This is a genomic window from Pseudomonas sediminis (assembly GCF_002741105.1).
GTDB lineage: Bacteria > Pseudomonadota > Gammaproteobacteria > Pseudomonadales > Pseudomonadaceae > Aquipseudomonas > Aquipseudomonas sediminis.
This window is the reverse complement of the sequence record NZ_NIQU01000001.1, coordinates 164409-218901: the sequence shown is the minus strand read 5'-3', so window position 1 is coordinate 218901 and position 54493 is coordinate 164409. Positions and strand designations below refer to the sequence as shown.

The 54493-nt window shown below is 62.8% G+C and carries 55 protein-coding genes, 2 tRNA genes and 1 pseudogene (2 of these 58 only partly in view); 29 read left to right on the top strand and 29 right to left on the bottom strand.

Annotation, left to right across the window (positions count from 1 at the left end):
• On the top strand, positions 1–349 hold the 3' portion of the coding sequence (locus CDO35_RS01115) for a tRNA-uridine aminocarboxypropyltransferase (RefSeq protein ID WP_099522190.1). It extends 374 nt beyond the left edge of the window; 349 of the gene's 723 nt are visible here — the last part of the coding sequence; its start codon lies off the left edge, out of view; it ends in the stop codon at positions 347–349.
• On the opposite strand, the gene CDO35_RS01110 is transcribed toward CDO35_RS01115, so the two are convergent.
• Positions 309–1232, bottom strand: a complete 924-nt coding sequence (locus tag CDO35_RS01110) for a DMT family transporter (RefSeq protein WP_099522189.1) — start codon at positions 1230–1232, stop codon at positions 309–311. The genes CDO35_RS01115 and CDO35_RS01110 overlap by 41 nt on opposite strands.
• A gap of 203 nt (positions 1233–1435) precedes the next feature.
• Here CDO35_RS01110 and erdR point away from each other — a divergent pair, with 203 nt between their 5' ends.
• Both erdR and CDO35_RS01100 read left to right on the top strand, forming a co-directional pair.
• Positions 1436–2086: a response regulator transcription factor ErdR gene (gene erdR, locus CDO35_RS01105; RefSeq protein ID WP_099522188.1), complete on the top strand. Its 651-nt coding sequence runs from the start codon at positions 1436–1438 to the stop codon at positions 2084–2086.
• A gap of 172 nt (positions 2087–2258) precedes the next feature.
• On the top strand, positions 2259–2624 hold the full coding sequence (locus CDO35_RS01100; protein WP_099522187.1) for a diacylglycerol kinase: 366 nt from the start codon (positions 2259–2261) through the stop codon (positions 2622–2624).
• Positions 2625–2627: 3 nt separating this feature from the next.
• On the opposite strand, the gene CDO35_RS01095 is transcribed toward CDO35_RS01100, so the two are convergent.
• The gene (locus CDO35_RS01095) at positions 2628–3554 is read right to left on the bottom strand and encodes a LysR family transcriptional regulator (protein ID WP_079784346.1); all 927 of its coding nucleotides are present in this window, start codon (positions 3552–3554) and stop codon (positions 2628–2630) included.
• 113 nt (positions 3555–3667) lie between these two features.
• Between CDO35_RS01095 and fpr the strand changes: the two genes are divergently transcribed.
• A complete protein-coding gene (gene fpr / locus CDO35_RS01090; RefSeq protein WP_037005020.1) occupies positions 3668–4447 on the top strand; it encodes a ferredoxin-NADP reductase in 780 nt (259 codons plus the stop codon).
• A 91-nt stretch (positions 4448–4538) separates the two neighbouring features.
• On the opposite strand, the gene CDO35_RS01085 is transcribed toward fpr, so the two are convergent.
• Genes CDO35_RS01085 through CDO35_RS01075 form a run of 3 tightly spaced genes read right to left on the bottom strand, consistent with a single transcriptional unit; the run spans position 4539 to position 6833 of the window.
• Positions 4539–5093 carry a peptidylprolyl isomerase gene (locus CDO35_RS01085; protein ID WP_099522186.1) on the bottom strand — a complete coding sequence of 185 codons (555 nt, stop codon included), beginning with the start codon at positions 5091–5093 and terminating at the stop codon, positions 4539–4541.
• Between the two features lie 5 nt (positions 5094–5098).
• A complete protein-coding gene (locus CDO35_RS01080; protein ID WP_099522185.1) occupies positions 5099–5896 on the bottom strand; it encodes an alpha/beta fold hydrolase in 798 nt (265 codons plus the stop codon).
• Positions 5897–5906: 10 nt separating this feature from the next.
• On the bottom strand, positions 5907–6833 hold the full coding sequence (locus tag CDO35_RS01075) for a LysR family transcriptional regulator (protein WP_099522184.1): 927 nt from the start codon (positions 6831–6833) through the stop codon (positions 5907–5909).
• Positions 6834–6910: 77 nt separating this feature from the next.
• On the opposite strand from CDO35_RS01075, the gene CDO35_RS01070 reads away from it, so the two are divergent.
• From CDO35_RS01070 to rarD, 4 genes are all read left to right on the top strand, one after another.
• On the top strand, positions 6911–7225 hold the full coding sequence (locus tag CDO35_RS01070; protein WP_099522183.1) for a 3-phosphoglycerate kinase: 315 nt from the start codon (positions 6911–6913) through the stop codon (positions 7223–7225).
• A 135-nt stretch (positions 7226–7360) separates the two neighbouring features.
• Positions 7361–7960, top strand: a complete 600-nt coding sequence (locus CDO35_RS01065; RefSeq protein WP_099522182.1) for an FMN-dependent NADH-azoreductase — start codon at positions 7361–7363, stop codon at positions 7958–7960.
• Positions 7961–8161: 201 nt separating this feature from the next.
• Entirely contained in the window at positions 8162–9034 is an 873-nt protein-coding gene (locus tag CDO35_RS01060) for a carboxylate/amino acid/amine transporter (protein ID WP_099522181.1), read from the top strand.
• A complete protein-coding gene (rarD, locus tag CDO35_RS01055; protein ID WP_099522180.1) occupies positions 9034–9939 on the top strand; it encodes an EamA family transporter RarD in 906 nt (301 codons plus the stop codon). Before CDO35_RS01060 ends, rarD begins: the two co-directional genes overlap by 1 nt.
• Here the strand turns inward: rarD and CDO35_RS01050 are convergent.
• The gene (locus tag CDO35_RS01050; RefSeq protein WP_099522179.1) at positions 9926–10504 is read right to left on the bottom strand and encodes a dihydrofolate reductase family protein; all 579 of its coding nucleotides are present in this window, start codon (positions 10502–10504) and stop codon (positions 9926–9928) included. The two genes, rarD and CDO35_RS01050, sit on opposite strands and share 14 nt — an antisense overlap.
• Before the next feature lie 92 nt (positions 10505–10596).
• Positions 10597–11001, bottom strand: coding sequence for an anti-virulence regulator CigR family protein (locus tag CDO35_RS01045; RefSeq protein WP_099522178.1), 405 nt, complete (start codon positions 10999–11001; stop codon positions 10597–10599).
• Between the two features lie 200 nt (positions 11002–11201).
• Here CDO35_RS01045 and CDO35_RS01040 point away from each other — a divergent pair, with 200 nt between their 5' ends.
• Positions 11202–12527 (top strand): DEAD/DEAH box helicase, encoded by a 1326-nt coding sequence (locus tag CDO35_RS01040; protein ID WP_099522177.1) that lies wholly within the window; start codon positions 11202–11204, stop codon positions 12525–12527.
• A gap of 107 nt (positions 12528–12634) precedes the next feature.
• Here CDO35_RS01040 and CDO35_RS01035 read toward each other — a convergent pair.
• Both CDO35_RS01035 and CDO35_RS01030 read right to left on the bottom strand, forming a co-directional pair.
• Positions 12635–14470: pseudogene (locus CDO35_RS01035) on the bottom strand (ABC transporter ATP-binding protein).
• A gap of 45 nt (positions 14471–14515) precedes the next feature.
• On the bottom strand, positions 14516–15580 hold the full coding sequence (locus CDO35_RS01030) for a metal-dependent hydrolase (RefSeq protein WP_099522176.1): 1065 nt from the start codon (positions 15578–15580) through the stop codon (positions 14516–14518).
• A 131-nt stretch (positions 15581–15711) separates the two neighbouring features.
• On the opposite strand from CDO35_RS01030, the gene arfB reads away from it, so the two are divergent.
• Positions 15712–16125, top strand: a complete 414-nt coding sequence (gene arfB, locus CDO35_RS01025; protein WP_074676758.1) for an alternative ribosome rescue aminoacyl-tRNA hydrolase ArfB — start codon at positions 15712–15714, stop codon at positions 16123–16125.
• A 74-nt stretch (positions 16126–16199) separates the two neighbouring features.
• Here the strand turns inward: arfB and CDO35_RS01020 are convergent, their stop codons facing one another.
• Both CDO35_RS01020 and gap read right to left on the bottom strand, forming a co-directional pair.
• Positions 16200–16664 (bottom strand): methylglyoxal synthase, encoded by a 465-nt coding sequence (locus CDO35_RS01020; RefSeq protein ID WP_017677924.1) that lies wholly within the window; start codon positions 16662–16664, stop codon positions 16200–16202.
• Positions 16665–16677: 13 nt separating this feature from the next.
• Positions 16678–17679, bottom strand: a complete 1002-nt coding sequence (gap, locus tag CDO35_RS01015; RefSeq protein ID WP_099522175.1) for a type I glyceraldehyde-3-phosphate dehydrogenase — start codon at positions 17677–17679, stop codon at positions 16678–16680.
• A 130-nt stretch (positions 17680–17809) separates the two neighbouring features.
• Between gap and edd the strand changes: the two genes are divergently transcribed.
• Positions 17810–19633: a phosphogluconate dehydratase gene (gene edd, locus CDO35_RS01010; protein WP_099522174.1), complete on the top strand. Its 1824-nt coding sequence runs from the start codon at positions 17810–17812 to the stop codon at positions 19631–19633.
• Between the two features lie 190 nt (positions 19634–19823).
• Here edd and rdgC read toward each other — a convergent pair whose 3' ends face one another.
• Positions 19824–20744, bottom strand: coding sequence for a recombination-associated protein RdgC (gene rdgC / locus CDO35_RS01005; protein WP_099522173.1), 921 nt, complete (start codon positions 20742–20744; stop codon positions 19824–19826).
• Between the two features lie 296 nt (positions 20745–21040).
• On the opposite strand from rdgC, the gene CDO35_RS01000 reads away from it, so the two are divergent.
• The 7 genes from CDO35_RS01000 (at position 21041) to CDO35_RS00970 (ending at position 24271) form a co-directional block, all read left to right on the top strand.
• Positions 21041–21116 (top strand) — tRNA-Val (locus CDO35_RS01000).
• 15 nt (positions 21117–21131) lie between these two features.
• Positions 21132–21208 (top strand) — tRNA-Asp (locus CDO35_RS00995).
• A 186-nt stretch (positions 21209–21394) separates the two neighbouring features.
• Complete coding sequence (gene bamJ / locus CDO35_RS00990) at positions 21395–22114, top strand: BamJ family beta-barrel-assembly machinery protein (protein WP_099522172.1); 720 nt, start codon at positions 21395–21397, stop codon at positions 22112–22114.
• Positions 22115–22450: 336 nt separating this feature from the next.
• Complete coding sequence (locus CDO35_RS00985) at positions 22451–22894, top strand: YkvA family protein (protein WP_099522171.1); 444 nt, start codon at positions 22451–22453, stop codon at positions 22892–22894.
• A 213-nt stretch (positions 22895–23107) separates the two neighbouring features.
• Positions 23108–23431, top strand: a complete 324-nt coding sequence (locus tag CDO35_RS00980; protein ID WP_099522170.1) for a helix-turn-helix domain-containing protein — start codon at positions 23108–23110, stop codon at positions 23429–23431.
• Positions 23428–23793, top strand: coding sequence for a hypothetical protein (locus CDO35_RS00975; protein ID WP_099522169.1), 366 nt, complete (start codon positions 23428–23430; stop codon positions 23791–23793). Before CDO35_RS00980 ends, CDO35_RS00975 begins: the two co-directional genes overlap by 4 nt.
• Positions 23786–24271 carry an SEL1-like repeat protein gene (locus CDO35_RS00970; protein WP_099522168.1) on the top strand — a complete coding sequence of 162 codons (486 nt, stop codon included), beginning with the start codon at positions 23786–23788 and terminating at the stop codon, positions 24269–24271. Before CDO35_RS00975 ends, CDO35_RS00970 begins: the two co-directional genes overlap by 8 nt.
• Here CDO35_RS00970 and CDO35_RS00965 read toward each other — a convergent pair.
• Both CDO35_RS00965 and CDO35_RS00960 read right to left on the bottom strand, forming a co-directional pair.
• A complete protein-coding gene (locus tag CDO35_RS00965; protein ID WP_099522167.1) occupies positions 24260–26014 on the bottom strand; it encodes a bifunctional diguanylate cyclase/phosphodiesterase in 1755 nt (584 codons plus the stop codon). The two genes, CDO35_RS00970 and CDO35_RS00965, sit on opposite strands and share 12 nt — an antisense overlap.
• Before the next feature lie 98 nt (positions 26015–26112).
• Complete coding sequence (locus CDO35_RS00960; protein WP_166432374.1) at positions 26113–28194, bottom strand: carboxy terminal-processing peptidase; 2082 nt, start codon at positions 28192–28194, stop codon at positions 26113–26115.
• A gap of 128 nt (positions 28195–28322) precedes the next feature.
• Here CDO35_RS00960 and CDO35_RS00955 point away from each other — a divergent pair, with 128 nt between their 5' ends.
• From CDO35_RS00955 to ahpF, 3 genes are all read left to right on the top strand, one after another.
• The gene (locus CDO35_RS00955) at positions 28323–29285 is read left to right on the top strand and encodes a zinc-binding dehydrogenase (RefSeq protein ID WP_099522165.1); all 963 of its coding nucleotides are present in this window, start codon (positions 28323–28325) and stop codon (positions 29283–29285) included.
• A gap of 155 nt (positions 29286–29440) precedes the next feature.
• Positions 29441–30004 (top strand): alkyl hydroperoxide reductase subunit C, encoded by a 564-nt coding sequence (gene ahpC, locus CDO35_RS00950; protein WP_099522164.1) that lies wholly within the window; start codon positions 29441–29443, stop codon positions 30002–30004.
• A 153-nt stretch (positions 30005–30157) separates the two neighbouring features.
• The gene (gene ahpF / locus CDO35_RS00945) at positions 30158–31714 is read left to right on the top strand and encodes an alkyl hydroperoxide reductase subunit F (protein ID WP_099522163.1); all 1557 of its coding nucleotides are present in this window, start codon (positions 30158–30160) and stop codon (positions 31712–31714) included.
• A 120-nt stretch (positions 31715–31834) separates the two neighbouring features.
• Here the strand turns inward: ahpF and CDO35_RS00940 are convergent, their stop codons facing one another.
• The gene (locus tag CDO35_RS00940; RefSeq protein WP_099522162.1) at positions 31835–32677 is read right to left on the bottom strand and encodes a bifunctional allantoicase/(S)-ureidoglycine aminohydrolase; all 843 of its coding nucleotides are present in this window, start codon (positions 32675–32677) and stop codon (positions 31835–31837) included.
• Between the two features lie 143 nt (positions 32678–32820).
• Here CDO35_RS00940 and CDO35_RS00935 point away from each other — a divergent pair, with 143 nt between their 5' ends.
• Entirely contained in the window at positions 32821–33675 is an 855-nt protein-coding gene (locus tag CDO35_RS00935; protein ID WP_099522951.1) for a LysR substrate-binding domain-containing protein, read from the top strand.
• 117 nt (positions 33676–33792) lie between these two features.
• On the opposite strand, the gene CDO35_RS00930 is transcribed toward CDO35_RS00935, so the two are convergent.
• The 6 genes from CDO35_RS00930 to CDO35_RS00905 all read right to left on the bottom strand — a co-directional run bounded on the left by CDO35_RS00930 (position 33793) and on the right by CDO35_RS00905 (position 39264).
• Complete coding sequence (locus CDO35_RS00930; RefSeq protein WP_099522161.1) at positions 33793–34446, bottom strand: HAD family hydrolase; 654 nt, start codon at positions 34444–34446, stop codon at positions 33793–33795.
• Positions 34446–35432, bottom strand: a complete 987-nt coding sequence (locus tag CDO35_RS00925) for an ABC transporter ATP-binding protein (protein ID WP_099522160.1) — start codon at positions 35430–35432, stop codon at positions 34446–34448. Before CDO35_RS00925 ends, CDO35_RS00930 begins: the two co-directional genes overlap by 1 nt.
• A complete protein-coding gene (locus CDO35_RS00920) occupies positions 35429–36217 on the bottom strand; it encodes an ABC transporter permease (RefSeq protein ID WP_099522159.1) in 789 nt (262 codons plus the stop codon). Before CDO35_RS00920 ends, CDO35_RS00925 begins: the two co-directional genes overlap by 4 nt.
• A gap of 139 nt (positions 36218–36356) precedes the next feature.
• Positions 36357–37202 carry an ABC transporter permease gene (locus tag CDO35_RS00915; protein ID WP_099522158.1) on the bottom strand — a complete coding sequence of 282 codons (846 nt, stop codon included), beginning with the start codon at positions 37200–37202 and terminating at the stop codon, positions 36357–36359.
• Positions 37199–38005, bottom strand: coding sequence for an alkaline phosphatase family protein (locus tag CDO35_RS00910; protein WP_099522157.1), 807 nt, complete (start codon positions 38003–38005; stop codon positions 37199–37201). Before CDO35_RS00910 ends, CDO35_RS00915 begins: the two co-directional genes overlap by 4 nt.
• A gap of 200 nt (positions 38006–38205) precedes the next feature.
• Positions 38206–39264, bottom strand: a complete 1059-nt coding sequence (locus CDO35_RS00905; protein WP_099522156.1) for an ABC transporter substrate-binding protein — start codon at positions 39262–39264, stop codon at positions 38206–38208.
• Between the two features lie 317 nt (positions 39265–39581).
• Between CDO35_RS00905 and CDO35_RS00900 the strand changes: the two genes are divergently transcribed.
• The 3 genes from CDO35_RS00900 to CDO35_RS00890 all read left to right on the top strand — a co-directional run bounded on the left by CDO35_RS00900 (position 39582) and on the right by CDO35_RS00890 (position 41283).
• Positions 39582–40298 carry a UTRA domain-containing protein gene (locus CDO35_RS00900; protein ID WP_099522155.1) on the top strand — a complete coding sequence of 239 codons (717 nt, stop codon included), beginning with the start codon at positions 39582–39584 and terminating at the stop codon, positions 40296–40298.
• A 167-nt stretch (positions 40299–40465) separates the two neighbouring features.
• Complete coding sequence (locus tag CDO35_RS00895) at positions 40466–40828, top strand: YciI family protein (RefSeq protein WP_099522154.1); 363 nt, start codon at positions 40466–40468, stop codon at positions 40826–40828.
• Positions 40829–40860: 32 nt separating this feature from the next.
• Complete coding sequence (locus CDO35_RS00890; RefSeq protein WP_099522153.1) at positions 40861–41283, top strand: YybH family protein; 423 nt, start codon at positions 40861–40863, stop codon at positions 41281–41283.
• A gap of 81 nt (positions 41284–41364) precedes the next feature.
• On the opposite strand, the gene CDO35_RS00885 is transcribed toward CDO35_RS00890, so the two are convergent.
• On the bottom strand, positions 41365–41901 hold the full coding sequence (locus CDO35_RS00885) for a tetratricopeptide repeat protein (protein ID WP_099522152.1): 537 nt from the start codon (positions 41899–41901) through the stop codon (positions 41365–41367).
• A 154-nt stretch (positions 41902–42055) separates the two neighbouring features.
• Between CDO35_RS00885 and CDO35_RS00880 the strand changes: the two genes are divergently transcribed.
• Complete coding sequence (locus tag CDO35_RS00880) at positions 42056–43183, top strand: M14 family metallopeptidase (protein ID WP_099522151.1); 1128 nt, start codon at positions 42056–42058, stop codon at positions 43181–43183.
• A 170-nt stretch (positions 43184–43353) separates the two neighbouring features.
• On the opposite strand, the gene CDO35_RS00875 is transcribed toward CDO35_RS00880, so the two are convergent.
• Positions 43354–44613 (bottom strand): OprD family porin, encoded by a 1260-nt coding sequence (locus CDO35_RS00875; protein WP_099522150.1) that lies wholly within the window; start codon positions 44611–44613, stop codon positions 43354–43356.
• 472 nt (positions 44614–45085) lie between these two features.
• On the opposite strand from CDO35_RS00875, the gene CDO35_RS00870 reads away from it, so the two are divergent.
• Entirely contained in the window at positions 45086–45439 is a 354-nt protein-coding gene (locus CDO35_RS00870) for a 5-carboxymethyl-2-hydroxymuconate Delta-isomerase (protein ID WP_099522149.1), read from the top strand.
• Here the strand turns inward: CDO35_RS00870 and soxR are convergent.
• Positions 45436–45894: a redox-sensitive transcriptional activator SoxR gene (soxR, locus tag CDO35_RS00865; protein ID WP_099522148.1), complete on the bottom strand. Its 459-nt coding sequence runs from the start codon at positions 45892–45894 to the stop codon at positions 45436–45438. The genes CDO35_RS00870 and soxR overlap by 4 nt on opposite strands.
• Positions 45895–45972: 78 nt before the next feature.
• Between soxR and CDO35_RS00860 the strand changes: the two genes are divergently transcribed.
• Positions 45973–46551: an NADPH-dependent FMN reductase gene (locus CDO35_RS00860; RefSeq protein ID WP_099522147.1), complete on the top strand. Its 579-nt coding sequence runs from the start codon at positions 45973–45975 to the stop codon at positions 46549–46551.
• Positions 46552–46719: 168 nt separating this feature from the next.
• Here CDO35_RS00860 and gcvT read toward each other — a convergent pair whose 3' ends face one another.
• From gcvT to gcvH, 4 genes are all read right to left on the bottom strand, one after another.
• Positions 46720–47844, bottom strand: coding sequence for a glycine cleavage system aminomethyltransferase GcvT (gcvT, locus tag CDO35_RS00855; RefSeq protein WP_099522146.1), 1125 nt, complete (start codon positions 47842–47844; stop codon positions 46720–46722).
• A 65-nt stretch (positions 47845–47909) separates the two neighbouring features.
• Positions 47910–49163 (bottom strand): serine hydroxymethyltransferase, encoded by a 1254-nt coding sequence (glyA, locus tag CDO35_RS00850; RefSeq protein ID WP_099522145.1) that lies wholly within the window; start codon positions 49161–49163, stop codon positions 47910–47912.
• Positions 49164–49431: 268 nt separating this feature from the next.
• Positions 49432–52284, bottom strand: a complete 2853-nt coding sequence (gcvP, locus tag CDO35_RS00845) for an aminomethyl-transferring glycine dehydrogenase (protein ID WP_099522144.1) — start codon at positions 52282–52284, stop codon at positions 49432–49434.
• A gap of 9 nt (positions 52285–52293) precedes the next feature.
• Entirely contained in the window at positions 52294–52677 is a 384-nt protein-coding gene (gcvH, locus tag CDO35_RS00840) for a glycine cleavage system protein GcvH (RefSeq protein WP_017361715.1), read from the bottom strand.
• A 332-nt stretch (positions 52678–53009) separates the two neighbouring features.
• Between gcvH and sodC the strand changes: the two genes are divergently transcribed.
• On the top strand, positions 53010–53561 hold the full coding sequence (gene sodC, locus CDO35_RS00835; RefSeq protein WP_099522143.1) for a superoxide dismutase family protein: 552 nt from the start codon (positions 53010–53012) through the stop codon (positions 53559–53561).
• Between the two features lie 192 nt (positions 53562–53753).
• On the opposite strand, the gene CDO35_RS00830 is transcribed toward sodC, so the two are convergent.
• On the bottom strand, positions 53754–54493 hold the 3' end of the coding sequence (locus CDO35_RS00830; protein ID WP_099522142.1) for a sigma-54-dependent transcriptional regulator. 781 nt of this gene lie beyond the right edge of the window; 740 of the gene's 1521 nt are visible here — the last part of the coding sequence; its start codon lies off the right edge, out of view; its stop codon occupies positions 53754–53756.

Genomic DNA, 54493 nt, shown 5'->3' with positions numbered 1-54493 from the left:
GGAGGTGACGCTGGCGCCCGGCAAGCGTCCGCTGTTCGTGCTGCTCGACGCCACCTGGACCGAGGCGCGCAAGATGTTTCGCAAGAGCCCGTATCTGGACGCGCTGCCGGTGCTCAGCCTGACGCCGGCGCAGCTATCGCGTTATCGCCTGCGTCGTTCTACCCGTGGCGAGCACCTGTGCACCGCCGAGGTGGCCGCCATGTGCCTGGAACTGGCTGGCGACCTGCGTGCCGGCGAGGCGCTGGACGATTATCTCGACGTCTTCAGCCAGCACTACCTGGCTGCCAAACGGCGTTTGCCGCTGGATCTCAACGACGCTCTGCACCAGCGTTTGCAGACGTACCGCTGAGTTCGCTGGGCAGTGGCTTGGGCCACAGCTGCGCCAGCAGCATGCCGCCGAACATCAGCGCACAACCCAGATAGCCGCGCGGCGCCAGCACTTCGCTCAGCAACAGGGCGCCGGCGAGGGCAGCGAACACTGCCTCCAGCGAGAGGATGATCGCCGCGTGCGAGGCGATGGCATGCTGCTGCGCCACCACCTGCAGGGTGAAACCGATCGCCACGCCGAATACGCCGCCATAGAGAATGGCCGGGGCAGCTTTGACAATGCCGTCCAGTGTCGCGGTCTCGAAAACCAGTGCCAGCAACAGGCTGATCACCGCGCAGGTGGCGAACTGGATGAAGGCCAAGCGCAGCGGGTCGTGACGGCCGGCGAAGAAACCTACCAGCAGCACATGAATGCCCCAGACGAAGGCGCCGGCCAGTTGCAGCCAGTCGCCCGAGGCCACGGTAAAGCCTTCGCCGACACTTAGCAGGAACATGCCGACCACTGCCAGGCTGGCGCCCAACCAGATGCCGGCGCTGCTGCGCTGGCCGATCAGCAGGCCGAGAATCGGTACCACGATCACGTACAAACCGGTGATGAAGCCGGAGTTGGTCACCGTGGTGAACAGCAGGCCGACCTGCTGTAGGTTGATCCCCAGCGACAGCGCCAGCCCCATGATCACACCACCCACCAGCAGGTTGCGATTCAGTGGCGCAGTGGGTCGCTGTTGGCGACGCTGCAACAACGCCAGCACCGGCAACAGAAGGCAGGCGAGGGTGAAGCGCAGGCCGGTATAAAGGAAGGGGCCGATGTTATCCATGCCCAGACGCTGGGCGACGAAGGCGCTGCCCCAAATCATCGCGGTAATCAGCATCAACAGGTCGGCGCGCAGGGCTTGGCTTCGCATTGGGGCGTCTCGGCGGGAAAGTTGCGCATCCTGCCGCAAAGCATTGAGCTTGACCACCCCGTCACAGCTCGGCATGCTGAGCGCCGCCGTCGGTCCGAGTGGGGAGTCTGTGATGCTCATTGAGCAGGCTTGAGCGGGTCGTCAGGCGAAAAGCACTGCCATACTCACCTCAGTGCCACTTATAACAAGAACAGGATCTGCCAATGGCCGCCTACGAAATCCTGATTGCTGACGACCACCCGCTGTTTCGCAGCGCGCTGCAACAAGCTCTGACCCTGGGCCTGGGGCCTGAAGTGCATCTGGTAGAAGCTGCCAGCATCGCAGAGCTTGAAAACCACCTGGCCGCCAAGAGTGATTGGGACCTGGTCCTGCTTGACCTCAATATGCCCGGTGCCTACGGTTTTTCCGGTCTGGTATTGCTGCGTGGGCAGTACCCGCAGATCCCTGTGGTGATGATCTCCGCTCAGGAAGAAGCCTCCGTGGTCAACCGCTCCCGCGAGTTCGGGGCCAGTGGCTTTATCCCCAAATCCAGCCCGCTGGAAACCCTGCAGCAAGCGGTGCGCCATGTACTTGATGGTGACACCTGGTGGCCGCCGCTGGCCGAGGAGGGTGCGCCGGTTTCCGCCGAGGCCAAGGCGGCCAGTGCCGGCCTGGCCAGCCTGACACCGCAGCAGTTCCGCGTCTTGACCATGGTCTGCGAAGGGCTGTTGAACAAGCAGATCGCCTATGAACTGAGCGTGTCCGAGGCGACGGTCAAGGCGCATGTGACGGCGATCTTTCGCAAGCTGGGTGTGCGCACCCGCACTCAGGCGGCGCTGCTGTTGCAGCAGATGGAATCGATCCCCGCGCAGTGAGCCGCGCATCGGCGCTGCGTTGAAAGCAGGCTCGGTCTGCTCATCTACAGCCCGTAAACTGCTCAGCCTCAGCGGCTTTAGTCTTGCACCCCTCTAGCTCGCGATCTCGCATATAGGTGCTCGCGCTGTGGATGCAGTAAGCTGCGCGCCTCTTCCAGAAGGGGTGAGGCGCATGTCGCCATTCAAGGGCCAGACCGGCCTGAAACGTATCCTCAACGCCGCCAGCTATTCGCTCGATGGCCTGCGCGCCGCGTTCTTCGGCGAAGCAGCCTTTCGCCAGCTGGTGTTGCTCAATCTGGTGCTGATTCCATCGGCCTTCGTTCTTGACGTCAGCCGCGGTGAGCGTGCGCTTATGGTGGCCGTGTGTCTGCTGGCGCTGATCGTCGAGTTGCTCAACTCGGCGATCGAGGCGGCCATCGACCGCATTTCTCTGGAGCGCCATCCGCTGTCGAAGAATGCCAAGGACATGGGCAGCGCCGCGCAGTTCGTGGCGCTGGGCATGATCGCCTCGGTCTGGGTGGTCATCCTGCTTGGCTGATGCTCAGACGATCGGCGGCAGAACGATCTGATCGCTGCGACTGACGCCGGCGGTCAGCGCACGACACTGCTCGAGAAACTCGCGCATCGCCGCTGTCTGGTACTTCTGCTTGTGCCAGATGAAGTAGAACTGCCGGCGCAGGTCCAGCTCCGGAGTTTCCACCGGCATCAGGCTGCCGCGACGAAAGGCGTCGCGCAGCGCCAGGCGTGAGATGCAGCCGATACCCAGGCCGGACTCCACGGCGCGCTTGATTGCCTCGGTGTGTTCCAGCTCCAGGCGGATATTCAGATTGCGTGGGTGATGACGCATGGCCTGATCGAAAGTCAGTCGTGTGCCCGACCCTTGCTCACGCAGAATCCAGGCTTCGTGCGTCAGCTCTTCCAGGCTGGCACTGCCGCGCTGGGCCAGCGGGTGTTGCGGCGCGCAGAACACCACCAGTTCGTCCTCGACCCACGGCTGCACCTCGATATCCGGGTGCTGGCAGTCGCCTTCGATCAAGCCCAGGTCCAGCTCGTAGTGGGCGATTTGCTGCACCACATGGGCGGTGTTGTGGACTTGCAGCTTCACCCGGCATTCGGGGTGGCGCTGCATGAAACTGCCAATCAGCAGGGTGGCCAGATAGTTGCCTACGGTCAGGGTGGCGCCGACATTCAGCGAGCCATAACCACTCTTGCCACCCAGCAAACGTTCGATTTCGCGTGCCTGGTCGATCAGCGCCACAGCCTCGGGCAGTAGCTGTCGGCCTAGGGCATTGAGCGCGAGGCGTTTGCCGGCGCGATCGAACAACTGGCAGTCGGATTGGCGCTCCAGTTCGGTCAGCGAAGTGCTGGTTGCAGACTGCGACAATGCGAGCGATTGCGCGGCGCGCGAGACGCTTTCATGCTGCGCCACGGCAACGAACACCTGAAGTTGTCTGAGAGTAAATCGCATATCTATATAACCGATAACCTATATCTTGATAATCCACTTAACAGATATTTTTGCCGCGAATAAAATGCCGCGCAATCGCGCCTTTGGCGCTGAAGTTCTTCGAGGAAATCATCATGAGCAATATGAACGTCGAGCGCGTGCTCAGCGTCCACCACTGGAACGATACGCTGTTCAGCTTCAAGTGCACCCGCGATCCGGGTCTGCGCTTCGAGAATGGTCAGTTCGTGATGATCGGCCTACAGCAGGACAGCGGCCGCCCGCTGATGCGCGCCTACTCCATCGCCAGCCCGAACTGGGAAGAACACCTGGAATTCTTCAGCATCAAGGTGCCGGACGGCCCCTTGACCTCGCAGTTGCAGCACCTGAAGGAAGGCGACGAGATCATCATCAGCAAGAAGCCCACCGGCACGCTGGTGCTCGATGACCTCAACCCCGGCAAGCACCTCTATCTGCTCAGCACCGGCACCGGCCTGGCGCCGTTTATGAGCGTGATCCAGGACCCGGAAACCTACGAGCGCTTCGAGAAGGTGATTCTGGTCCACGGCGTGCGCTACGTGAACGAAGTCGCCTACCGCGAATTCATCACCGAGCACCTGCCGCAGAACGAATTCTTCGGCGATGCGCTGAAGGACAAGCTGATTTACTACCCGACCGTGACGCGCGAGCCGTTCGAGAATCAGGGCCGTCTGACCGACCTGATGCGCAGCGGCAAACTGTTCGCCGATATCGGCCTGCCGCCGATCAACCCGCAGGACGACCGCGCCATGATCTGCGGCAGCCCGAGCATGCTCGACGAAACCAGCGAAGTGCTCGACAGCTTCGGTCTGAAAATTTCCCCGCGCATGCGTGAGCCGGGGGATTACCTGATCGAGCGCGCCTTCGTCGAAAAATAAGCGCCTCCGTTAAAAGACAAAGCCGCCCAATGGGCGGCTTTGTCGTTTCAGTTGTAGGGTGCGCCGTGCGCACGGCGCACCCTACGGGGCTTTACAGACGCTTGGCGTCGATGATCAGCACTGGCTCGCGTGGTACGTTCTGGTGCATGCCGCGGTTGCCGGTGGGGACCTGGGCGATCTTGTCCACCACGTCCATGCCGCGGGTGACCTTGCCGAATACGGCGTAGCCGAAGTCACGCGAGCTGTGGTCGAGGAAGGCGTTGTCCTTGTGGTTGATGAAGAACTGGCTGGTGGCCGAGTCGCGGACCTGGGTACGGGCCATGGCCAGGGTGCCGCGCACGTTGTGCAGGCCGTTATCGGCCTCGTTCTTGATCGGCGCGTTGGTGTCCTTCTGGCGCATGTCGGCATCGAAGCCGCCGCCCTGGACCATGAAACCCGGAATCACCCGGTGGAACTGGGTGCCGTTGTAGAAACCACTGTCGACGTACTTGAGAAAGTTCTGCGTGCTGATTGGCGCCTTGTCGGCGGCCAACTCCACTTCCACTTCACCCAGGCTGGTGGTCAGCAGGACCTTGGGATTTTCTGCGGCCAGCAGGCTGGAGGACAGCAGCAGGGCGCCGGTGGCGAGAACGAGTTGCTTGAGCATGATGGTCAGTTTTCCTTGTTGGCGGTCTCGCCGAGAAAGGCGAGCAGGGCGTTATTAAAGCGTTCTGGTTGATCCAGTGGTGTGGCGTGGCGCGAGTTTTCGATGATCAGCAGGCGCGCGTTGGGCATTTCTGCCACGTATTCGCGCTTGCGTTCAACGGGCGTGTAGTCGCGGTCGGCTGTGATCACCAGGGTAGGACAGGTGATGCGATCGAGGCGTTCACGCACGCCCCAGCCGATGATCGCGTCAAGACTGGCGAGGTAGGCGCGTTTGTCGTTCTGCGGCCAGCGTTCTTCGACCTTGCGGCGCAGTTCGGCCTGCTCCGGTTTGGGGAAAAGCAGCTTGCCCAGCGCCTTGGCGATGGTGTCCAGGCTGAGCAGACGCGAGAGCGTCCAGCGTTTACCGATTTCCAGCCAGTCGCGTGCGCTCTTGGCCTTCACCTCTGGGCCGCTGTTGACGATGGTCAGGCTGCGCAAAAGCTCGGGGCGGTCTACGCCGAGCTGGAAGCCGATCATCCCTCCCATGGAGATGCCTACCAGGTGCACGGGTGCAAGCTGCAGATGGTCGATCAGGGCGGCGACATCCTCGGCGAAATCGGCGATGCGGTAAGCCTCGTGCGGCTTGTCCGAGCGGCCGTGGCCGCGCACGTCGAGGGCGATGACCCGATAGTGCTGGGCGAGCACCGGGATCTGGTATTCCCAGTCGCGCGTGCTCGAACCCAGGCCATGTACCAGTAACAGAGGCGTGCCGTGGCCGTAGTCTTCGTAATGCAGTTGGCAACCGTCGTTGTCGAAGTAGGACATGGGCAGGCTCTCAGTTGGGCGACTGCGGCGCGGCGAAGGCGGCGTCCAGCGGCGCCGCGTCGAAGTTCTTGATCAGCTCGATGAGAATCTGTGTAGCCGGACCGAGTACGCGCTCCTTGTTGCTGTAGAGGAAGAAGCGCGGTTTGCGCAGACCGCCCTGGGTCAGGGGCAAGGGTTTCAGCAGGCCTTCCTGCAGTTCACGGACGATCAGGTGGCGTGGCAGCCAGGCGAATCCCAGGCCGCTGCTGACGAAGGTGCGTGCGGTCGGCAGGCTGCCCACTGTCCAGCGCTGTTCCGCGCCCAGCCAGCCGGCGTCGCGCGGCTGCAAGCGGCCACTGTCACGGGTGACCACCTGCATCTGGCCTTCCAGGTCCTGAAAGCTCAGTTCGCGTTGCAGGCGGTGCAGGGGGTGTTCCGGGTTGGCGACGGCGACGAACTCCACTTCACCCAGCTCGATGCCCAGGTGACCGGTGATGTTCAGCGCGCTGATGGCCAGGTCGGCCGTGCCTTCGAGCAGCACCTCCTCGACCCCGGACAGCACCTCTTCGCGCAGGCGTACGCGGCAGCCCCGGCTTTGCGGCATGAAGGCGGTCAGGGCACGGACGAGGTTGGCGGTGGGGTAGGCGGCGTCCACTACCAGGCGCACTTCGGCCTCCCAGCCCTGTTCCATGTGGTGGGCCAGGTCTTCCAGTTGGCTGGCCTGCTTGACCAGTTGCCGTGAGCGGCGCAGCAATACATCGCCGGCTTCGGTGAGCACGGCCTTGCGACCGTCGATGCGCAGCAGCGGTACACCGAGCTGTTCCTGCATGCGTGCCACGGTATAGCTGACCGAGGACTGCGAGCGGTGCAGCACGTCGGCGGCCTGGGCGAAGCCGCCCTGATCCACCACGGCCTGCAGCGTGCGCCATTGATCCAGGGTTACGCGAGGAGCTTTCATCACATCATCCTGCCTGAGTCGGCTGTTATCGCCGACGATCTCCACCTACACTGGCGATCCCATGTAGGAGAGCACCGATGAAAAAAATAATCTGCTTGCTGCTGGCCTGTATGCCGTTGGCTGCCCATGCCTACCCCATCGAGGTGGAAAAACAGTTCAACGGCGCCGAGGTCTCCGCCACCACCCAGGAAATCGACCACAACATGGCGGCTCTGATGCTCTACAACTACGGCCAGAGTGAAGCCGAGTGCAGTGCCGTGTTCCAAAATGGCCCCGAGGCACCGCGCATCCGGCGTACCGTGTTGGCGCCTGGCGCCAGCAACAACATGGCGGTCAAGTTCACCCGTAGCGTGATTCGTCTGCGGATCAAGCTGACCTGCAACCTGAAGTGATGGAAGCCTAGATGCGACCAGTCGATAAATCAAATTAGTCGATATATGTAAGCGGATATTTACGCTTTTTAATCGAAAGTTGCATCTCTATTCTCTGCTCCATCGACTCTTGTTCACCTCGATGGAGCCTCAGACATGTCCCGTATTCTCGTAATCGAAAGCAGCGCCCGCCAGCAAGGTTCGGTCTCCCGCGAGCTGACCCAGCAATTCATCGCTACATGGCAGGCTGCGCACCCGGCTGATCAGGTCCAGGTGCGTGATCTGGCGGCCGAACCGGTGCCGCACCTCGACGCCACGCTGCTGGGTGGCTGGATGACCCCGAGTGAGCAGCAGAGCGACGCCGAGAAAGCTGCCCTGGCCCGCTCCAATCAGCTGACCGATGAGCTGCTGGCTGCCGATGTGCTGGTGCTGGCTGCGCCGATGTACAACTTCGCCATCCCCAGCACCCTCAAGGCCTGGCTGGACCATGTGCTGCGCGCTGGCGTCACCTTCAAGTACACCGAAACCGGTCCGCAGGGCCTGCTGACCGGCAAACGTGCCTTCGTGCTCACGGCTCGTGGCGGTATCTACGCCGGTAGTGGCCTGGATCATCAGGAGCCCTACCTGCGTCAGGCGCTGGCCTTCATCGGTATCCACGATGTGCAGTTCATTCATGCCGAAGGCCTGAATATGGGCGCCGAGTTCAGCGAGAAAGGCCTGGCCCAGGCCAAAGCCAAGCTGGCTGAAGTGGCCTGATCCGAGGCTCTCCTGGCGCCTGGGCTCCTGGGCGCTTCTGCCGGGCATTGCGCAAGCAATGACCGGCTTTTTTGCGTGGGCCTGGCGACACGCTCTTGCCCGGTGGCGACGGCTTGCACGTGAGGCCGGTGGGGTTCGCCTACTGTCGATTGTACGCCCGCGATGAACGCGCTAAGGTCGCCGCCTGTTCCTGAGGTGACCATGCGCTATCTGTTGATCGTGACCCTGCTGTGGGCGTTTTCCTTCAGCCTGATCGGTGAGTACCTGGCCGGTCGGGTCGACAGCTACTTCGCGGTGCTGACGCGCATCGTCATCGCCGGTCTGCTGTTCGTGCCGCTGACCCGTTGGCGCGGCCATGCCCCGGCCTTCGTGCGCGGCATGCTGCTGATCGGCGCGCTGCAGTTCGGCATCACCTACGTCTGCCTGTATCTGAGTTTCTCGGTGCTGACGGTGCCGGAGGTATTGCTGTTCACCATCCTCACGCCGCTACACGTGACGCTGATCGAGGATGCCCTCAATCGTCGATTCACCCCCTGGGCGCTGGTCGCCGCTCTGGTGGCAGTGCTGGGCGCCGGGATCATCCGCTACGACGGTATCAGCAGCGGCTTTTTGCTCGGTTTCCTGTTGCTGCAGGTCGCCAACTTCACCTTCGCTGCCGGGCAGGTGCTGTACAAGCATCTGCTGCTCAAACACCCCTCGAGCGAGCCGCAGTACCGGCGCTTCGGCTTCTTCTATCTGGGCGCCTTGCTGATTGCGCTGCCCGCGTTCCTGCTGCTGGGTAGCGGCGAGCGTCTGCCTAGCAACGCACTGCAGTGGAGCGTGCTGGTCTGGCTTGGTGTGGTGGCGTCCGGATTGGGACTGTATTGGTGGAACAAAGGCGCCAGCCTGGTCGATGGTGGCACCCTGGCGGTGATGAACAATGCGCTGGTGCCGGCCGGTTTGCTGGTCAATCTGCTGATCTGGAATCACGACGCCGATCTGCTGCGCCTGGCTCTGGGCGGTGCGGTGATTGCGGCGTCGCTACCGCTGGTCAATCTGGGGCGTACGCGTCGCACGCCTGCCGAGGTGCGCTGATGCAATTGTCCGGGCGGGGAGTGGCGCTATCGGTTGGCGCCTCGATGCTGTTTGCCGTGCTGCCTGGCTACGTGCAGTGGCTGACGCCGCTCGATGGCGTGCAGATATTCGCTCAGCGCGTGCTCTGGTCGATTCCGTTGGTTCTGCTGCTGGTGCTGCTGGCAGGGCAGACCACCTTGCTGCGCGAGACCTTCGTGCGTCTGCGCCACGAGCCGCTGTTGTTGGCTGCCTGCCCGCTGGCAGCGGCCTTGATTGGCGTGCAGTGGGGGCTGTTTCTCTGGGCGCCCTTGGCGGGGCATATGCTGGAAGTGTCCATGGGGTACTTCCTGCTGCCGTTGGCAATGGTGCTGACCGGTCGGCTGTTCTACGGCGAGCGCCTGCGTCCGCTGCAGCGCTTGGCAGTGACCTGCGCCATGCTCGGCGTGCTGCACGAGCTGTGGCGCACCCAGGCGTTCTCCTGGCTGACGCTGATCACTGCGCTGGGGTATCCGCCATACTTCATGCTGCGCCGCTGGATGCGCCTCGATGCGCTATCCGGTTTCGTGCTGGAGATGCTGATGCTGGCGCCGTTGGCGATTTGGCTGATCGTTGCCTACGGGCCGGTTGGCGCATTCGCTGAGCGTCCGCTGCTGTGGTTGCTGGTGCCGGTGATGGCGTTGATCGGTACGCTGGCCTTCGCGGCCTACATGGCGTCCAGCCGGCTGCTACCTCTGGGGCTGTTCGGCATTCTCAGCTATGTCGAGCCGGTGCTGTTGTTCGCTGTGGCGCTACTGGTGCTGGGCGAGACCTTCGATGCGGGGCAGTGGCTGACCTACCTGCCGATCTGGGCGGCTGTGCTGCTGGTCGGCTGGGACAGTGCCCGGCTGCTGCGCAAGCAGCAGCGCGAGAACATCAGGCCGCGTTGATACGCGGTGCGGGGATCTGCGTTGGCAGGCTGGCCTGCTTCTGCACCTGATAGTGCACTTGCAACGTGCCGTTGTTGAAGCGGCGTTGCTCGCTCAGCGTCAGGCTGCGTTCCATGCCGGTGGCCAGCAGTGGAATACCGGCGCCGAGCAGGTGCGGTACCAGGTTGATCACCACCTCGTCGATCAGTCCGGCGGTGTAGCAGTTACCCGCCAGCAGGCTGCCGCCGACCAGCCAGATGCGTTGGAAACCGGCCTCGTTCAGTGCAGCTACGGCTTGAGCCGGTGTGCAGTGCGTCAGCTGGATTTCGTCCGCGGCGCGCGGCAGAGCGAGGCGAGTCAGCACCACGCAGGGCTTGCCGGGGTAAGGCCAGGGACCGCCACGCTTGAGCAGCGCCTCGTAGGTGCCGCGGCCCATCAGCAGGGCATCGATGCCGGAGTAGAAGTATTGAAAGGCATACTCTTCATCGGCCTCCCGTGGCGAATCGAACCAGTCGATGCGACCATCGGGGCGCGCGATATAGCCGTCGAGGCTCGACGTGACGTGGTAGATCAGCGAAGCGTTCATGGTGCCTCCGCACGCGGGTTATCTGACAGATAGATCGATGGCCGCAGAACAAGTTCGACAGAGGGCGTGCCACTCGTCGGCACGTTCGTTGATCAGTCCAGCACGTTACGCAGGATTTCGTAGACGATCCCGGTCGCGATGGCGACCAACACAACATCTCGGCCGATCTGCTTCCATTCGTAGCCTTCGTAGTAAGGCAGGCGCGAGGTCAGGCGGCTGTCGAAGTTCTTGGCGATGCCCGGTGGCAACGGCTTGCCGCGAGCCAGGTTCTTGGCGATGCCTGGTGGCAGGGAGGAGGTCGGGCCGATCAACTGGCGATTGTCGCCGAGGATGATGCGTACCCTTCCGATATCCACGGTCGGGCCCCGTAGATCGATCTGGACACCATCATCTCGGCCCGGTTTGCCTTTGCCGGGGGGCGGGTTGGCAAGCGCTGGCGATGCGGCCAAAAGGACGCACAGGCCGATACTGAGGGCGGTCAAGGGCTTGGTGGGCATGGGGCTGCGCTCTTCGGATGGTGATGCAGTTTGGATGACCGCCGAGCGGTTTCGGTTCCGGTCTGCTCCTGCCGGATAGCGACTCCAGGCAGCCGCCCGTCGTCGCCTGAACGCGAGTTTCATGCAAAGAAATTCGGCCCCGGCGGCGGAAACCGTTAGGCTATGCACCGTTTTGTCGATTTCTTTGAGGTAGTGCCCCCGTGTTTGCCCAATTCGCCCTGCATGAACGCCTGCTGAAAGCCGTGGCCGAGCTTAATTTCGTCGAGCCGACTCCGGTGCAGGCGGCAGCGATTCCGCCTGCGCTGGAGGGCAAGGACCTACGGGTGATTGCCCAGACCGGCAGCGGCAAGACCGCCGCTTTCGTTCTGCCGCTGCTCAATCGCCTGCTCGGTGACGGCAACTCCAAGCAGCGTCTGAGCATTCGTGCGCTGATCCTGCTGCCGACCCGCGAGCTGGCCCAGCAGACGCTCAAGGAAGTCGAGCGCTTTGCCCAGTTCACCTTCCTCAAGGCCGGCCTGGTGACCGGTGGCGAGGACTTCAAAGTGCAGGCCGCAATGATGCGCAAGATCGATATCCTGATCGGCACGCCGGGCCGCCTGATCGAACACGCCAACGCCGGCAACCTGCCGCTGGACGAGGTCGAAGTGCTGGTGTTCGACGAGGCTGACCGCATGCTCGACATGGGCTTTGCCGAAGACGCCCAGCGTCTGGCCGAGGCTTGCGGGCCGCACCAGACCCTGCTGTTCTCCGCCACCACCGGCGGCAATGGCCTGCGCGAGATGGTCGCCAAGGTGCTCAAGGAGCCGCAGCACCTGATGCTCAACAGCGTCAGCCAGCTCAATGAGGGTACCCGCCAGCAGATCATCACGGCCGACCACAACTACCACAAGGAACAGCTGGTCGACTGGTTGCTGACCAACGAGGCCTACGACAAGGCCATCGTCTTCACCAACACCCGTGTGCAGGCCGACCGCCTCTACGGCAAGCTGGTGACCGCCGGGGTCAAGGCGTTCGTGCTGCATGGCGAGAAGGACCAGAAGGATCGCAAGCTGGCCATCGAGCGCCTGCGCCAGGGCGCGGTCAAGGTGCTGGTGGCCACCGACGTGGCGGCGCGTGGCCTGGACGTCGAAGGCCTCGATCTGGTGATCAACTTCGACATGCCGCGTTCCGGCGACGAGTACGTGCACCGCATCGGTCGTACCGGCCGTGCTGGTGGCGAAGGCCTGGCGGTGTCGCTGATCTGCCACACCGACTGGAACCTGATGTCGAGCATCGAGCGCTACCTCAAACAGCGTTTCGAGCGTCGCACCATCAAGGAGCTGAAAGGCGTCTACCAGGGGCCGAAGAACCTCAAGGCGTCCGGCAAGGCCGCCGGCAGCAAGAAGAAAAAGACCGAGAAGAAAGACCCGAAAAAGGCTACCGCATCCAAGCGCAAGACCGGCCCACGCCCGGCTGGCAAGCCATCGTCGTTGGTCAGTGAAGATGGCAGCGCGCCGCTCAAGCGCAAGAAGCCGGCTGCGGAGTAATCTGGCTGTTGTGGGAGGCGCTTTCGGCTCTGGCATCCTGCTTCGCTCTACCTCCTGCATCCATGCAGTCGTAGCGGCGAGTCGCGGCTGAAGCCCCTCCCACAGTTTTACTCCATCCCGACGAACCCACCGGTCTGATGCTGCCACAGGCGTGCATACAGACCGCCGTGGGCAATCAGCTCGGCATGGGTCCCGGTTTCGATAACCTGGCCCTGGTCGATCACCACCAGGCGATCCATCCGTGCGATGGTCGACAGGCGGTGGGCGATGGCGATCACCGTTTTGCCTTCCATCAGGCTGTCCAGGCTTTCCTGAATGGCCGCTTCCACTTCCGAATCCAGTGCCGAGGTGGCTTCGTCCAGCACCAGGATCGGCGCGTCCTTGAGCAGCACACGGGCGATGGCGATGCGCTGGCGCTGACCGCCGGAGAGCTTCACGCCGCGTTCACCGACCTGCGCATCCATGCCACGGCCGCCCTGGCTGTCGTCGAGGGTGGGGATGAAGGCATCGGCGCGGGCCTTGCGTACCGCCTCCTACAGCTCCTCGTCGCTGGCCGCGGGCTTGCCATAGCGCAGGTTGTCGCGGATCGAGCGGTGCAGCAGTGAGGTGTCCTGAGTCACCACGCCGATGTTGGCGCGCAGGCTCTCCTGGGTCACCGTGGCGATATCCTGATCGTCGATCAGGATGCGGCCGCTTTCCAGGTCATAGAGGCGCAGCAGCAGGTTGACCAGGGTCGACTTGCCGGCGCCGGACGGACCGACCAGGCCGATCTTTTCGCCGGGGCGAATATCGATGCTGAGACCGGCGATCACGCCGCCGCGCTTACCGTAGTGGAAGTGGATGTCGTCGAAGCGCACGCTGCCCTGCTGCACCTGGATCGGCTTGGCGTCGGCGCGGTCGAGTACCTGGCGTGGCTGCACGATGCTCTGCATGCCGTCCTGCACGGTGCCGACGTTCTCGAAGATGCCGTTGACCACCCACATGATCCATTCGGCCATGTTGTTGATGCGGATCACCAGGCCCAGCGCCAGGGCGATGGCGCCGGTGGTGATCAGCGACTGGCTCCACAGCCACAGGGCCAGCGCACCTGTGCCGACGATCAGCACGCCATTGAGGCAGGTGATGAGAAAGTCCAGCGCAGTGATGGTGCGTGACTGCAGGCGGAACTTGTCGAGCAGGTCCTGCATGGCTTCGCGGGCGTAGCTTTCCTCTTCCTGCGAGTGGGCGAACAGTTTGAGCGTGGCGATGTTGCTGTAGCCATCGACGACCCGACCCATAACTTTCGAGCGCGCCGAGGAGGCAGCGGCCGAGCGCGCCTTGATGCGTGGCACGAAGTACCACAGCGCGGCGCTGTAACCGACGATCCACAACGCCAGCGGCACCACCAGGCGCAGGTCGGCGGCGGCGAACAGGTACAGCGCGCTGCCGGCATAGACCACCACATGCCACAGTGCGTCGATCACCTGCATCGCCGAGTCACGCAGCGAGGGGCCGGTCTGCATCACGCGCTGGGCGATGCGGCCGGCGAAGTCGTTCTGGAAGAAGTTCAGGCTCTGCTTGAGTACGTAGCGATGGTTCTGCCAGCGAATCAGGTTGGTCAGGCCCGGATTGACCGCCTGGTGGGTGAGCAGGTTGTGCAGGCCGAACACCACGGGGCGGATGACCAGCGCCACCAGCAGCATCCACAGCAGCTCGCTCTGGTGCTCGCTGAAGAAGCTGCTGGCATCCGTGCTGGCCTGGGCCATGTCGATCAACTGGCCGAGGAAGGCGAACAGCGCGACCTCGATCAGGGCAGCGAAGAAGCCGATCACCAGCACGGCCAGCATCAGCGGCCACACCTGTTTCAGGTAGTGACCGTAGAAGCGCAGCATGCCAGCGGGCGGGGCGACGTCAGGGCTGGGTTTGAAGACGTCGATCAGGGATTCGAAGCGGCGAAACAACATTGCAGGCGTCCTGCCTCGGCAGAGGAAACGCCGATAGTAACGCCGTTAGTGCAAGCGAGTCTCAGTTAAAAGCGGTTTCTGCAACTCACCAGCCCAGGCCAGCAATGGAATCTCCAGCTGCGGTTGCCAGATGCGTTTGAACAGCAGTGCCAGGTGTTCGACCTCGCCGCGTTCGAAGGACAGTCGGTCGATGCGTTCATGCACCTGCCATTGGCCGTCCTCCAAGTGGGCAAAGTCGAAGCGGAAAGGATGAAAACCTGTCATGCCCAGGCGCAGGTCGGTGACGATCAGTCGGTCGCCGACCTGGTCGTAGCGCAGCACGCCGCCGGTGAACCACTCCAGCCGCTGGTGCATGGGCGAGGCCGTCAACTGCTCGCGCAAGTGCGTGCCGCGCGGCAGGCGTTGCAGTTGCGGTGGCTGGTCGTCGAACCAGCCGACCAGGGCCTCGTGATAGTCCTCGCCATCGAGCACGATGACGCGCCACAGCAGGGTGTTGAGTGGTGTCGGCGTGGTGAACAGCTGTTCGGCCTGGATGCCCTGGCGCGCCAGCTCGCGTTCCACGCGCTGCTCGGCCATGAATTTGCCGGCCAGGCTGAAACCGATGTATAGCGTCGAGACCGCCAGCGCCACGGCCGGTACGCGCCAACTCTGTTCGCGCAAGCCGGTGAACAGGCTGATCAGCACCGCTGCAATCAGCGGCAGGGTGTACAGCGGGTCGATGATGAACAGGCTCGACCAGGCCGTAGGTGTCGGCATCAGCGGCCAGAACAGCTGGGTGCCGTAGCTGGTGAAGGCGTCCAGCAGCGGGTGGGTGATCAGCACCAGCCACAGCGTGAGCAATAAACGATTGGCCGAGTAACCCGGGTGAGGGCGAAAGCGCCTGGCCAGCCAGGTCAGCAGCAGGGCAAAACCGCTGAGAACGAACAGCGAGTGGCTGAAACCGCGATGGTAGGTCATGTTGGCCACGGCATCGCCGTATTCCATGACCACATCCAGGTCGGGAACGGTGGCGAGCATCGCGCCGTAGAGCAGCGCCTTGCGCCCCTGCCAGCGGCCGAGCAACGCGCCCTGGATGCTGGCGCCGAGTACCGCCTGGGTTATGGAGTCCATCGAGTGCTTCCGAAAAAAGACAGGCCGCTACGTTAGCCGAGCCGCCGCGCGAATGCCGTGGGGAAATTTCAAGCAAAGATTACAGCTATGGCGGGTATCCTGATGGTCATGCTTTCCAAGACCTCATGGCCATGCTGATCGTCTCCAACAGTGTTCACCTTCCCGATGAAGAAATCGAACTGACCGCCATCCGCGCCCAGGGCGCCGGTGGGCAGAACGTTAACAAGGTGTCCAGTGCCGTGCACCTGCGTTTCGACAGTCAGGCCTCGTCTCTGCCTCCGTTCTACAAGGAGCGTCTGCTGACGCTTGCCGATAGTCGTATCACCGCCGACGGGGTGGTGATCATCAAGGCGCAGCAGTACCGCACCCAGGAGCAGAATCGCGCCGACGCCCTAGAGCGTCTTGCCGAGTTGATTCGTAGTGCCGGCAAGGTGGAAAAGAAACGCCGCCCGACCAAACCGACCCTAGGCTCGAAGAAGCGTCGCCTGGATGGCAAGAGCAAACGCGGGGCGATCAAGGCAGGGCGGGGCAAGGTGGATTTCTAGAGGATAACGGCGGCCTCACGTAGGGTGTGCCATGCGCACCTGAATGATGATGGCTTAGGCGGCCTAGCGACACCCTACCCGCGAGCCGCCAGATAAGCCTGATAGTCGGGAATGCGATACTCGTGCTGTTGCTCCAGCAGGCTGCTGCTGAGCATGTAGTCGGCACTGCTCTCGTTGCACGCTACCGGGATGTTCCACACCGCCGCCACGCGCAGCAGGGCCTTGATGTCCGGGTCGTGTGGTTGCGGCTCGAACGGGTCCCAAAAGAACACCAGCATGTCCACGCGCTGCTCGGCGATGCGCGCGCCGATCTGCTGGTCACCACCCAGCGGTCCGCTGATCATGCTCTCCACCGGCAGATCCAGACGTTTGCTCAGAAGCAGGCCGGTGGTGCCAGTGGCCACCAGTTCATGGCGCGCCAGCTTGTCGCGCTGACGCTCGCACCAGTCCAGTAGGAAGCCTTTGCAGTGGTCATGCGCCACCAGGGCGATACGCTTGCGCGCCGGCAATTGGGCATGGGTGAAGCTGATACGGCTCATCGAGCCTCCTCGTTCAGTGCAATCGGGCCAGGACCAGGCAGTTGTCCAGCATGCGGTTGGAGAAGCCCCACTCGTTGTCATACCAGGCCATGACCTTGAGCAGCTTGCCGCTGAGCTTGGTGTGGTTGGCGTCGAAGATCGATGACAACGGGTTGTGGTTGAAGTCGCAGGACACCAGCGGCAGCGCGTTGTACCCCAGCACCTGAGACCTCTCGCTGGCAGCCTTGAGCAGGGCGTTGACTTCCCCGGCGGAGGCCTCGCGCTTGACCTGCAGGGTCAGGTCGACCAGCGAGACGTTGATCACAGGCACCCGTACCGCCATGCCGGTGAGCTTGCCAGCCAGCTCCGGCAGCACCAGACCGACGGCTTCGGCGGCACCGGTCTTGGTCGGGATCATTGACTGGGTCGCCGAGCGAGCGCGGTACAGGTCGCTGTGGTAAACGTCGGACAGGTTCTGATCATTGGTGTAGGCGTGGATGGTGGTCATCAGCCCCTGCTCGATGCCCAGTTCGCGGTGCAGCACCTGCGCCACCGGCGCCAGGCAGTTGGTGGTGCAGGAGGCGTTGGAGATGATCTGCATGTCAGGCGTCAGCACCTGCTCGTTGACGCCATACACCACGGTGGCGTCGGCGCCCTTGGCTGGTGCGGAGATCAGCACCTTGCGCGCCCCGGCGGCGAGGTGCGCGGCGGCCTTGTCTCGCTCGGTGAACAGCCCTGTGCATTCCAGCACCACATCGACCTGATGGGTTTTCCAGGGCAGCTCTGCCGGGTTGCGAATGGCGCTGACGGCGATGCGATCACCCTTGATCCACAGGCTTTCGCCGTCGACTTTAACTTCTTCAGGGAAATGGCCGTGGACGCTGTCATATTGCAGCAGGTGGGCATTGATCGCGCTGTCGCCCAGGTCGTTGATGGCCACGACCTGCAGGTGCTGGCGATAATTCTGGGTATAGAGTGCGCGTAGCACGTTGCGGCCGATGCGACCGAAGCCATTGATGGCGATTCGTAGTGTCATGGTGAGGGTCTCGTCAATTTGTTGTTGTAATTACAAGATTATTCCCATTGCTATAGAAATCAAGCCCGCTGAGTGGCAGTATTTTGTTGTAAATACGAACAGACGCTAGAAGCTAGCCTGGAGATTCCCCATGCACCCCCGCGTTGTTGAAGTTACCGAACGTCTTGTCGAGCGCAGCCGCGCCACGCGTCAGCGCTACCTGGAGATGATCCGTGCCGCCGCCAGCGAAGGGCCGCAGCGTGGCAAGCTGCAGTGCGCCAACTTCGCTCACGGCGTCGCCGGTTGCAGTGGTGACGATAAGCAGACCCTGCGCCTAATGGATGCCGCCAACGTGGCCATCGTTTCTGCTTACAACGACATGTTGTCGGCCCATCAGCCCTACGAGACCTTTCCCGAACAGATCAAGCAGGCTCTGCGCGACCTGGGTTCGGTAGGCCAGTTCGCCGGTGGCGTACCGGCCATGTGCGATGGCGTGACGCAGGGCGAGCCGGGCATGGAGTTGGGCATTGCCAGTCGCGAGGTGATTGCCATGTCCACCGCGGTGGCGCTGTCGCACAACATGTTCGACGCCGCGTTGTATCTGGGCGTGTGCGACAAGATCGTACCGGGCCTGGTGATGGGCGCGCTGCGTTTTGGTCATCTGCCGTCGATGTTCGTGCCGGCCGGGCCGATGACCTCGGGCCTGTCCAACAAGGAGAAGGCCGACGTGCGTCAGCGTTACGCCGAAGGCAAGGCGACCCGCGACGAGCTGCTGGCGGCGGAAATGGCCGCCTATCACGGGCCAGGTACCTGTACCTTCTACGGTACGGCCAATACCAACCAGTTGCTGATGGAGGTGATGGGCCTGCATCTGCCGGGCGCATCCTTCATCAATCCGGGCACGCCGCTGCGTGATGCGCTGACCCGTGAGGCCGCGCAGCAGGTCACGCGTCTGACCAAGCAGAGCGGTCAGTTCATGCCCATCGGCGAGATTGTCGACGAGCGCTGCCTGGTCAACTCCATCGTCGCCCTGCATGCCACCGGCGGCTCCACCAACCATACCCTGCACATGCCGGCCATCGCCCGCGCCGCCGGCATTCTGCTGACCTGGCAGGACATGGCCGATCTGTCCGAAGTGGTGCCGACCCTGGCGCACGTCTATCCCAATGGCAAGGCCGACATCAATCACTTCCAGGCTGCCGGCGGCATGGCCTTCCTGATCCGCGAGCTGCTCGACGCCGGGTTACTGCATGAAGAGGTCAATACCGTGGCCGGGCGCGGTCTGTCGCGCTACACCCGCGAGCCCTTCCTCGAAGACGGCAAGCTGGTCTGGCGCGACGGACCGACCGAGAGCCTGGAGGAAAGCGTGCTGCGTCCCATGGCGCGGCCGTTCTCGGCAGAAGGCGGCCTGCGCCTGATGCAGGGCAATCTCGGCCGTGGAGTGATGAAGGTGTCCGCGGTGGCGCCCGAGCATCAGGTGGTGGAGGCGCCAGCGCTGGTATTCGAGGATCAGCTGGATCTGGTCGAAGCGTTCAAGGCCGGCAAGCTGGAGCGCGATTTCGTCGCCGTGGTGCGTTTCCAGGGCCCGCGCAGCAACGGTATGCCGGAGCTACACAAGATGACGCCATACCTGGGCGTGCTGCAGGATCGTGGTTTCAAGGTGGCGCTGGTCACCGATGGGCGCATGTCCGGCGCCTCAGGCAAGATTCCGGCGGCGATTCATGTCTGCCCGGAGTCCTTCGATGGCGGGCCGCTGGCGCGGGTGCGCGATGGCGATCTGATTCGCGTCGATGGTCAGAACGGTGAACTGCTGCTGCAGGTCGACGAGGCCGAGTTCGCCTCGCGCCAGCCGGCGGCGCGGCCTGCTCCGGCCAGTGGTTGCGGGCGCGAGCTGTTCGCCTTCATGCGCCACAACTTCAGCACAGCGGAGCAGGGCGCCAGTGCCTTTACCGAGAGCCTCGAATCGCTGGTCTGAGGCTGGCGCCAGTAGCCCGGATGAAATCCGGGAATCGCTGCTGCAATGGCCCCGGATTGCATCCGGGCTACTCGCCAGGCGCCGGCAAAGCCGCTCTTCGTAGGAGCCCCGCCTCGGGGCGAAGCTTCATCCAAGGGTGCCCCGCCCTGATTCGCGGCGGGGCGCCGCTCCTACAGACCTGCGTCATGCTTCAGATGCCCTGCGGAATCTCTTCGCCGCCCAGTGCGGTGAACAGCTCCGGCAGGAACTCCACCAGGGTCATCATCATCAGGATGAAGCTGGCGTCCTGCTGAGCCAGGGCGTCGTCACCACCATCCTGTTCGGCCTGCTCCTGCAGCACGTCTTCGAAGCGCAAGCGCTTGATGGTCAGCTTGTCGTCGAGTACGAAGGACAGCTTGTCCTGCCAGGCCAGTGACAGTTGGGTGACCTGCTTGCCAGTGGACAGGTGCAGCTGGATTTCCTCGCTGGTCAGGTCCTGGCGCTTGCAGCGCACCACACCGCCATCTTCGTGGGTGTCACGCAGTTCGCACTCGTCGAGCACGAAGAAACCTTCGGCGGCGCTCTGGTTCTTCAGCCAGTCGGTGAGGGTGGCGGTCGGTGCGATCTTCACCGACAGCGGGCGCACCGGCAGCGAGCCGATGGCTTCACGCAGGGTAGACAGCAGGTCTTCAGCTTTCTTGGCGCTGGCGCTGTCGACCAGGATCAGGCCCTGCTTCGGCGCGATGGCGGCGAAGGTGCCGGATTTACGGATGAAGGCGCGCGGCAGGAAGGTCTGGACGATCTCGTCTTTGATCTGGTCGCGTTCTTTTTTGTACACCTTGCGCATCTGGGTGTTTTCGATCTCGTCGACCTTCTCCTTCAGCGCATCACGCACTACCGAACCCGGCAGGATGCGTTCTTCCTTGCGTGCACCGATCAGCAGGAAGTCGCCACTGACGTGCACCAGTGGTGCATCGGCGCCTTTGCCGAATGGGGCGGTGAAACCGTAGGTGGTCAGCTCCTGGCTGGCGCAGGGACGTGCCGGCTTGCTGGACAGTGCGGTTTCCAGTGCTTCGGCGTCAAAAGGGATGTCCTGGGTGAGGCGGTAGACCAGCAGGTTACGAAACCACATGAGCGGGTGATTCTCCATTGATGATGAAGTCGCAGGGTGGCGCCATCCTTGGGCTCTCTCGAGCCGGCGCGCAGCGACGGATGAGGGTGGCGGGCCATCAACAGGATCATGATCGGTCCGCCGGCACAGAGCGCGCATTATTCTCCGCTGACGTGCTCAGGCCAACCCTGACAACGAGCCACTGAGGAAATTCGCTGGTCTCGCCTAAGTTCTTGCTGCGCCGGTAAATTTTTTTGCGAAGAGGGCTTGCCAAGGCCAGGATCGCTCTCTAGAATGCGCCCCACTTCGAGAGTGAAGGGTGATTAGCTCAGCCGGGAGAGCATCTGCCTTACAAGCAGAGGGTCGGCGGTTCGATCCCGTCATCACCCACCAATCTCGCAGTTACGCGCAGCGGTAGTTCAGTCGGTTAGAATACCGGCCTGTCACGCCGGGGGTCGCGGGTTCGAGTCCCGTCCGCTGCGCCATTCTTCTCCTCGCTTCATCCCCTCCTGTGACAACTCTTCGGCGTCCGCCGAAATATTCAAAAAATCCTTTGTTTGCTTGAACTTATGCGCATTGCTTGGCTCCTATGCCGTAGCCAGTGATCGCGGCGTACTGCTAAGCTCGCGCTTTCACACGACGGCCTTCGGGCGCATCTACAAGGAACAAGCATGAAACAGCATCGTTTGGCGGCAGCGGTTGCCCTGGTGGGCCTGGTGCTTGCCGGTTGCGATTCGCAAACCAGCGAAGTCGAACTCAAGAGCCCAGCGCAGAAAGCCTCTTACGGCATCGGCCTGAACATGGGTCGCAGCCTGTCCGAAGAGGGCATGGATGATCTGGATTCCAAGGCCGTCGCTCAGGGTATCGAGGACGCGCTGGCGAAGAAGGAGCCGCGCATCAAGGACGAAGAGATGGTCGAAGCCTTCTCTTTCCTGCAGAACCGTGCTGAAGAGCGCATGACTGCGCTGAACAAGGAAGCCGCTGAAGCCGGCAAGAAATTCCTTGAAGAGAACGGCAAGCGCGAAGGTGTTGTCACCACCGCTTCTGGCCTGCAGTACGAAGTCATCAAGAAGACCGACGGTGCCCAGCCGAAGGAAAGCGACGTAGTGACCGTTCACTACGAAGGCAAACTGACCGACGGCAGCGTGTTCGACAGCTCCGTTGCTCGTGGTAGCCCCATCGACCTGCCGGTCGGCGGCGTGATCCCGGGTTGGGTCGAGGGTCTGCAACTGATGCATGTTGGCGAGAAGTACAAACTGTACATCCCCAGCGAGCTGGCCTACGGCGAGCAGAGCCCGTCTCCGGCCATCCCGGCCAACTCGGTACTGGTGTTCGATCTGGAACTGATCGGCATCAAGGATCAGGCCGCCGCCGAGCCGACCGAGCAGTAACACTCGGTACTGGTGTACAACGCCCCGTCTTGACGGGGCGTTGTCGTTTCTGGGGAGCTGTAAACCAGCATGTGGTGGTCGGGGTGTTACGCTTATGCACATCATGGGAAACATTCCTAACAAGTCTGAGCTACAACTGAGTCGTGCTCGTGTCAATCAGCAACTTATTGATTTTCATGGGTTTTATATGCTGTATAAAAAATATCCGATCTAACTCGAGGCCCCGTGGCACGGGGCTTTGATAAGCTTGTCGAAAGACTTTGCACAGATTTATCCACAGCTTCGGTGGATAAGCGAGGTGAGCCCTGATACTGCCTGGCTTGCCGAGGAGGCCGAATGAAAACTCCCTGGAAATTGACGCGTTACCTGCCGCTGGCTGCCCGCTTTCTGCGTGAAGGCCGGTTACCGGAGTTGCTCCGCGATCTGGCAGACAAGCGCACACCGCAAGGACAGCGCTTCGCCGCCCTCAAAGAGGACCTGCAACTGCTGCGTGCACTCAGCCTGGCCTGGTTCAAGGGTGAGTACCGGCAGATCAGCAGTCAGGCGCTGTTGATGGTGGTGGCTGCTCTGCTGTACTTCATCACCCCGTTCGATGCCATTCCCGACTGGCTGGTCGGGGTCGGTTTCGTCGATGACCTGGCCGTGCTGGCCTGGGTGATGCGCACCTGGCATGGCGAGCTCGAAGCGTTCAAGGCGTGGCGCGACAGACAAAGCCCGGAGCGCCTGGCGCTGATCGAGCAGTTACCGGCTGCGGAGCGGGTCGATCCGCTGCATTCCTGATGATTCGTTCGGCCATTGCGGGGCCTGCCGGCTGAGTCACTGAGTCTTTCGGGCCATGCGTCCGGCGGGCTGCCGACTCACTCGGTCAGGGCGAGCACTGCATCTTGCTACCTTGGCAGCATGGATCACGCCCCGGCGGCAGACGCCTGTTAAGATGGCCGCATGCAAGGAAGGGGTCGAGGCTGTCGGCCCTGCTTTCCAACGGAGAGACTCATGAGTGTGCAAATCATTGCCCGTGACGGCGAGCCGGAATACGCCGTGCTGCCCTGGGCCGATTATCAGGCCTTGTTGCAAGCCGCAGGTCGCCAGGAGGTTGCCACGGCCGTTGCGCCATCGCCAACGCCTTCAGCCAATCGCGCACCTCTGGCGCAATTGCAAACGTTACGCGAAGCCAAGGACCTGAGCGCGGAAGCGCTGGCTCGCAGCGTCGGCATCAGCCCTTACTATCTAGCCATGATCGAAAGTGGCGAACGTCAACCTGACGCTGCGATTCTGCGTTCGCTGGCCTGGGAACTGGGGCTGGAGGGCTGGTCTTGAGCGTGCGTATCAGTCGCCAACACTGGCAGGCATTGCTGACCGAGCTGGACGACGCCCGTCGTCAGCGCCACCTGCTCACCTACCGGGCACTGATCGAACGTCTCGATCTGCCGACGCCAGCCATGCAGACCCTGACCGCTGCACTGGAGCACTTGGCTGCACTGGATGCACGCGCCGAACGACCGCTGCGCAGCTCACTGGTGATCAGCCAGGGCGCCAGCCGCCTGCCGCGTACCGGATTCTTCGACTGCGTGACACGTCTGGGACGTTTCAGCGGCGCCTCCGATGGCGTGGCAGCCGCCTCCTGGCACGCTGCCGAGGTGGTCAGGGTGTTCGAGTTCGACTACCCCGCCGATGTCTAGGTGGCTCTGGCAACTGCGCGCGCAGCTGGGCTACTGGCTGGCACGGCGTCTGTTTCACTGGCCGGCGGCGTTGCGTCAGCCGCGTCTGTGGCAATGGATGCAGGGCCAATACGGGCGCATGGCCAATCTTGGTGACACCGCTGCGCAGAGTTTCTACGGTCATATCCTGCTATTCCGTGGCCAGGGCCTCGGTGCCCGCGAGGAAGGGCTGAGGTTGTTGAGACTGGCGGCCAATGGCGGTGACGGCAAGGCCGCTTATCAGTTAGGTGTGCAGGCGCTGCAGGGCGATACCCGGCAGGCGCCGGATGCCTCGCAAGCAGTGCGTTGGTGGGAGATGGCCTTGGCTGCCGGTCATCCTCTGGCGGCCAACCGCTTGAGCCTGCTTTACCGCGACGGTGCGCCGGGACTTGAGCCGGACCCGCAAGCCGCCGAGCGCTATGCCGCCATGGCCAACCAGGGGCTTCCCTCAGGCCGCTGAGCCTTCGAGGATATGTAGGCTGTAGCCAGGCACGGCCTTGGCCTGGCGCTTGGCTTCGGAGGCCAGCTCGGCCAGACGCGAGGCATCGAGCTGCGCGCAGTCTTCCGTTCTCACGTGTACCACGCCGATCGACAGTGACAGTAGCGCGTATTCCTGACGTTGCCCGTGGCGATTGTAGGCGATAAAGCAGCCGGCCTGCAGATGCTCGTCACGGTAGAAGCGTCGGCACTGATTCTGGAAGTCTTCGATCAGTTTGCCGAGCTTTTCGCGCCAGTCGGGGGAGCCAAGCACCAGCATGAAGTCGTCGCCGCCGATATGCCCGACGAAGTCGCGCGCAGGGTCGACTCGCTCGTTCAGGCATTGCGCCAGGCACAGCAACACCTCGTCGCCCTTGGCGTAGCCGTAGAGATCGTTGAAGGGTTTGAAGCTGTCGAGATCCACGTAGCACACCGCAGCTTCGCGCTGCTGTTGCAGCAGGCGACTCAGGCATTGCTGGATTGGCACGTTGCCTGGCAGCAGGGTCAGCGGGTTGGCGTGACGCGCCTGTTGCAGCTTTTGCTCGGTGATCAGTTTGAGCACGTCGATGACCCTGCCCAGGCCCAGATAGCGGCCGTTTTGGATGATGATGAAGTCTTCCTCGATACGCTGGCGTGCACGGCTGGTGAGCAGGCGGCTGACCTTCTGCAGCGATTGCGTCAGCTCGACGGCCAGGAAATCCTGGCTCATCAGGCGGCTGATGGGTTTGCGTGCGAACAGGTCGGTGGCGAAGGGCTTTAGCAGCGCCTCGGACAGCGAGTGGCGGTGGACGATACCCACCGGCTGACGCTGCGCATCCAGTACCGCCAGGGAGTTGAGGTTGGCCTGGGCACGGAAGACATCCAATACCTCGGCGATGGCTGTGTGCTGGTCGACTGCGGGTTGGTCGTTGAGCAGGGCACTGAGGTCATGGCTGTCTTCACCGAGGCTGGCTTGATTGCTTTGCACCAGGGGTAGCAGCTGGCGGGCATCGCGTGGCGGTTTTTCCTGCGGCCTGCTGAGCAGGTAGCCCTGCACCAGGTCGACCCCCATTTCCGCCAGTACGGCCAGTTCTTCGGGCAGCTCGATCCCTTCGGCAATCACCTGGGCCCGAGATGCTTCGGCCATTTTCAGGATCGAGCCGACGAACTCGCGTTTCACTGTATCCTGATGAATGCCATCGATGAAGTGGCGGTCGATCTTCACGTACTCCGGGCGCAGTTCCGACCACAGGCGCAGGCTGGAGTATCCAGCGCCCAGATCGTCCAGCGCGATGGAAAAGCCCATGGCGCGGTAGTGGTGCAGGGCGTTGTCGAGCAGGGCGAAGTCTTCGGTAGGCGACTGTTCGGTGAGTTCGATCACCACCTGGCTGGGCGGGATGCCGAAAGCCTGCAGCAATTTCAGGGTGCGCCCTGGTTGGTGGCTGGGGTCGAGCAGCGACTCCGGCGAGACGTTGAGAAACAGCTTGCCGTCCAGGCCCTGTGCGCTGAAACCTCTGCAGGCACTCTTGCGGCAAGCCATTTCCAGCTCGCTCAGGCGCCCTGCGTGACGGGCGACAGCGAACAGCGTCAATGGCGAGTGCAGTGGACTGTTGGAAGGGCCACGGGTCAGTGCCTCATAGCCGAGGATGCGCTGTTCGGACAGCGAGACGATAGGCTGGAACAGGCTACTGAGGTCGCCGTGAGCGAGGATGTTGCCCAGCGCGCTCAACTGCTCGGTGACGGTCATGATGTTCTCGATCTGTAGAAAAACGAAGGGCCGGCTTATGGCCGGCCCTTCATTTCACGACAGTTCGATGACGATATGATGACGCTCGATGAGTCGTCTCAGTGCAGCGCCAACGAGGGGTTCAGACCCAGGTAGTCGAGCAGGATGCGCCCACTTTCCGAGAGGTAGGCGTCGTCTTCCGGCGTGCTCTTCTCATCGGCGACTGGCAGTGCATCTTCGTCTTCCTTCGCCAGTTCCTTGAGTGGCTCTTCACCCTTGGCCTGGCGGCGGTTGTTCTCCAGTGCCAGTTGCTTGGCTTCGACTTCGGCCTGGCGCGCACGGCGTGCTTGCTCGTTGAGGCTGACGGTGGTTTCTGCCATCAGTTTCTTGGCCAGGGTAAGACGATCGCGGGTAAAGACAAAGTCCGGGTCCTTGATGGTGCGCTGATCGTGACGGGCTTTCAGCTCGGTCAGGAAGGGCTTGATCGGGTCCAGTTCGGGGGTGATCGCCGGACGGATGCTGTCCCAGGGCAGCGCAGCGGGCAGGGCACTTTCGCCGATGTCCTTGGTGTCCATGACGTCCGGATAGAGGATGTCGGGGATCACGCCCTGATGCTGGGTGCTCTGGCCGGACACGCGATAGAACTTGGCCAGGGTCAGTTTCAGTTCGCCATGGTTGAGCGGCTGGATGGTCTGTACCGTGCCCTTGCCGAAGGTCTGGCCACCGAGAATCAGTGCGCGGTGGTAGTCCTGCATGGCGCCGGCGAAGATTTCCGAGGCCGACGCGGACAGGCGGTTGACCAGCACGGCCAGCGGGCCGGTGTAGTAGATGCCCTTGTTCTCGTCAGCGAGCACGTCGACGCGGCCGTCGGCATTGCGCACCAGTACGGTGGGGCCTTGCTCGATGAACAGGCTGGTCAGCTCGGTGGCTTCCTGCAGCGAGCCACCGCCGTTGTTGCGCAGGTCGATGACCACGCCGTCGACCTTCTCGGCCTGCAACTCATCGAGCAGGCGTTTGACGTCACGGGTGGTGCTCTTGTAGTTCGGGTCGCCAGCGCGGAAGGCCTTGAAGTCGAGGTAGAAGGCTGGCAGTTCGATCACGCCAAGCTTGTAGTCACGACCATCATGCTTGAGTTCCAGGACCTTTTTCTTGGCTGCTTGCTCTTCCAGCTTGACCGCTTCACGGGTGATGGTGACCACCTTGCTGGTCTGGTCGCTGGGTGGATTGCTGGCCGGGATCACTTCCAGGCGTACGGTGGAACCTTTCGGGCCACGAATCAGCTTGACCACTTCGTCCAGGCGCCAACCGATCACGTCGACCATATCGTCGTTGCCCTGGGCAACGCCGACGATCTTGTCGGCTGGAGCGATCTGCTTGCTTTTCTCGGCCGGGCCGGCAGGCACCAGGCGTACTACCTTGACGTGCTCGTTGTCACTTTGCAGGACGGCGCCGATGCCTTCGAGCGACAGGCTCATGTTGATGTCGAAGTTTTCTGCGTTATCCGGCGACAGATAAGTGGTGTGCGGGTCGTAGGTGGTGGCGAAGGCATTGATGTAAGCCTGGAACACGTCCTCGCCACGGGTCTGCTTGAGGCGCGCCAACTGATTCTTGTAGCGCTTGGTCAGCAGTTCCTGGATGTCCTTGGTTTCCTTGCCAGCGATCTTCAGGCGCAGCACTTCGTCCTTGACGCGTTTGCGCCACAGCTCGTCGAGTTCAGCGCGATCTTTGGCCCAGGGTGCTTTCTCGCGATCGACCTGCAACTGTTCGTCGACAGTGAAGTCGATCTTGTCGACGCCCTTGCCGAGTTCCGCCAGCGCGTAGTTCAGGCGCTCTTCCATGCGGGTCAGGTGGCGGCGATAGATGGTGAAGCCCGGCTCGAGGTCGCCGCTCTTGAGCAGGTCATCGAACTTGGTACGCCACTGGTTGAATTCGCTGATATCAGCCGCGGTGAAATAGCTGCGAGACGGATCGAGCAACTTCAGGTAGTTGTCATAGATCTGAATCGAACGCTCGTCATTGAGCGGCGGCTTGTTGTAGTGGTGGCGCTTGAGCAGTTCCACTACGTTGAGGCTGGCAATCACCTGGTCGCGGTCCGGCTGCAGGTAGTCCCAACTGGTCGCTGTGGTGGTCTTGGCCGCCAGCGGCAGGGCACTGAAGCCGAGTACGAGGGCGAGGGCGGTGCTTGCTAGAGATCGCTTCATGCTGATTCGACGTAGTGGCAGGTGATAACGCATATTAGGCCGTATCTGAGGGCGCCAGGTTCCGTTGGCGCTAGACAAAAGCCCAGCGGTCAGCGCTGGGCTCGGTTCACTTGCACTATGGAGGCAGCATGAAGGCATTGCAAGGCGTCGAAGGGCGTGCACAGTGGCTGGAACAACCGGCGCAGACCTGTGACGCAGGACAGATTCGCGTGAAGGTGGCCGCCGCTGGGCTCAATCGGGCTGATCTGTTGCAACGCGCCGGGCTCTATCCGCCGCCTCCAGGCGCGAGCCAGGCGCTCGGGTTGGAATGTTCGGGTGTGGTTGTCGAGGTCGGCGCCGGCAGCGCCTGGCAGGTGGGTGATCGGGTCTGCTGTCTGCTCGCTGGCGGTGGTATGGCCGAGGAGGTGGTGCTCGATGCACGCCACGCCATGCCGTTGCCCGAGGGGCTGAGCCTGGTCGAGGCTGCTGTAGTGCCGGAGGTTTACGCCACGGCCTGGCTCAATCTGTTCCAGCTCGGCGCCCTGCGCCCGGGTGAAAAAGTCCTGCTGCATGCCGGCGCCAGTGGCGTCGGTTCGGCTGCCATCCAGCTGTGCAAGGCATTCGGCAGCCCATGCTGGGTCAGCGTTGGCTCGCCAGAACGACTGGCCTATTGCGAGGCGCTCGGTGCTCAGGGCGGTGCTCTGCGTGGTGACGACCTGCACGCGCTGCGCGATTTCGGGCCGTTCGATGTGATTCTCGATCCTGTTGGCGGGCAGTACGCGGCACTCAATCTGGAGCTGCTGGCCCGTGATGGCCGTTGGATCAATATCGGTTTGATGGGCGGGCGCGAGGCCACCCTGGATCTGGCCCAGGTCCTGGGCAAGCGCGTTCAGCTGATCGGCTCGACCCTGCGCAATCGAGACGACTCGTTCAAGGCCGACCTGCTGCACGATCTGCAGCAACAGGTCTGGCCGCTGTTCGCCGAAGGGCGATTGAAGCCGCAACTTGAGCGCAGTTTCCCCCTCAAAGACAGCGAAGTGGCGTTCGAGACACTCGCCGGTAATCAGGTTGCGGGTAAAATCGCGCTGCTTATCGATGCCGATCTTGCCTGAGCGAGAGCTCCAGCCCGCGTCTGGCGCGGGCTCGGCCAGTGATTGGCTCATTCAATCAATATCATGGCCGTAATCAATAAGCTTTTTTTCGTTAGGTCGCTAAGATACGTCCTGTCGATTTCAAACCCTCACAGAAACCTCAGAAGGAGTCAGAGATGTCCCTGATCAATACTCAAGTTCAGCCGTTCAAGGCCAACGCTTTCCACAACGGCGAATTCATCGAAGTCACCGAGCAGAGCCTGCAAGGCAAGTGGTCCGTGCTGATCTTCATGCCGGCTGCCTTCACCTTCAACTGCCCGACCGAAATCGAAGACGCGGCCAACAACTACGCCGAGTTCCAGAAGGCCGGTGCCGAGGTCTACATCGTGACCACCGACACCCACTTCTCGCACAAGGTATGGCACGAAACTTCGCCGGCCGTTGGCAAGGCACAGTTCCCGCTGATCGGCGATCCGACCCACCAGCTGACCAACGCTTTCGGCGTGCACATCGCTGAAGAAGGTCTGGCTCTGCGTGGCACCTTCGTGATCAACCCGGAAGGCGTGATCAAGACCGTTGAGATCCACTCCAACGAAATCGCTCGCGACGTCTCCGAAACCCTGCGCAAGCTGAAGGCCGCTCAGTACACCGCCGCTAACCCGGGTCAAGTTTGCCCGGCCAAGTGGAAAGAAGGCGAAGCCACTCTGGCTCCTTCGCTGGACCTGGTTGGCAAGATCTAAATCTGCCGACTTCCTTTCCGGCCTGTCTCAGGTCGGAAAGGACCAACTCTGCGCTGTTTGGGCCGTTAACCGGCCCTTGTGGTGCCCGATGCCCGGGCGCGATCCGTCCGGGCATTTTATTGCCCGAATTTTCGTATTTGAGGAATTTCCGCCATGTTGGACGCCAATCTTAAAGCCCAGTTGAAGGCCTACCTGGAAAAGGTCACCCTGCCGTTCGAGATCGTCGCGTCCCTCGATGACAGCGCGAAATCTCAGGAACTGCTGGGCATGCTCCAGGACATCGTCGGTCTGACCGACAAGATCACCCTCAAGACCGACGGTAGTGATGCCCGCCGTCCGTCTTTCGCCCTGAATCGTCCGGGTGAAGACACTGGCGTTGCCTTCGCCGGTATCCCCATGGGTCACGAGTTCACCTCGCTGGTGCTGGCGCTGCTGCAGGTGGGCGGCCATCCGTCCAAGCTGGACGCCGATACCATCGCGCAGATCAAGAGCATCGAAGGCAAGTTCGAGTTCGAGACCTATTTCTCGCTCTCCTGCCAGAACTGCCCGGATGTGGTTCAGGCGCTGAACCTGATGGCCGTGCTCAACCCCAATATCCGCAACGTCTCCATCGACGGTGCGCTGTTCCAGGACGAAGTCGAGCGTCGCCAGATCATGGCCGTGCCGAGCATCTACCTGAACGGTGAGGTCTTCGCTTCCGGCCGTATGGATGCGAAGGAAATCCTCGCCAAGATCGATACCGGTGCAGCCAACCGCGACGCCGAGAAGATGAGTGCCAAGGACGCCTTCGACGTGCTCGTGGTCGGTGGTGGCCCGGCCGGCGCTGCAGCGGCCATCTACGCCGCGCGTAAAGGTATTCGTACTGCGATTGCTGCCGAGCGCTTCGGCGGTCAGGTACTCGACACCATGGCCATCGAGAACTTCATCTCCGTCAAGGAAACCGAAGGCCCGAAACTGGTGCGCGCCCTGGAAGAGCACGTCAAGGAATACGAAGTCGATGTGATGAACCTGCAGCGCGCTTCGGCGCTGGTGCCGGCCAGTAGTGAAGGCGGCCTGCACGAAGTGAAGTTCGAGAACGGCGCTTCGCTCAAGGCCAAGACCGTGATTCTCTCCACCGGCGCACGCTGGCGCGAGATGGGCGTCCCCGGCGAGCAGGAATACAAGGCCAAGGGCGTGTGCTTCTGCCCGCACTGCGATGGCCCGCTGTTCAAGGGCAAGCGTGTCGCGGTGATCGGCGGCGGTAACTCCGGGGTCGAAGCGGCTATCGACCTGGCTGGTATCGTCGCCCATGTGACTCTGCTGGAATTCGCCGACACCCTGCGTGCCGACGCCGTACTGCAGAAAAAACTCAACAGCCTGCCGAACGTGACCGTGATCAAGAGCGCGCAGACCACCGAGGTCAAGGGCGACGGCCAGAAGGTCAACGGCCTGGTGTACAAGGATCGCACCACCGAGGAGCTGCACACCGTCGAGCTGGAAGGCATCTTCGTGCAGATCGGCCTGCTGCCCAACAGCGACTGGCTCAAGGGGAGCGTGGAGCTCAACCGCTTCGGCGAGATCATCGTCGATGCCAAGGGCGCGACCAACATCCCTGGCGTGTTCGCTGCCGGTGACGTGACCACTGTGCCGTACAAGCAGATCGTCATCGCCATGGGCGAAGGTTCGAAGGCATCGCTGAGCGCCTTCGATCACCTGATCCGCCATAGCTGATCGCAACGCTGGAACGACAAAGGCCACCCTCGGGTGGCCTTTGTCGTTGGTGTATCTGTGGGAGGCGCTTTAGCGGCGACAGCTTCGCGGCTAAAGCCCCTCCCACAAGCTCTCCGATCATCAGCGCTTCAGGCCGCCCAGGGTCAGCGGCATCTGGCGGTTCACATCCTTGTACAGCAGGTAGCGGAAGCGGCTCGGGCCGCCGGCGTAGCAGGCCTGCGGGCAGAAGGCGCGCAGCCACATGAAGTCACCAGCCTCGACCTCGACCCAGTCCTGGTTCAGGCGATATACCGCCTTGCCTTCCAGCACGTACAGGCCGTGTTCCATGACGTGGGTTTCGGCGAACGGAATCACGCCGCCCGGCTCGAAGTTGACGATGTTGACATGCATGTCATGGCGCATGTCGCTGATCTCGACGAAGCGCGTGGTGCTCCAGCGGCCTTCGGTGCCGGGCATGACGATCGGCTCGATGTCCTGCTCGTGAGTGACGAAGGCTTCCGGATACGGCACGCCTTCGACCGGTTGGTAAGCCTTGCGCAGCCAGTGGAAGCGCACGGCTTCGCTGCCGTTGTTGCGCAGCGACCAATCGCTTTCTGGCGGGATGAAGGCGTAGCTGCCCGGACGCAGGGCGTGCTGGGTGCCGTTGAGGCTCAGGTCGCAGGTGCCTTCGACGACGAAGATCACGCCTTCGGCGGTCGGGTCCAGCTCAGGCTTGTCGCTGCCGCCGTTCGGGCCGACTTCGACGATGTATTGCGAGAAGGTCTCGGCGAAGCCGGTCAGCGGGCGAGCGATGACCCACATGCGCATGTTGTCCCAGAACGGCAGGTGGCTGGTGACGATGTCACGCATCACGCCTTTGGGGATCACGGCATAGGCTTCGGTGAACATGGCGCGGTCGGTCAGCAGTTGATCCTGACCTGGGTGACCGCCATGCGGTGCGTAGTAGTAGGGCGATTTGCTCATCGAGAGGTTGCCTCGGCGGGTGAAGGGCTCGGGGTTCGCTCCCCGAGCGGAAAATTGGCTCCCATGCACTATAGGAATTCGCGTCTGGATTCGGAAATTAAATAGTAGAATGCCTGTCAGTGGATTTCATGATGGGTGGCACTATGCTCGATCCGGTGTTGTTACGCAGTTTTCTGACCGTTGTGCAGACCGGTGGCTTTACCCGTGCGGCTGCCAGCCTGCACCTGACCCAGTCCACGGTCAGCCAGCAGGTGCGGCGCCTGGAGGAGCAGCTCGGTGCTGAGCTGCTCGACCGCAGTGGCCGCTACGTAGTGACCACCACCGAGGGTGAACGCTTGCTGGGTTATGCCAACCGCATCGTCGCACTGATGGACGAAGCCATGTTGGCGCTGGGGCAGAGCGCGGTGGAAGGCGAGGTGCGCCTCGGCGTGCCGGACGATTTCGCCGCCAATAGCCTGACCCCTTATCTGGCCGATTTCGCCGACGCGCATCCGGGCATTCGCCTGGAGATCACCAGTGGCCTCAGTCATGACGTCTGGCGCGCGTTCAATGCCGGCGAGCTGGACCTGGCGCTGATCAAGCAGCGCGCCGGCAGTGCCAAGGGCCTGGCCAGCTGGGCCGAGCCGGTTGCCTGGCTCGACAGCCGCGCGCGACCGGTGCTGGCGCGCAACCCGGTGCCACTGGCGGTGTTTCCACCCAACGGCCTGTATCGCCTGGAGATGACCCACGCGCTGGATGCCATGGGCAAGCCCTGGCGTATCGCCTATGTCAGCAGCAGTTTGCCCGGCGTCAGCGCCGCGGCCGAAGGTGGCCTGGGCCTGACCCTGCTGCCGCGCCGGTTGATCACCGCTGCGCACCGCGAACTGGGTGAGGCCGAAGGCTTCGCCCCGGTGGCGCCGGTGGAAGTGGCCTTGCATGCGCGCAACCAGTTGCCCGGCTATGCACGGGAACTGGCGGCGGCGTTGATTGAGGCCTGCGAAGGGATCATGAGCCAATAGGGCGTCACGGGGCCGGGTAGGGTGCGCCATGCGCACCTTGAAACCAGTGTTTCGCGTACACGTCGACGGACGCCGGTGCGCACGGCCTGGGCGGCTCCGCCATACCTTACGACAGGCTCAGCGCCAACTGAGAATCGGCCAGCCAGCCTGTTCGGCATGGGCGCGCAGGGTCGGGTCGGGGTTGACGGTGAAGGGCTTGTCGACCAACTGCAGCAACGGCAGGTCATTGCGCGAGTCGGAGTAGAAGCTGGCGCCGGCCAGGCTTTCGCTCTGCTCGGCGAGCCAGGCATGCAGACGCGTCACCTTGCCTTCGCGATAGGTCAGTACGCCTTCGGTGCGACCACTATAGAAACCATGCTGCAGCTCCAAATCGATGGCCAGCACCTCGTCGATGCCGAAGCGTTCGGCGATGGCGCTGACCAGGAAGTGCGCCGAGGCGGAAATCACCAGCAAGCGGTCGCCGGCGGCGCGATGCGTGGCCAGGGTTCGGCTGGCGTCGCTGTAGAAGATCGGCTCGATCACGTCCTCGACGAAGGGCTCGACCACATGGGCGACCTCCTCGGGCGTGCGGCCAACCAGCGGCGACAGGGTGAAGGCCATGTAGTCCTCCATGGCCAGGGTGCCGGCGGCGTACTGACGCATCAGTTCCTGCTCGTGGGCCAGGAAGGAGTCGCCATCGGCCCAGCCGATCTTGACCATTTCCTGTGTCCACAGGCTGGCACAGTCGCCGTGGATCAGGGTTTCGTCGAGATCGAAAATCGCCAGGGCCATCACGCCACCTCCCGGATCGCATCGGCGCCAATGGCCAGGCTGACATTTTGGCCGTCGCGGTGCAGGTCGGCGGCGGAGCGGTTGAGCACGTCCACCAGCAGTTGCACACCGCGGGCCTCGACCCGGTAGCGCACGACGTTACCCAGCAGGCTGTGGCTGACAATGGTGCCTTCGATTCCCACCCCACCGATCTGGATCGCCTCCGGACGAATTGCCACACGACTGTTGACCGGGCGCAGCAGCAGACGGCTGGCGGCGTCGGCCTCGAGCAGGTTGTAGTTGCCGATGAAGCCGGCAGCGAAGGCATCCACCGGTGCGGTGTAGAGAGTTTCGGCGTCGCCGCTCTGGACGATCTGCCCGGCATTCATCAGGAAGATGCGGTCGCTCATGGTCAACGCCTCTTCCTGATCGTGAGTGACGAAGATGGTGGTCAGGTTCAGTTCCTGCTGGATGGCGCGGATCTGCTCGCGCAGGTGTTTGCGGATACGTGCATCGAGGGCCGACAACGGCTCGTCGAGCAGTAGCAGGCGTGGACGGGTGACCAGTGAGCGGGCCAGGGCCACGCGCTGACACTGGCCGCCGGAAAGCTGGTGCGGATAACGCGCGGCGAAGTCGCCCAGCTCGACCATCTCCAGTGCCTCGCGTACGCGCTGCTCGCTTTCGTCCTTGGCCACTTTCTGCATGCGCAGGCCGAAGGCGACGTTCTGCGCCACGCTCATGTTGGGGAACAGTGCATAGCTCTGGAACACCATGCCGATGCCGCGTTTTTGCGGCGGTAGCGGCACCAGGTCTTCGCCGCCGAGATTGATCTGCCCGCCATCGACGTCGGTCAGCCCGGCGATGCAACGTAGCAGAGTGGACTTGCCGCAGCCGGAGGGGCCGAGCAGGGTGACGAACTCGCCCTGGCCGATCTCGCAGTTGATGTCACTGAAGATACGGGTGTCGCCGTAGCTTTTATGCAGGTTATGGATGCTCAGCAAGCTCATGCCTTGTCCCTGTTCAAACGGTTGGCCGCCCAGGTGAATACCAGGACGAAGAAGAAGTAGGAGATCACCAGCGCACTGTTGAAGTGGCCGCTGCTGTTGCGCATGTTGTTCAGGTACACCTGCAGGGTTTCATAGCGAGTGCCCACCAGCATGTTGGCGAAGACGAATTCGCCGAACAGGAAGCTGAAGGAGAGGAACAGCGACACCATCAGGCCCTTGCGCAGGTTCGGCAGCACCACCAGGAAGGCTGCCTTCCAGGTGCTGGCGCCGAGCAGGTGGGCGGCGTCCATCAGGTCGCGCAGGTTGATCGCCTGCAGGTTGTTGGCGATGGCGCGGTACATGAACGGCAGGGCGATGGTGAAGTAGCAGCCGAGCAGTATCCACGGCGTGCCAGTCATCGCCAGCGGCCCGGAACCATAGAGCTGCAGCAGGCCCACCGAGGACACCACTGGCGGTACGGCGAACGGCAACAGGATCAGCACGTTCATCAGCGTGTCGAGTTTGGGGAAGTGGTAATGCACCACGAACATCAGCGGCAGGATCAGCGCCACCGACAACGCCAGAGCGCCGAAGCACACCAGCAGCGATTGGCCGAAGGCGCGCAGGAAGCGCTCATCACTCCACAACGCGGCGTACCACTTCAGCGTCAAGCCGTCCGGCAGGATGGTCGCCGACCAACTGGTGGATAGCGAGTAGAGCAGGGTACCGGCCAGCGGCAGCAGCAGGATGAGGAACAGCAGCCAGACCACGATGCGGTGGTAAAGGCTGGCGGTGGGGGCTTTCACAGGCGGTTTAAAAACTACCTGCGTTGCCGCTGCTTCGTTAAAACCAGGCTCAAAATGCTCATTTACAGTTTGTAAACTCCGCTTTTTCGCCTGTTTTTGCCTCGCATCGGCGGCCTCGCCTACGTTTTTAAACGGCCTGTTAGCGCGTGACATGCTGGCTCCTTTTCAGCAGCAACTGGTGGACGGCGGTGATCAGCACCATCAGCCCGACCAGAATCATCGACAGGGCGCTGGCCAGGTTCGGGTCCAGCGAGATGTCGCCGGAGACCATCGCCGCGATGCGGATCGGCAGCACGTTGAAGTTGCCGGTAGTCAGGTAATACACCGTGGCGTAGGCGCCCAGGGCATTGGCCAGGAGGATGACGAAGGTGCCGAGCAGCGCCGGCGTCAGCACCGGCAGGCCGATGTGGCGCCAGAAATCCCAGGTGCCGGCGCCAAGCAGTGCGGCCGATTCGCGCCAGTCCTGACGCAGGGCGTCGAACGCCGGGTAGAGCAGCAGCACGCCGAGCGGAATCTGGAAGTAGGTGTAGAGCACGATCAGGCCGTTCTTCGAGTAGAGGTTGAAGCTCTCGATCAAGCCAAGTTGGATCAGCAATAGGGTCAGTGCGCCGTTGAAACCCAGCAGAATGATGAAGGCGAAGGCCAGCGGCACCCCAGCGAAGTTGCTGGTCATATTGGAAAAGGCGATGACGAAGTCGCGCAGCTTCGAGTCCACCTGACGCAACGAGTAGCTGCCGAGGATGGCGATGGCCATACCGAACAGGCTCGACCAGAAGGCGATTTCCAGGCTGTGCTTGATCGCCTGCATGTAGAACTTGGAGGCGAAAATCTTCTCGAAATTGCCCAGGCCCCAGCCATTGGGGCTGTTCAGGCTATTGACCGCCACCCACACCAGCGGTGCCACCTGGAACACGAGGAAGAACAGGGCGAAGGGCAGCAGACACAACAGCGGCAGCCAGCGTCGCAGGGAGGATGGCGCGCTCATTTAAGTAACTCCGCGCAGTAGGGTTTGTCGTGCGGGACGCCGAGCAACTGGCAAATGCTGCCGCACAGTTCGAGCTGACGTGGACGCGCATTGGCATCGAGGCTGAAGGCATCACCGATGACGAACAGTGGCACCTGGCGCTCTTCCGGCAGCAGGCCATTGTGCGAGCGGTCGACGTTCATGCCGTGGTCGGCGGTGACCAGTACCTGATAGCCGGCATCGACCCAGTTCTGCAGGTAGTCGGCCAGCAGCACGTCGGCCATCCGCGCGGCGTTGCGGTACTGGGAGCTGTCCAGGCCGTGCTTGTGGCCGGCGTCGTCGATGTTCATCGGGTGCACCAGCAGCAAGTCTGGCGTGTGCTGCAAACGCAGGCTCTCGGCGTCGACGAACAGGTGCGAGTCCGGGTAGTGGTCGGCGTAATAGAAGTGGCCATGCTGGATCGGCAGCGATTCATCGCAGGTATGCCGGTCGCGCACGGCGACGAAGGGCGAGCGGTTGTACAGTTCGCTGACCCAGTGATAGGCCGCGGCGGCGGTGCTCAGACCGGCATCGCGGGCGTAATGGAAGAGGCTGCGTTCGCGCGACAGACGCGAAACATCGTTGTGCACGATGCCGCTGTCGATGGGGCGTACGCCGGTGAGGATGGCCTCGTAGAGCGGGCGCGACAGCGCCGGCAGCTCGCAGTCGAGGCGGTAGAAGGCCGCGCGGCCAGCGTCGCACCAGGCGTGCAGATGGCCCATGGCGTGTTGTGCGACCGAGTGGCTGAGGCCGTCGAGCACAACGAGAATGACCTTGGAAGGCATGGGAAATCCTAAAAAGCGTAGGGTGGATCGCGCTTCATCGATCCACCGCATGGGTAAACGCCAAAATGGCAGGGTGGACGGATGAAGCGTCAGCTACGCGCCCCGGTCCACCCTACGCGCTCCAAAGGTATCCGGAGCAGCTTGTGGTAGGCGCTTCAGCCGCGAGTGTCGCCGCTGAAGCCCCTCCCACCGAGCCCGGGTTATTCCATATTGATGATCACGTTCTCTTGCCACATCTGTGGCAGTGCCTTGGAAGTGGTTTCCCAGGCAGCCGCGTCGGCGATTGGCTTGACCTTGGCGTACTGCTCGTTAGGCAGCAACTTGGCCTGCACCTCGGCCGGCAGGGTCAGGTGCTCGGCGCGGATCGGTCGGGCATTGCCTTTGGCCAGGTTGATCTGGCCTGCGTCGGAGAGGATGTACTCACGCGCCAGCTTGGCCGCGTTGGGGTTCTTGGCGTACTTGTTGATGATGGTGGTGTAGCCAGAGATCACCGAACCATCGGACGGGATCAGCACCTCGAAGCGGTTGGGGTCGATCTGGTCGCGGTACGACAGGCCGTTGAAGTCCCAGACGATGCCGACTTCCACTTCACCCTTTTCCAGGGTCTGGATGGTCGGGTTGGACAGCGACAGGCGGCCCTGCTCGGCGATGGCAGCGAAGAAGTCCAGGCCCGGTTGGATGTTTTTCTCGTCACCGCCGTTGGCGATGGCTGCAGCCAGCACGCCATTGACGGCCTGGGCTGCAGCGCTGACGTCACCGATGGCGACACGGTACTTGCCGTTCTTCAGGTCGGCCCAGGATTTCGGTACATCCTTGACCAGTTGCTTGTTGACGATGAAGGCGATGGAGCCGGTGTACGCCAGCATCCAGTGACCATCGGCGTCCTTGGCCCAGCTCGGGATCTGCTCCCAGGTGCTCGGCTTGTACGGCTGGGTCACGCCCTGCTGCACGGCGATGGGACCAAAGGCGGCGCCGACGTCACCGATATCGGCGGTGGCGTTATCCTTCTCGGCGGCGAACTTGGCGATCTCCTGCGCCGAGCTCATGTCGGTGTCAGAGTGCTTGAGGCCGTACTTGCTATTCAGGTCGCTCCAGGTGTCCTTCCAGTTGGCCCAGCTATCGGGCATCCCCACGCTATTCACCACGCCTTCGGCGCGTGCAGCCTGTTCCAGTGCCTGCAAGTCGGTGCCTTCGGCCATGGCGGAAGTCGCCAGAGCGATGGCCGAACCCATCAGTGAAGCCAGCAGCAGTTGTTTCATTGGAAACTCCTTCGCAGTGAGAGTGTTGGTCTAGATCAGCAATACCCGAGCCAATCTAAGCGCCTTCAATGACAGTTTTATGTCCAGCCATGGTGTGGCAGATGTCTAGGTGTAAGCGGCTGGCGCGCTTCACAAGCGTAGACCATGGATAAGTAGCTGATTTCGCGGGCTGCGAAGGGGGCTGGCAGTGGCATGCGGCGTGCTTGCAGCAAGGTTGTCATCTATCAGTCATCTAGATTGCCTAGGCTTGTAACCCATCTGAGCGAGCGGTTTTTGCCCTGTGATGGGGCTGGACTAGTCCAAAAGGGGAAGTTTTGATGCGCGAAGAAGCGCCACGGGCCGTCACCATCATCTGCCGCGCGTTACAGGAGCAGATCGACCAAGGCCTGCTGCCCTCTGGCAGCAAGTTGCCGGCCGAGCGCAAACTCAGTGAGTTGTTCGATACCACGCGCATTACCCTGCGCGAGGCGCTCGGCCAGTTGGAGGCGCAGGGGCTGGTCTATCGCGAGGAGCGCCGTGGCTGGTTCGTTTCACCTACGCGGGTGGCCTACAACCCCCTGGTGCGTACCCACTTTCATGCCATGGTCGCCGAGCAGGGGCGAGTGCCAGCTACCGACGTTCTGAGTGCGCGCTTGATGCCGGCCCCCGCGCAGATCTGCCAGGTGCTGGAGTTGCCGGCATTGTCGAGCGTCTATCAGGTGTGCCGCGCGCGGCGTATCGATGGGCGTCTGGTGCTGTATGTCGAGCACTATCTGAATCCGGCCTACTTCCCCGGCATTCTCGAGTTCGACCTGACGCGTTCGCTGACCGACCTCTATGCCAGCGAGTACGGCATTCACTATGGTCGTGTGCGTTTCGACATGGTGCCCACCGCGCTACATGCCGAGGCCGCTGCCAGCCTCAAGGTGGCGCCGGGCAGTCCGGCGCTGCGCATCACCCGGGTCAACCGCGACCAGCACGGGCGCATCATCGACTGCGACCTGGAGTTCTGGCGCCACGACGCCATTCACGTCAGCGTCGAAGTCCCCGAGTAGGGTGGGGCTGGCTTCGACTGACCCCTGTATAGGGTGCAGTTCGGAGTCTGATGAGCGCGGCGGCCCCGACCGTTCGTCGGCCTCTACGATATTTTTCCGGCCAATGTCGAAACGCGCTCGCTGCGTTCGACTATCCAGTACCCACCGTCGAGGAACTGGAGCGCGCCATGAAATACCTCTGCCTTGTTTACGCCAACGAACAGGAGTTGCACAGCTCCCCCAACAGCCCGCATGACAGTGAGTGCCACGCCTACGCCCAGCGTGTGCAGGAAAGCGGGCGCATGCTTGCCGCCGAGGCGTTGCAGTCGGTACAGAGCGCCACCACGGTGCGCATGCGTGGCGGCAAGCTGGCCATCACCGATGGCCCTTTCGCTGAAACCAAGGAGCAGCTCGCCGGCTTCTATCTGATCGAGGCACGGGATCTCAACGAGGCCATCCAGCTGGCCGGAGATATTCCTGCCGCTCGTGTCGGCTGCGTGGAAGTGCGGCCGGTTCGCCAACTGGATGTCGACCCGGCTGCTGGCCATTGAGTCACCTAATCCACGCACGAAGGAAAATCGATATGAGTCAGCATGAACTGCAAGATGCACTGAACAGTTGGACCGACGCCTGCCGCAGCAAGGATGTGGCGCGCATCATGGGTCACTACGTGGAAGGCGTGGTCGCCTACGATGCCGTGGGGCCGCTGCGCTTCCAGCGGCGTCCGGCATACCAGGCGCATTGGCAGGCCTGCATGGAAATGTGCAGCGGCGAAGGGCGTTTCGAACCGCACGAGCCGACGTTCACCTCCGACGGCGATCTAGGCGTCACTCATTACCTGCTGCACTGCGGCGGCACCAATGACAAGGGCGAGCTGGAAACCTGCTGGATGCGTGTGACTCAGTGCCTGCGTCGCCAAGGCGGCCGCTGGCTGATCTTTCACGAGCACTTCTCCGCGCCTTGCGATATGGAAAGCGGCAAGGCGCTGTTCGACCTGCAGCCCTGATAACCCGTTCAAAGCCTGCTGCGCGTTGGCCATGCTGAGTTGTAACAGGGCTCGCGCGCGAGTTGGCTCTGCGGCAACGAGTTACTGACGACCCAGCGCCGTGCAGGAGAGCTCGTAGTTCTGCTGGCAGGCACTCTGGTACAGGCGCTGGGCCTGGTCGGGGTCACGTGCTACGCCGCCTTCACCGCGTCGGTAAAGGTTGCCCAGCACATGCTGCGCCATCGGGTTGCCCGCAGCGGCTGACTGGTTGAGGTACTTGAGCATGTCGCGCTGGTTGGCGAGCTCCGGTGCGTCACGCCCGGTATAGAGGTAGGCAAGACTGACCGCAGCCATGGAGTGACCCTTGTCTGCGGCCTGCTTCCACCAGTACTCGGCTTGCTTGATGTCCTTTTCCGGCTGGCCGACGAAGTAGCTGCTGCCGAGCTGGAACTGGCTTTCCAGATCACCGCGTTGGGCCTGCTGGCGCAGTTGGTCTTGTTCGGTCTGGGTGATGGGCTGGTCGACCTGCGGCTGTTCTTCCGGCGCGGTGGAGTCGGGTTCACGCCCGGCGCAGCCCGCCAGTAGCGCAAGGGCGAGCAGGGCGGTGGTGGCGTGACGCAGGTTGATCGGGCTAGGCATGGCAGAAACTCCGTAGGCGAGAAACAGGGCAAGTCGCTATTAGGCTGACCCTGGCCACCATAGTTCGCTGTCGTTGATCGGTCTGTCGCGGTGCGACTTCACACTCGCGCCATGAGCTGCAATCCTGAGCGCTGATTTCGCTTACGAGGCAGTCATGAAAATCAGTGCGGATTTCGACAGTGGCAATATCCAGGTCATCGACGCCAGTGACCCGCAGCGCGTCTTGCTGGCCATGCGCCCGGACCTCAACAGCCACCATTTCCAGTGGTTTCACTTTCAGGTCGAGGGCCTCCAGCTGGGGCAACGCCACGGCTTCAACCTGACCAATGCCGGGCAGTCGGCCTACAACCGCGCCTGGGACGGTTACCAGGCCGTGGCCAGTTACGACCAGCGGGACTGGTTTCGCGTGCCGACCCGCTATCAGGACGGCCAGTTGCACTTCGAGTTGCAGGCCGAGCATGAGCGCGTCTGGTTCGCTTATTTCGAGCCCTACCCGCGAGCGCGGCATGAACGTTTGATTGCCAACGCGCTGGAGCGCGGCGCTGAATTGGTGGCCAGCGGCAGAAGTCTGGAAGGCCGTGATATCCAGTTGCTACGTATCGGTGGCCAGACGGGCGCGCCGCGCAAACTGTGGATCATCGCCCAACAACATCCGGGCGAGCACATGGCCGAATGGTTCATGGAAGGGCTGATCGAGCGCCTGCAGAATCCGCAGGATGCCGAGGTTGTCGCCTTGCTGCGCGAGGCCGAGTTCTATCTGGTGCCGAACATGAACCCGGACGGCGCCTATCGCGGTCACCTGCGCACCAATTATGCCGGGCAGGACCTCAATCGTGCCTGGCAGTCCGCCAGCTCCGAGCGCAGCCCCGAGGTGCTGTTCGTGCTGCAGCATATGCAGCGTATTGGCGTCGACCTGTTCCTCGATATTCATGGCGACGAGGAAATTCCTCATGTGTTCACCGCCGGTTGCGAGGGCAATCCGGGCTACACCCCACGGCTGGCAGCGTTGGAAGAAGACTTCCGCAGTCGTCTGGTTGCTATCGGCGCCGAGTTCCAGACCCGCTTCGGTTATCCGCGTGATGAGCCGGGCCAGGCCAACCTGACCCTGGCCTGCAACGCCGTTGGCCAGGCCTTCGATTGCCTGTCGTTCACCATCGAGATGCCGTTCAAGGACCATGACGATAGCCCGCAGCCACGCACCGGCTGGAATGGCGCGCGCTCGCAGAAGCTGGGGCAGGATGTGTTGACCGTGTTGGCGCAGATGGTCGGGCGTTTGCGCTGAAACTGCGCGTGCCGGCTGCTGGCGTGTAAGCCGGTGCGCACGGCGCACCCTACGAGTTGACATCGCGTAGGGTGCGTCAAAGTTGGTAGGCAAAAAAAGCCCGTCACAAGGACGGGCGTAAAGTGCCGTTAACACACAGGAGTCAATAGGACGCAGTGATGCGTCCGGTATTACAGAATCGATAGCGGATAGTTGATGATCAGGCGGTTTTCGTGCAGATCCTGGCCAACGTCACGGCGGACGTTGGAATTACGCCAGCGCACGTTCAGGTTCTTCAGAGTGCCTTCCTGGATGGTGTAGGCCAGCTCGGTCTCACGGCTCCACTCTTCGGCATCGGTGCGGCCGCCAGCGTGGATGTTGGAGCCGCTGGTGTAGCGGTTCATCAGGGTCAGGCCCGGAATGCCGAGGCCGGCGAAGTTGTAATCATGACGCAGCTGCCAGGAACGCTCCTCGGGGCTGTCGAACGCCGACAGGAAACCGTCGTTGACCAGCGAGCCGCCGCTGGCGCCGTCGATACGCAGGAACTTGGTATCACCGCTCAGTCGCTGGTAGGTGACCTGGAAGGTGTTGTTACCCCTCTTGGCCGACAGCGCACCCTGATAGACCTTGTTGTCCAGGTCGCCGGCCTTGGCCGCGCCTTCGTCCTTGCCGTTGAAGTAGCCAAGGTTGGCGCCTAGTACCCAGTCACCGACAGGCTGGCTGTGGGTCAACTGCAGGAAGCTTTGCTGATACACGTCTTCTAGGCGGGCGTGCCAGACGCCGACCATGGTGTTGTTGCCGTTGAAACGGAACTCACCACCACCGAAGTTGAAGTCATCGCCTTCTACGCCGTTGAACGACATGTCTTCACGGCTGGCATCGTGACGCTGGCTGTTCTTCCAGAACTGGCCGCCATACAGGGTCAGGCCGTCGATCTCGCTGGAAGTCAGCTGGGCGCCCTGGAAGGTTTGCGGCAGCGAACGACCGTCGTCAGCGCGCAGGATCGGCAGCACGGCGAACCACTCGCCAACCTTCAGTTCGGTCTTGGAGAGCTTGGCCTTGGCAGCCACGGCGGTACGGCCGTACTGATCAGCGGCCTGGCCGTCATCGTGGATCGGCATCAGTTGGGTGTTGGCGGCGCCACGGTTGCCGTCCAGCTTGATGCTGTAAAGGCCGAGCACATCGAGACCGAAGCCGACTGTGCCCTGAGTGAAACCGGAGCGGGCATCGAGGATGAAGTTCTGAGTCCAGCCTTCGGCCTGGCCCTGGCGCTCACCGCGGATCACAGGGTCGGTGCCGTTCAGGTAGTTACGGTTGAAGTAGTAGTTGCGCAGGCCGAGGGTGACCTTGGCGTCTTCGACGAAGCCGGCAGCGTGCGTGGCGGTCGGCATAACCAGGGCCAGAGCCGTGCTGCCGAGCAGGGCCAATGGAATGATGTTGCGTGCGGTCATTGTTGTTGTGCTCCCAGTTTTTGAACGAAGCATCCCCTGCCGGTCTGCATCAGGACCGGCATGATGGGAATGTTGTGTTTGCCCTTGGAGGGCGATAGCCCGGCCGAACGCGGCCGGTCATTGCTGGTGGCTGACGTCAGCCTCCGGCGAATCCGGTGCTATGGCGTGTGGCAACGATGGGGGGCGAGCAGGCGAGGGGCTGCAGCGCTGAGGGAGAGGCGAGGACAGTCATGTTATGGCCCTGATTATTGTTGTTATCGTTGTCATATGTCGTCATACAACTTTCCAGATTATCGACAGCCTTTTTGTCGCTTGTCAACGTATGGCTAGACGAAAGTCTGAATGGTATTTCCCCGTGTAGCGGCGCTATCGGCGATGAAGCGAGCGTTCAGTGCCGAACCGGTAAACCATCTGGTATCGAATTTGTTGTGTGATAACGTATGACAAATTCACTTACATCAAGGGTTTATCCATGCCGCATTGCCTGATCGAAGCCGCCCTCGAGGTGAGTGAGCTGATCGCGCCGCAGGAGCTGGTGCAACTGGTGCATGACCAGGCGGCTGCCACGGGGTTGTTCCAACCCGGCGAGGTCAAGGTGCGCCTGAGTTTGTACGAGCACCACTGCGTCGGCGGCGAGCAGGGAATGTTCGTGCACTTGATCTTCTACGTGCTGGCCGGGCGCAGCGATGACGACAAACGGGCGCTGTCGCGGCGCGTCGTGCGCGCACTGGTCGAGCGCCTGCCGCAGGTGCCGGCGATCTCCCTGGATGTGCGCGACATCCGCCGCGAGGTGTTCAGCAACAGGCGCAATTGCCTGGACGATTAATCCGTTTCGAGCAAACGCGCGCCAGCACCCTGTGCGCCGAGTTCGTCGCTGGGGTTGCGCAGTGGGCAGTCCTGCATCGACAGGCAACCGCAACCGATACAACCGGTAAGCTGGTCGCGCAGTCGCGTCATTTGCTCGATGCGCGCGTCCAGATCGCGCTGCCATTGCGCCGACAGTTGCTGCCAGTCCGCTGCCGTGGGTATGTGATCGCAAGGCAGTGTGCTCAGCGCCACACCGATATCGGCCAAGGGAATGCCCAGGCGCTGCGCCACCTTGATGAGCGCGACGCGGCGCAGCACATCACGCCGATAACGCCGCTGATTGCCTGCATTGCGCTGGCTGTGGATCAGCCCCTTGGTCTCGTAGAAGTGCAGCGTGGAAACCGCCACGCCACTGCGCTCGGCAACCTGGCCGACAGTCAGTGGGCGCTCGTGGAAGGAGCGGTGCGTGTCCATGGAAAATTCCTGTTGACCTAAAGTTAAGTTGAGGTTTTACCCTCGCAGGCCTTGATCGACAACACCGAGGGTATTTCCATGCAGGACCGCATCCGACTGGTACTGATTTACGGCAGCGTGCGTGAAGAGCGTTTCTGCGACCAGGTGGTGGCCTGGGCGCGGGAACAGATCGAGCAGCGCAGCGAATTCGAGCTGAGCCTGGTCGACCCGGCCGTGATGTTTCGCCAGCCCGGCGAGGCGCAGGAGCTCGCCGCGCAACGCCATCAGTCGCTGCAGCAGTTGCTGCGTGCCGATGCCTTTCTGATCGTCACCCCGGAGTACAACCACGGCTACCCGGCGGCGCTCAAGCAGTTCATCGACGAGGTGCCGGCATCCTGGGAAGCACGGCCGGTTGGGTTTGTCAGCTATGGCGGGGTGTCCGGCGGGCTGCGCGCGGTGGAGCAACTGCGTCAGGTGCTGGCGGAGTTGCATGCGATGACAGTGCGTAGCTCTGTGTGCTTCACCAATGCCTGGGAGCAGTTCGATGAGCAGGGCCAGTTGAGCGAGCCACGGCACGCCAACTCGGCGTTGGCGCATACGCTGGTGCAGTTGAACTGGTGGGCGCAGACGCTGCGCGCCGGACGCGAGCGGGTGCCTTACGAGCGGATCAGGGGGTAGAAACGATGTAGCCCGGATGCAATCCGGGAGCTTTTCAGGGCATCCGCGGATTGCATCCGGGCTACGAGATTGGCGGTGCGTAGGGCGGGTACAACCCGCCAGATCCATACGGCGGGTTTCACCCGCCCTACGCCATTGCCCTTTCCCTCGAGCGGGAAAGTGAGGAAATCAGCCGCGGTAGTAGCGCTGCGGCACGAACGGGGTCTTGGCCACTTTCATCGCCACGCGCTTGCCGCGCACCACGGCCCAGACGTCGCTGTCGATGGCGGCGTGGCTGGCGTTGACGTAACCCATGGCCACCGGCGCACCGAGGGTCGGGCCGAAGCCGCCGCTGCACACCTGACCAATCACCTGGCCGTCGGCATCGACGATTTCCGCGCCTTCACGCACCGGTACACGCTCCTGCGGCAGCAGGCCGACGCGCTTGCGCGCCACGCCTTTTTGCTGTTGCTCGAATACACGCTCGGCGCCCGGGAAGTTGCCGGCACGCTCGCCGTCAGCGCGGCGCACCTTGGAGATCGCCCACAGCAGGCTGGCTTCGATCGGCGTGGTGGCGCTGCTCATGTCGTGGCCGTACAGGCACAGGCCGGCTTCCAGGCGCAGCGAGTCACGTGCCCCCAGGCCGATAGCCTCGACTTCCATTTCGGCCAGCAGGCTGCGCGCCAGGGCTTCGGCCTGATCGACGGCGACGGAAATCTCGAAGCCGTCTTCGCCGGTGTAGCCGCTGCGGCTGACGATGCATTCGCTGCCCAGCAGGCGCACACGGGCGACCTGCATGAAGGTCATCTTGCTCACTTCAGGGGCCAGGCGGGCCAGCACGTCGACCGCTTTCGGGCCTTGCAGGGCGAGCAGGGCGCGCTCTTCGAACAGGCACTCGATCTGGCACTGCTCGCCGATGTGTTTCTTCAGGTGGGCCAGGTCCTGATCCTTGCAGGCGGCATTGACCACCAGGTACAGGGTGTCGTCACCCAGGTTGGCGACCATCAGGTCGTCGAGGATGCCGCCCTGGGCATCGGTGAACATGGCGTAGCGCTGCGTGCCCACCGGCAGGTCGATGATGTCCACCGGCACCAGGGTTTCCAGAGCGCGCGCGGCATGCTCGCCACGCAGCAGGATCTGGCCCATGTGCGAGACGTCGAACAGGCCGGCGGCGTCGCGGGTGTGCAGGTGCTCCTTCATCACGCCCAGCGGGTACTGCACGGGCATGTCATAGCCGGCGAAAGGCACCATGCGCGCGCCGAGTTCGAGGTGCAGGGCGTGCAGCGGAGTCTTGGCGAGAGTTTCAGTGGTCATGTCGATTTCCTGTTGGGTGCGTCGCACCGGTTGGGGCCGCCGAGCGGCCCGTGGTCAGTCGGGTATCAGTCAGCGTAGACCGGGTAGGTGGCGCACAGGTCGGCGACCTGGCCGCGCACGCGCTCGATCACGGCCGGGTTTTCCAGGTCGTCGAGGATGTCGCAGATCCAACCGGCGAGGGTGCGGCATTCGCCTTCCTTGAAGCCGCGAGTGGTCACCGCCGGGGTGCCGATCCGGATGCCGGAGGTGACGAACGGCGACTGCGGGTCGTTCGGCACGGCGTTCTTGTTCACGGTGATATGGGCATCGCCCAGCGCCGCGTCGGCCGCCTTGCCGGTCAGGCCCTGCTTGACCAGGCTGATCAGCATCAGGTGGTTGTCGGTACCGCCGGAAACCACGTCATAGCCACGCTCGACGAACACCGAGGCCATGGCGCGGGCGTTGTCGATCACTTGCTGCTGGTAGGTCTTGAAGCCCGGCTCCAGCGCCTCCTTGAAGCACACCGCCTTGGCCGCGATCACGTGCATCAGCGGGCCGCCCTGGGCACCGGGGAAGACGGCGGAGTTGAGCTTCTTCTCGATCTCCTCGTTCTTGCGCGCCAGGATCAGACCGCCACGCGGGCCACGCAGGGTCTTGTGGGTGGTGGTGGTTACGACGTCGGCGAACGGAACCGGGTTGGGGTACAGGCCGGCCGCGACCAGGCCGGCAACGTGAGCCATATCGACGAACAGCAGCGCACCAACCTTGTCGGCGATGGCGCGGAAACGCGGGAAGTCCAGCACGCGCGAGTAGGCCGAGAAGCCGGCGACGATCATCTTCGGCTTGTGCTCCACGGCCAGGCGCTCGACTTCGTCGTAGTCGATCAGGCCGTTCTCGTCGATGCCGTACTGCACGGCGTTGTACAGCTTGCCCGAGGACGACACCTTGGCGCCGTGAGTCAGGTGGCCGCCGTGGGCCAGGCTCATGCCGAGAATGGTGTCGCCAGCATTGAGCAGCGCGAGGTACACGGCGCTGTTGGCCGAAGAGCCCGAGTGCGGCTGGACGTTGGCGTAGTCGGCGGCGAACAGCTGCTTGGCGCGTTCGATGGCCAGCGCCTCGACCTTGTCCACATGCTCGCAACCACCGTAGTAGCGCTTGCCCGGATAGCCTTCGGCGTACTTGTTGGTCAGGCCGCTACCTTGCGCCTGCATGACGCGCTGGCTGCAGTAGTTCTCCGAGGCGATCAGCTCGATATGGTCTTCCTGGCGCTGTTCTTCGGCCTGGATCGCCGCGAGCAGGGCGTCGTCATAGCCTTGCAGTTGGTCGTGCTTGCTGAACATGGTGAGGCCCTCTTTATCGTTTTTCTCGGGATGAAGTCAGCCCGCCCCGATGAGGGGGAGCCGAAAGAAACTGGATGAAGCGAAGAACGGTTCCCTCTCCCCTCGGGGAGAGGGTTAGGGAGAGGGGGCTGCGTAGACAACCGCTTTACCCTCTCCCCCGGCCCCCGCTCCGCGCCCCAGCCCTTCGCAGAGCTCAGGGCGCTCAAGCGGGCGAAGCGGTGCTTCGCTTTTTCCGCTATCGCCCCACAAGTGGGAGAGGGGAGGTTTATTACGCGTCCTGATACGCCTCGATGGACGGGCAGGCGCAGACCAGGTTGCGGTCGCCGTAGACGTTGTCCACGCGGCCAACCGGCGGCCAGTACTTGGCCTCGATCAGGCTGGCGACCGGGTACACGGCCTGCTCGCGGCTGTAGGCGTGATTCCACTCGCCAACCAATTCCAGGGCGGTGTGCGGGGCGTTCTTCAGCGGGTTGTCGTCCTTGTCCAGACGGCCTTGCTCGACCGCGCGAATTTCCTCGCGGATGGCGATCATGGCGTCGCAGAAGCGATCCAGCTCTTCCTTGGACTCGCTCTCGGTCGGCTCGATCATCAGGGTGCCGGCAACCGGGAAGGACATGGTCGGGGCGTGGAAGCCGAAGTCGATCAGGCGCTTGGCCACGTCGTCGACGCTGATGCCGCTGCTGTCCTTGAGCGGGCGGATGTCGAGGATGCACTCGTGAGCCACCAGGCCGCCTTCACCGGAGTACAGCACCGGGTAGTGCTCTTCCAGGCGACGGGCGATGTAGTTGGCGTTGAGAATGGCCATCTGCGACGCACGCTTGAGGCCGTTGCCGCCCATCATGGTGATGTACATCCAGGTGATCGGCAGGATGCTGGCGCTGCCGAACGGCGCGGCGCTGACGGCACCTTCCTTGCGTGCCATGTGCGCATGGCCCGGCAGGAACGGCGCCAGGTGCGACTTGACGCCGATCGGGCCGACGCCCGGGCCGCCACCGCCGTGCGGGATGCAGAAGGTCTTGTGCAGGTTCAGGTGCGAGACGTCGCCGCCGAACTGGCCCGGGGCGCAGAGGCCGACCATGGCGTTCATGTTGGCGCCATCGATGTAAACCTGGCCGCCGTTGTCGTGGATGATCTGGCAGATCTCGCGGATGCCTTCCTCGAACACACCGTGGGTGGACGGGTAGGTGATCATGATCGCAGCCAGGCGATCCTTGTGCTCTTCGGCCTTGGCCTTCAGATCGGCGATGTCGACGTTGCCGCGTGCGTCACAGGCGGTTACCACCACGCGCATACCGGCCATGGAGGCGGTCGCCGGGTTGGTACCGTGGGCCGATTGCGGGATCAGGCAGATGTCGCGCTGATCGTCGCCACGGCTCAGGTGATAGGCACGGATGGCCAGCAGACCGGCGTACTCGCCCTGGGAACCGGCGTTAGGCTGCAGCGACACGGCGTCGTAACCGGTGGCGGCGCAGAGCATGGCTTCCAGCTCAGTGGTCAGCTGGGTGTAACCCGCAGCCTGCTCGACCGGAGCGAAGGGGTGCAGGTTGCCGAATTCCGGCCAGGTGACCGGGATCATCTCGCTGGCAGCGTTGAGCTTCATGGTGCAGGAGCCTAGCGGGATCATGCTGCGATCCAGGGCCAGGTCCTTGTCGGCCAGCTTGCGCAGGTAGCGCATCAGCTCGGTTTCGCTGTGGTAACGATTGAACACTTCGTGCTGCAGGATCGCCGACTGGCGCAGCAGGCCTTCTGGCAGGCGGCTGGCGATCTGTGCAGCCAGGTCGCTGACGGCAGGGGCGGCCTGGTCAGCGGCGAACAGGTTCAGCAGCGCCTCGACGGCGGCTTGGTCAGTGGTTTCGTCCAGCGACAGACCTAGACGCTCGGCGTCGATCTCGCGCAGGTTGATGCCGGCAGTACGGGCCTTGGCATGCAGCTCGGCGGTCTTGGCGCCGGTCTTGATGCTCAGGGTGTCGAAGAAGTGCTGCTGCTCGACGCTGTGGCCCAGCTTGGTCAGGCCCAGGGCGAGGATGGCGGTGAAGCTGTGCACGCGCTGAGCGATCTCGGTCAGGCCTTTCGGGCCGTGGTACACGGCGTACATGCTGGCAATGTTGGCCAGCAGCACCTGGGCGGTACAGATGTTACTGGTGGCCTTCTCGCGGCGGATGTGCTGCTCGCGGGTCTGCATGGCCAGGCGCAGGGCCGGCTTGCCGAAGCGGTCGACCGACATGCCGACCAGGCGGCCCGGCATGTCGCGCTTGAACGCGTCGCGGGTGGCGAAGTAGGCAGCGTGCGGGCCACCGAAACCCAGCGGCACACCGAAGCGCTGGGCGCTGCCCAGGGCGACGTCGGCGCCGAACTCGCCCGGCGGGGTGAGCAGGGTCAGGGCCAGCAGGTCGGCGGCCACGGCCACCAGGGCGTTGGCGGCGTGGAAACGCTCGACCAGAGCGCGGTAATCGAAGATGTCACCGTTGCTTGCCGGGTACTGCAGCAGGGCGCCGAAGTAGGCGCTGGCGTCAGTGATGGCGGCTTCGTCGCCGACTTCGATATCGATGCCCAGCGGCTCGGCACGGGTGCGCAGTACGTCGAGGGTCTGCGGGTGGCAGTGCTGGGACACGAAGAAGGTGTTGGCGGCCTTGTTCTTCGACAGACGCTTGCAGAAGGTCATGGCTTCGGCAGCAGCGGTGGCTTCATCCAGCAGCGATGCGTTGGCGATCTGCATACCGGTGAGGTCGCTGACCAGGGTCTGGAAGTTCAGCAGCGACTCCAGGCGACCCTGGGAGATCTCCGGCTGGTACGGGGTGTAGGCGGTGTACCAGGCCGGGTTTTCCAGCAGGTTGCGCAGGATTGGGCTCGGCGTGTGGGTGCCGTAGTAACCCTGGCCGATGTAGTTCTTGAACTGCAGGTTCTTGGCGGCGATGGCCTTGATCTTGGCCAGGGCGTCGGCTTCCGACAGGCCCGGCTGCTCGCCGAGGATGCTGGTGCCCTTGATGCTCTCGGGGATCACCGCACCGGTCAGCGCGTCGACCGAATCGTAGCCGAGCAGTTCGAGCATGGCGGCGGTGTCGGCATCGCGCGGGCCGATGTGGCGGGCGATGAATTCGTTCTGGGTATCGAGCTTGGTCATGGCGGTCACTCAGGCGTCGGCGTTGGCGTTCAGCAGGCGATCATAGCCGGCCTTGTCCAGCAGGTCGGCCAGCACGGCGTTGTCGGCCAGGCGCATGCGGAAGAACCAGGCCTTGTCCAGCGGCGACTCGTTGACCAGCTCCGGGCTGCCTTCCAGGTCGGCGTTGATTTCGACGATCTCGCCGTCCAGCGGCATGACGATATTGCTGGCGGCCTTGACCGACTCCAGCACGGCCACTTCCTCGCCCTGGGCGTAGGACTTGGCTTCCGGCAGTTGCACATACACCACGTCGCCGAGCGCGTCCTGGGCGTAATGGGTGATGCCGACGGTAACCAGACCATCGTTGTCCAGACGCAGCCATTCGTGATCGGCGGTGAAACGCAACTCGCTCATGTCAAATCCTCAGGGGTAATGGTGTCCGCTTCTAGGTGGCGGGCAGGTTGCGGGAGCGTTTGCAATGCCGGTGCCAATGTATAAATAGTCAATAAAATCAGTTACTTAACTATATTTATGGTGGTTGTATACAGTCCTCTGGAACGATATCGCTACGAAACCGGGCGTCGCAAATGGAAAAGTTGAAGTCGCACCAGACACGGCGCGGCTTTCGTCCGATTGTTGCTTAATCGTTACGGTGTAATGATATCGATACGTCATCTGGCTGGAACCGCTTAAGGGCATTGGGGTCGGTAACTGGGAGGCTTTATAAACAAGGAGATAGACCGACCATGAGACCCCTGATCCCCCTGGCATTCGCACTGCTCGGCGCCACCAGTCTGCAGGCTAGCGAGACGGTCACCGTGACCCTCGAACAGGCCACCGAAAACGGCACAGGCGCGCCTGTCGGCACCGTGACCATCAGCCAGTCGCCCTATGGGCTGGTGTTTACTCCCGATCTTCAGGGCCTGGAGCCGGGCGCGCATGGCTTTCACGTACACACCGAGGCCAACTGCAATGCAGCCGAAGTGGACGGCAAGCTGACACCGGCCGGCGCAGCAGGCGGCCATTGGGACCCGCAGAACGCTGGCCGCCACGGTTTCCCCTGGGAAGACGATGCCCATCTCGGCGACCTGCCGGCGCTGCTCGTCATCGAGGATGGCAGCGCCAGCCAGCCGGTGCTGGCACCGCGACTCAAGCGTCTGGAAGACCTGCATAACCGCTCGCTGATGATTCACGCCGGCGGCGACAATCACGCCGATCATCCGCAGCCGCTGGGCGGCGGTGGGGCGCGTGTAGCCTGCGGTGTGATCAAGGTGCCGACCAGCACCACGCCGATCTGACTCAACGCCGAGAACCGTAGGGTGGGTTAGCGGCGCCAATAGGTGAGCTTTCAGACACTGCGGTCGTGGTGCGCCGCGTAACCCACCGAGCGATATTCCGCTTTGCGCCAATGGTGGGTTACGGCGCATCTGACCCTGCGGGGTGGTCCGTACTCAAAACAAGCGCCTAACCCACCCTACGGAGCGAGTGCGTCAGTGCTTGCCCGGTATCCCGTACTTGCGCAGGCGCTTGGCGATGGCGGTATGCGAGGTGCCCAGGCGCGCGGCCAGCTGGCGGCTGGAAGGGTGGCTGTCGTAGAGCTTTTCCAGCAGCGCCTTCTCGTACTCGTCCATGGCCTGTTCCAGGCTGGCGACTTCCCCTTCCACCCTCGGCGCCACTTCGGTGCCGGCGATATCCAGGTCGTCCATCTCTACCCAGTTGCTGTCGCAGATGGCAGCGGCGCGGAAGATCACGTTCTGCAACTGACGCACGTTGCCCGGCCAGCGCCCGGCCAATAGCGCCGGGAAGGTAGCCGGCGCCAGGCGGCAGGGCAGGCGCTGGATCTGCGCGCAGGCCTGGGCCATGAAATGCTGGGCCAGCAGCAGGATGTCCTGGCCACGCTCGCGCAGCGGCGGCACTTCCAGGTTGAGTACGTTGAGGCGGTAGAACAGGTCTTCGCGGAAGCTACCTTCGGCGACCATCTTTTCCAGGTCACGGTGGGTGGCGCTGAGGATGCGCACGTCCACCTTCACCTCGCGGTCGCCACCGACGCGGCGGAAGCTGCCATCGCTGAGAAAGCGCAGCAGCTTGGCCTGCAGATAGGGCGACATCTCGCCGATCTCGTCGAGAAACACCGTGCCCTGGTTGGCCAGCTCCAGCAGCCCCGGCTTGCCGCCGCGCTGGGCGCCGGTGAAGGCACCGGGGGCGTAGCCGAAGAGCTCGCTCTCAGCCA

Bases quoted from the DNA above. Each gene is read 5' to 3' on its own strand.
- CDO35_RS01110 (WP_099522189.1), bottom strand. From the start codon at position 1,232: ATGCGAAGCCAAGCCCTGCGCGCCGACCTGTTGATGCTGATTACCGCG.
- erdR (WP_099522188.1), top strand. From the start codon at position 1,436: ATGGCCGCCTACGAAATCCTGATTGCTGACGACCACCCGCTGTTTCGC.
- CDO35_RS01100 (WP_099522187.1), top strand. From the start codon at position 2,259: ATGTCGCCATTCAAGGGCCAGACCGGCCTGAAACGTATCCTCAACGCC.
- CDO35_RS01095 (WP_079784346.1), bottom strand. From the start codon at position 3,554: ATGCGATTTACTCTCAGACAACTTCAGGTGTTCGTTGCCGTGGCGCAG.
- fpr (WP_037005020.1), top strand. From the start codon at position 3,668: ATGAGCAATATGAACGTCGAGCGCGTGCTCAGCGTCCACCACTGGAAC.
- CDO35_RS01085 (WP_099522186.1), bottom strand. From the start codon at position 5,093: ATGCTCAAGCAACTCGTTCTCGCCACCGGCGCCCTGCTGCTGTCCTCC.
- CDO35_RS01080 (WP_099522185.1), bottom strand. From the start codon at position 5,896: ATGTCCTACTTCGACAACGACGGTTGCCAACTGCATTACGAAGACTAC.
- CDO35_RS01075 (WP_099522184.1), bottom strand. From the start codon at position 6,833: ATGAAAGCTCCTCGCGTAACCCTGGATCAATGGCGCACGCTGCAGGCC.
- CDO35_RS01070 (WP_099522183.1), top strand. From the start codon at position 6,911: ATGAAAAAAATAATCTGCTTGCTGCTGGCCTGTATGCCGTTGGCTGCC.
- CDO35_RS01065 (WP_099522182.1), top strand. From the start codon at position 7,361: ATGTCCCGTATTCTCGTAATCGAAAGCAGCGCCCGCCAGCAAGGTTCG.
- CDO35_RS01060 (WP_099522181.1), top strand. From the start codon at position 8,162: ATGCGCTATCTGTTGATCGTGACCCTGCTGTGGGCGTTTTCCTTCAGC.
- rarD (WP_099522180.1), top strand. From the start codon at position 9,034: ATGCAATTGTCCGGGCGGGGAGTGGCGCTATCGGTTGGCGCCTCGATG.
- CDO35_RS01050 (WP_099522179.1), bottom strand. From the start codon at position 10,504: ATGAACGCTTCGCTGATCTACCACGTCACGTCGAGCCTCGACGGCTAT.
- CDO35_RS01045 (WP_099522178.1), bottom strand. From the start codon at position 11,001: ATGCCCACCAAGCCCTTGACCGCCCTCAGTATCGGCCTGTGCGTCCTT.
- CDO35_RS01030 (WP_099522176.1), bottom strand. From the start codon at position 15,580: ATGGACTCCATAACCCAGGCGGTACTCGGCGCCAGCATCCAGGGCGCG.
- arfB (WP_074676758.1), top strand. From the start codon at position 15,712: ATGCTGATCGTCTCCAACAGTGTTCACCTTCCCGATGAAGAAATCGAA.
- CDO35_RS01020 (WP_017677924.1), bottom strand. From the start codon at position 16,664: ATGAGCCGTATCAGCTTCACCCATGCCCAATTGCCGGCGCGCAAGCGT.
- gap (WP_099522175.1), bottom strand. From the start codon at position 17,679: ATGACACTACGAATCGCCATCAATGGCTTCGGTCGCATCGGCCGCAAC.
- edd (WP_099522174.1), top strand. From the start codon at position 17,810: ATGCACCCCCGCGTTGTTGAAGTTACCGAACGTCTTGTCGAGCGCAGC.
- rdgC (WP_099522173.1), bottom strand. From the start codon at position 20,744: ATGTGGTTTCGTAACCTGCTGGTCTACCGCCTCACCCAGGACATCCCT.
- bamJ (WP_099522172.1), top strand. From the start codon at position 21,395: ATGAAACAGCATCGTTTGGCGGCAGCGGTTGCCCTGGTGGGCCTGGTG.
- CDO35_RS00985 (WP_099522171.1), top strand. From the start codon at position 22,451: ATGAAAACTCCCTGGAAATTGACGCGTTACCTGCCGCTGGCTGCCCGC.
- CDO35_RS00980 (WP_099522170.1), top strand. From the start codon at position 23,108: ATGAGTGTGCAAATCATTGCCCGTGACGGCGAGCCGGAATACGCCGTG.
- CDO35_RS00970 (WP_099522168.1), top strand. From the start codon at position 23,786: ATGTCTAGGTGGCTCTGGCAACTGCGCGCGCAGCTGGGCTACTGGCTG.
- CDO35_RS00965 (WP_099522167.1), bottom strand. From the start codon at position 26,014: ATGACCGTCACCGAGCAGTTGAGCGCGCTGGGCAACATCCTCGCTCAC.
- CDO35_RS00960 (WP_166432374.1), bottom strand. From the start codon at position 28,194: ATGAAGCGATCTCTAGCAAGCACCGCCCTCGCCCTCGTACTCGGCTTC.
- CDO35_RS00955 (WP_099522165.1), top strand. From the start codon at position 28,323: ATGAAGGCATTGCAAGGCGTCGAAGGGCGTGCACAGTGGCTGGAACAA.
- ahpC (WP_099522164.1), top strand. From the start codon at position 29,441: ATGTCCCTGATCAATACTCAAGTTCAGCCGTTCAAGGCCAACGCTTTC.
- ahpF (WP_099522163.1), top strand. From the start codon at position 30,158: ATGTTGGACGCCAATCTTAAAGCCCAGTTGAAGGCCTACCTGGAAAAG.
- CDO35_RS00940 (WP_099522162.1), bottom strand. From the start codon at position 32,677: ATGAGCAAATCGCCCTACTACTACGCACCGCATGGCGGTCACCCAGGT.
- CDO35_RS00935 (WP_099522951.1), top strand. From the start codon at position 32,821: ATGCTCGATCCGGTGTTGTTACGCAGTTTTCTGACCGTTGTGCAGACC.
- CDO35_RS00930 (WP_099522161.1), bottom strand. From the start codon at position 34,446: ATGGCCCTGGCGATTTTCGATCTCGACGAAACCCTGATCCACGGCGAC.
- CDO35_RS00925 (WP_099522160.1), bottom strand. From the start codon at position 35,432: ATGAGCTTGCTGAGCATCCATAACCTGCATAAAAGCTACGGCGACACC.
- CDO35_RS00915 (WP_099522158.1), bottom strand. From the start codon at position 37,202: ATGAGCGCGCCATCCTCCCTGCGACGCTGGCTGCCGCTGTTGTGTCTG.
- CDO35_RS00910 (WP_099522157.1), bottom strand. From the start codon at position 38,005: ATGCCTTCCAAGGTCATTCTCGTTGTGCTCGACGGCCTCAGCCACTCG.
- CDO35_RS00905 (WP_099522156.1), bottom strand. From the start codon at position 39,264: ATGAAACAACTGCTGCTGGCTTCACTGATGGGTTCGGCCATCGCTCTG.
- CDO35_RS00900 (WP_099522155.1), top strand. From the start codon at position 39,582: ATGCGCGAAGAAGCGCCACGGGCCGTCACCATCATCTGCCGCGCGTTA.
- CDO35_RS00895 (WP_099522154.1), top strand. From the start codon at position 40,466: ATGAAATACCTCTGCCTTGTTTACGCCAACGAACAGGAGTTGCACAGC.
- CDO35_RS00890 (WP_099522153.1), top strand. From the start codon at position 40,861: ATGAGTCAGCATGAACTGCAAGATGCACTGAACAGTTGGACCGACGCC.
- CDO35_RS00885 (WP_099522152.1), bottom strand. From the start codon at position 41,901: ATGCCTAGCCCGATCAACCTGCGTCACGCCACCACCGCCCTGCTCGCC.
- CDO35_RS00880 (WP_099522151.1), top strand. From the start codon at position 42,056: ATGAAAATCAGTGCGGATTTCGACAGTGGCAATATCCAGGTCATCGAC.
- CDO35_RS00875 (WP_099522150.1), bottom strand. From the start codon at position 44,613: ATGACCGCACGCAACATCATTCCATTGGCCCTGCTCGGCAGCACGGCT.
- CDO35_RS00870 (WP_099522149.1), top strand. From the start codon at position 45,086: ATGCCGCATTGCCTGATCGAAGCCGCCCTCGAGGTGAGTGAGCTGATC.
- soxR (WP_099522148.1), bottom strand. From the start codon at position 45,894: ATGGACACGCACCGCTCCTTCCACGAGCGCCCACTGACTGTCGGCCAG.
- CDO35_RS00860 (WP_099522147.1), top strand. From the start codon at position 45,973: ATGCAGGACCGCATCCGACTGGTACTGATTTACGGCAGCGTGCGTGAA.
- gcvT (WP_099522146.1), bottom strand. From the start codon at position 47,844: ATGACCACTGAAACTCTCGCCAAGACTCCGCTGCACGCCCTGCACCTC.
- glyA (WP_099522145.1), bottom strand. From the start codon at position 49,163: ATGTTCAGCAAGCACGACCAACTGCAAGGCTATGACGACGCCCTGCTC.
- gcvP (WP_099522144.1), bottom strand. From the start codon at position 52,284: ATGACCAAGCTCGATACCCAGAACGAATTCATCGCCCGCCACATCGGC.
- gcvH (WP_017361715.1), bottom strand. From the start codon at position 52,677: ATGAGCGAGTTGCGTTTCACCGCCGATCACGAATGGCTGCGTCTGGAC.
- sodC (WP_099522143.1), top strand. From the start codon at position 53,010: ATGAGACCCCTGATCCCCCTGGCATTCGCACTGCTCGGCGCCACCAGT.